Source organism: Paenibacillus sp. B1-35, from assembly GCF_050474385.1.
Classification (GTDB): Bacteria; Bacillota; Bacilli; order Paenibacillales; family Paenibacillaceae; genus Paenibacillus_B; species Paenibacillus_B alvei.
In genome coordinates, this window is the sequence record NZ_JBCHVJ010000002.1 from 57,672 (window position 1) to 115,342 (window position 57,671).

Annotated in this window: 48 protein-coding genes (2 of these 48 cut by a window edge); 40 read left to right on the forward strand and 8 right to left on the reverse strand. The window is 47.6% G+C overall.

Annotated features, from left to right (window positions below; translation table 11 throughout):
* The 10 genes from ACQ5BJ_RS07740 to ACQ5BJ_RS07785 all read left to right on the forward strand — a co-directional run.
* A protein-coding gene (locus tag ACQ5BJ_RS07740) for a SwmB domain-containing protein (protein WP_430110273.1) crosses the window boundary here: on the forward strand, positions 1-272 show its 3' end. Its footprint begins 3,067 nt before the window's first position; the window shows 272 of its 3,339 coding nt (coding positions 3,068-3,339); its start codon lies off the left edge, out of view; it ends in the stop codon at positions 270-272.
* Positions 273-715: 443 nt separating this feature from the next.
* Positions 716-3,352, forward strand: a complete 2,637-nt coding sequence (gene alaS, locus ACQ5BJ_RS07745; RefSeq protein WP_005547501.1) for an alanine--tRNA ligase — start codon at positions 716-718, stop codon at positions 3,350-3,352.
* A 156-nt stretch (positions 3,353-3,508) separates the two neighbouring features.
* Positions 3,509-3,769: an IreB family regulatory phosphoprotein gene (locus ACQ5BJ_RS07750; RefSeq protein ID WP_005547503.1), complete on the forward strand. Its 261-nt coding sequence runs from the start codon at positions 3,509-3,511 to the stop codon at positions 3,767-3,769.
* 56 nt (positions 3,770-3,825) lie between these two features.
* Positions 3,826-4,242 carry a Holliday junction resolvase RuvX gene (ruvX, locus tag ACQ5BJ_RS07755; protein ID WP_005547506.1) on the forward strand — a complete coding sequence of 139 codons (417 nt, stop codon included), beginning with the start codon at positions 3,826-3,828 and terminating at the stop codon, positions 4,240-4,242.
* A 9-nt stretch (positions 4,243-4,251) separates the two neighbouring features.
* Entirely contained in the window at positions 4,252-4,551 is a 300-nt protein-coding gene (locus tag ACQ5BJ_RS07760) for a DUF1292 domain-containing protein (RefSeq protein WP_005547509.1), read from the forward strand.
* Positions 4,548-4,847 (forward strand): DUF1292 domain-containing protein, encoded by a 300-nt coding sequence (locus tag ACQ5BJ_RS07765; protein ID WP_005547511.1) that lies wholly within the window; start codon positions 4,548-4,550, stop codon positions 4,845-4,847. The genes ACQ5BJ_RS07760 and ACQ5BJ_RS07765 overlap by 4 nt, the downstream gene beginning before the upstream one ends.
* Positions 4,848-4,943: 96 nt before the next feature.
* Positions 4,944-6,005: an endolytic transglycosylase MltG gene (gene mltG, locus ACQ5BJ_RS07770; RefSeq protein WP_005547513.1), complete on the forward strand. Its 1,062-nt coding sequence runs from the start codon at positions 4,944-4,946 to the stop codon at positions 6,003-6,005.
* A gap of 17 nt (positions 6,006-6,022) precedes the next feature.
* The gene (locus ACQ5BJ_RS07775) at positions 6,023-6,958 is read left to right on the forward strand and encodes a peptidase U32 family protein (protein ID WP_268599147.1); all 936 of its coding nucleotides are present in this window, start codon (positions 6,023-6,025) and stop codon (positions 6,956-6,958) included.
* Between the two features lie 17 nt (positions 6,959-6,975).
* The gene (locus ACQ5BJ_RS07780) at positions 6,976-8,316 is read left to right on the forward strand and encodes a peptidase U32 family protein (RefSeq protein ID WP_430110268.1); all 1,341 of its coding nucleotides are present in this window, start codon (positions 6,976-6,978) and stop codon (positions 8,314-8,316) included.
* A gap of 228 nt (positions 8,317-8,544) precedes the next feature.
* Positions 8,545-10,365 (forward strand): peptidoglycan D,D-transpeptidase FtsI family protein, encoded by a 1,821-nt coding sequence (locus ACQ5BJ_RS07785; protein WP_430110266.1) that lies wholly within the window; start codon positions 8,545-8,547, stop codon positions 10,363-10,365.
* A 42-nt stretch (positions 10,366-10,407) separates the two neighbouring features.
* Here the strand turns inward: ACQ5BJ_RS07785 and ytvI are convergent, their stop codons facing one another.
* Entirely contained in the window at positions 10,408-11,556 is a 1,149-nt protein-coding gene (gene ytvI, locus ACQ5BJ_RS07790) for a sporulation integral membrane protein YtvI (protein WP_005547519.1), read from the reverse strand.
* A gap of 189 nt (positions 11,557-11,745) precedes the next feature.
* Here ytvI and ACQ5BJ_RS07795 point away from each other — a divergent pair, with 189 nt between their 5' ends.
* From ACQ5BJ_RS07795 to hcp, 9 genes are all read left to right on the forward strand, one after another.
* The gene (locus ACQ5BJ_RS07795) at positions 11,746-13,119 is read left to right on the forward strand and encodes a polysaccharide deacetylase family protein (protein WP_412070998.1); all 1,374 of its coding nucleotides are present in this window, start codon (positions 11,746-11,748) and stop codon (positions 13,117-13,119) included.
* 520 nt (positions 13,120-13,639) lie between these two features.
* The gene (locus ACQ5BJ_RS07800) at positions 13,640-15,370 is read left to right on the forward strand and encodes an ABC transporter substrate-binding protein (RefSeq protein WP_005547523.1); all 1,731 of its coding nucleotides are present in this window, start codon (positions 13,640-13,642) and stop codon (positions 15,368-15,370) included.
* Between the two features lie 84 nt (positions 15,371-15,454).
* The gene (locus tag ACQ5BJ_RS07805; RefSeq protein ID WP_005547525.1) at positions 15,455-16,411 is read left to right on the forward strand and encodes an ABC transporter permease; all 957 of its coding nucleotides are present in this window, start codon (positions 15,455-15,457) and stop codon (positions 16,409-16,411) included.
* 16 nt (positions 16,412-16,427) lie between these two features.
* Positions 16,428-17,348, forward strand: a complete 921-nt coding sequence (gene opp4C, locus ACQ5BJ_RS07810; RefSeq protein WP_005547527.1) for an oligopeptide ABC transporter permease — start codon at positions 16,428-16,430, stop codon at positions 17,346-17,348.
* Between the two features lie 9 nt (positions 17,349-17,357).
* Positions 17,358-18,341: an ABC transporter ATP-binding protein gene (locus ACQ5BJ_RS07815; RefSeq protein ID WP_005547529.1), complete on the forward strand. Its 984-nt coding sequence runs from the start codon at positions 17,358-17,360 to the stop codon at positions 18,339-18,341.
* Complete coding sequence (locus ACQ5BJ_RS07820; protein ID WP_005547531.1) at positions 18,338-19,306, forward strand: ABC transporter ATP-binding protein; 969 nt, start codon at positions 18,338-18,340, stop codon at positions 19,304-19,306. Before ACQ5BJ_RS07815 ends, ACQ5BJ_RS07820 begins: the two co-directional genes overlap by 4 nt.
* A gap of 178 nt (positions 19,307-19,484) precedes the next feature.
* Positions 19,485-20,036 (forward strand): dihydrofolate reductase family protein, encoded by a 552-nt coding sequence (locus tag ACQ5BJ_RS07825; RefSeq protein ID WP_268620188.1) that lies wholly within the window; start codon positions 19,485-19,487, stop codon positions 20,034-20,036.
* A 340-nt stretch (positions 20,037-20,376) separates the two neighbouring features.
* Entirely contained in the window at positions 20,377-22,308 is a 1,932-nt protein-coding gene (locus ACQ5BJ_RS07830) for a fructose-1,6-bisphosphatase (protein ID WP_430110260.1), read from the forward strand.
* A gap of 165 nt (positions 22,309-22,473) precedes the next feature.
* Entirely contained in the window at positions 22,474-23,766 is a 1,293-nt protein-coding gene (hcp, locus tag ACQ5BJ_RS07835) for a hydroxylamine reductase (protein ID WP_268599142.1), read from the forward strand.
* Between the two features lie 174 nt (positions 23,767-23,940).
* Here the strand turns inward: hcp and ilvD are convergent, their stop codons facing one another.
* Both ilvD and ACQ5BJ_RS07845 read right to left on the reverse strand, forming a co-directional pair.
* Complete coding sequence (gene ilvD, locus ACQ5BJ_RS07840; protein WP_430110257.1) at positions 23,941-25,626, reverse strand: dihydroxy-acid dehydratase; 1,686 nt, start codon at positions 25,624-25,626, stop codon at positions 23,941-23,943.
* 296 nt (positions 25,627-25,922) lie between these two features.
* On the reverse strand, positions 25,923-27,014 hold the full coding sequence (locus ACQ5BJ_RS07845; protein ID WP_268599140.1) for an acyltransferase family protein: 1,092 nt from the start codon (positions 27,012-27,014) through the stop codon (positions 25,923-25,925).
* Between the two features lie 993 nt (positions 27,015-28,007).
* Here ACQ5BJ_RS07845 and ACQ5BJ_RS07850 point away from each other — a divergent pair.
* The 4 genes from ACQ5BJ_RS07850 to ACQ5BJ_RS07865 all read left to right on the forward strand — a co-directional run bounded on the left by ACQ5BJ_RS07850 (position 28,008) and on the right by ACQ5BJ_RS07865 (position 34,041).
* Positions 28,008-29,018, forward strand: coding sequence for a 2-oxoacid:acceptor oxidoreductase family protein (locus tag ACQ5BJ_RS07850; protein ID WP_005547545.1), 1,011 nt, complete (start codon positions 28,008-28,010; stop codon positions 29,016-29,018).
* Between the two features lie 24 nt (positions 29,019-29,042).
* The gene (locus ACQ5BJ_RS07855) at positions 29,043-31,349 is read left to right on the forward strand and encodes a thiamine pyrophosphate-dependent enzyme (RefSeq protein WP_005547546.1); all 2,307 of its coding nucleotides are present in this window, start codon (positions 29,043-29,045) and stop codon (positions 31,347-31,349) included.
* Positions 31,350-31,772: 423 nt separating this feature from the next.
* Positions 31,773-32,552 carry an NAD-dependent protein deacylase gene (locus ACQ5BJ_RS07860; RefSeq protein ID WP_262866980.1) on the forward strand — a complete coding sequence of 260 codons (780 nt, stop codon included), beginning with the start codon at positions 31,773-31,775 and terminating at the stop codon, positions 32,550-32,552.
* A gap of 4 nt (positions 32,553-32,556) precedes the next feature.
* A complete protein-coding gene (locus tag ACQ5BJ_RS07865; RefSeq protein ID WP_005547553.1) occupies positions 32,557-34,041 on the forward strand; it encodes an FGGY-family carbohydrate kinase in 1,485 nt (494 codons plus the stop codon).
* A gap of 93 nt (positions 34,042-34,134) precedes the next feature.
* Here the strand turns inward: ACQ5BJ_RS07865 and ACQ5BJ_RS07870 are convergent, their stop codons facing one another.
* Positions 34,135-34,350, reverse strand: a complete 216-nt coding sequence (locus tag ACQ5BJ_RS07870) for a hypothetical protein (protein ID WP_268599138.1) — start codon at positions 34,348-34,350, stop codon at positions 34,135-34,137.
* Positions 34,351-34,392: 42 nt separating this feature from the next.
* Complete coding sequence (locus ACQ5BJ_RS07875) at positions 34,393-35,346, reverse strand: AraC family transcriptional regulator (RefSeq protein WP_005547556.1); 954 nt, start codon at positions 35,344-35,346, stop codon at positions 34,393-34,395.
* A gap of 181 nt (positions 35,347-35,527) precedes the next feature.
* Between ACQ5BJ_RS07875 and ACQ5BJ_RS07880 the strand changes: the two genes are divergently transcribed.
* From ACQ5BJ_RS07880 to ACQ5BJ_RS07900, 5 genes are all read left to right on the forward strand, one after another.
* On the forward strand, positions 35,528-36,733 hold the full coding sequence (locus ACQ5BJ_RS07880; RefSeq protein WP_430110254.1) for a galactokinase: 1,206 nt from the start codon (positions 35,528-35,530) through the stop codon (positions 36,731-36,733).
* Between the two features lie 4 nt (positions 36,734-36,737).
* Positions 36,738-37,724 carry a UDP-glucose 4-epimerase GalE gene (galE, locus tag ACQ5BJ_RS07885; protein WP_268599137.1) on the forward strand — a complete coding sequence of 329 codons (987 nt, stop codon included), beginning with the start codon at positions 36,738-36,740 and terminating at the stop codon, positions 37,722-37,724.
* A gap of 13 nt (positions 37,725-37,737) precedes the next feature.
* Positions 37,738-39,360 (forward strand): UDP-glucose--hexose-1-phosphate uridylyltransferase, encoded by a 1,623-nt coding sequence (locus tag ACQ5BJ_RS07890; RefSeq protein WP_430110251.1) that lies wholly within the window; start codon positions 37,738-37,740, stop codon positions 39,358-39,360.
* A gap of 152 nt (positions 39,361-39,512) precedes the next feature.
* A complete protein-coding gene (locus ACQ5BJ_RS07895; protein WP_430110249.1) occupies positions 39,513-40,376 on the forward strand; it encodes a hypothetical protein in 864 nt (287 codons plus the stop codon).
* Between the two features lie 343 nt (positions 40,377-40,719).
* A complete protein-coding gene (locus ACQ5BJ_RS07900; protein ID WP_430110247.1) occupies positions 40,720-42,252 on the forward strand; it encodes a copper amine oxidase N-terminal domain-containing protein in 1,533 nt (510 codons plus the stop codon).
* Positions 42,253-42,389: 137 nt separating this feature from the next.
* Here ACQ5BJ_RS07900 and ACQ5BJ_RS07905 read toward each other — a convergent pair whose 3' ends face one another.
* A complete protein-coding gene (locus ACQ5BJ_RS07905; protein ID WP_005547569.1) occupies positions 42,390-43,139 on the reverse strand; it encodes an IclR family transcriptional regulator in 750 nt (249 codons plus the stop codon).
* A 234-nt stretch (positions 43,140-43,373) separates the two neighbouring features.
* Here ACQ5BJ_RS07905 and ACQ5BJ_RS07910 point away from each other — a divergent pair, with 234 nt between their 5' ends.
* The 12 genes from ACQ5BJ_RS07910 (at position 43,374) to ACQ5BJ_RS07965 (ending at position 54,242) form a co-directional block, all read left to right on the forward strand.
* The gene (locus ACQ5BJ_RS07910) at positions 43,374-44,468 is read left to right on the forward strand and encodes an extracellular solute-binding protein (protein ID WP_430110244.1); all 1,095 of its coding nucleotides are present in this window, start codon (positions 43,374-43,376) and stop codon (positions 44,466-44,468) included.
* A gap of 40 nt (positions 44,469-44,508) precedes the next feature.
* Entirely contained in the window at positions 44,509-45,618 is a 1,110-nt protein-coding gene (locus ACQ5BJ_RS07915; protein ID WP_268599135.1) for an ABC transporter ATP-binding protein, read from the forward strand.
* 3 nt (positions 45,619-45,621) lie between these two features.
* The gene (locus ACQ5BJ_RS07920) at positions 45,622-46,485 is read left to right on the forward strand and encodes an ABC transporter permease (protein ID WP_005547574.1); all 864 of its coding nucleotides are present in this window, start codon (positions 45,622-45,624) and stop codon (positions 46,483-46,485) included.
* Entirely contained in the window at positions 46,482-47,300 is an 819-nt protein-coding gene (locus ACQ5BJ_RS07925) for an ABC transporter permease (RefSeq protein WP_262866981.1), read from the forward strand. The genes ACQ5BJ_RS07920 and ACQ5BJ_RS07925 overlap by 4 nt, the downstream gene beginning before the upstream one ends.
* 13 nt (positions 47,301-47,313) lie before the next feature.
* Positions 47,314-48,450, forward strand: coding sequence for a M20 family metallopeptidase (locus ACQ5BJ_RS07930; protein ID WP_430110240.1), 1,137 nt, complete (start codon positions 47,314-47,316; stop codon positions 48,448-48,450).
* Positions 48,451-48,489: 39 nt separating this feature from the next.
* Positions 48,490-49,926, forward strand: a complete 1,437-nt coding sequence (locus ACQ5BJ_RS07935) for an NAD-dependent malic enzyme (protein ID WP_005547579.1) — start codon at positions 48,490-48,492, stop codon at positions 49,924-49,926.
* Between the two features lie 10 nt (positions 49,927-49,936).
* The gene (sda, locus tag ACQ5BJ_RS07940) at positions 49,937-50,077 is read left to right on the forward strand and encodes a sporulation histidine kinase inhibitor Sda (RefSeq protein WP_081505748.1); all 141 of its coding nucleotides are present in this window, start codon (positions 49,937-49,939) and stop codon (positions 50,075-50,077) included.
* Positions 50,078-50,494: 417 nt separating this feature from the next.
* Positions 50,495-51,550 carry an ABC transporter substrate-binding protein gene (locus ACQ5BJ_RS07945; RefSeq protein WP_430110237.1) on the forward strand — a complete coding sequence of 352 codons (1,056 nt, stop codon included), beginning with the start codon at positions 50,495-50,497 and terminating at the stop codon, positions 51,548-51,550.
* 217 nt (positions 51,551-51,767) lie between these two features.
* Entirely contained in the window at positions 51,768-52,679 is a 912-nt protein-coding gene (locus tag ACQ5BJ_RS07950) for an ABC transporter permease (protein ID WP_430110235.1), read from the forward strand.
* Between the two features lie 2 nt (positions 52,680-52,681).
* Positions 52,682-53,542, forward strand: coding sequence for an ABC transporter ATP-binding protein (locus ACQ5BJ_RS07955; RefSeq protein ID WP_430110374.1), 861 nt, complete (start codon positions 52,682-52,684; stop codon positions 53,540-53,542).
* A gap of 41 nt (positions 53,543-53,583) precedes the next feature.
* Positions 53,584-53,721: a hypothetical protein gene (locus ACQ5BJ_RS07960; protein ID WP_262866983.1), complete on the forward strand. Its 138-nt coding sequence runs from the start codon at positions 53,584-53,586 to the stop codon at positions 53,719-53,721.
* A gap of 332 nt (positions 53,722-54,053) precedes the next feature.
* Positions 54,054-54,242 carry a hypothetical protein gene (locus ACQ5BJ_RS07965; RefSeq protein WP_005547588.1) on the forward strand — a complete coding sequence of 63 codons (189 nt, stop codon included), beginning with the start codon at positions 54,054-54,056 and terminating at the stop codon, positions 54,240-54,242.
* Positions 54,243-54,319: 77 nt separating this feature from the next.
* Here ACQ5BJ_RS07965 and ACQ5BJ_RS07970 read toward each other — a convergent pair whose 3' ends face one another.
* Both ACQ5BJ_RS07970 and ACQ5BJ_RS07975 read right to left on the reverse strand, forming a co-directional pair.
* On the reverse strand, positions 54,320-56,458 hold the full coding sequence (locus ACQ5BJ_RS07970) for an ABC transporter ATP-binding protein (RefSeq protein ID WP_268620182.1): 2,139 nt from the start codon (positions 56,456-56,458) through the stop codon (positions 54,320-54,322).
* A gap of 18 nt (positions 56,459-56,476) precedes the next feature.
* A protein-coding gene (locus ACQ5BJ_RS07975) for an ABC transporter ATP-binding protein (protein ID WP_262866984.1) crosses the window boundary here: on the reverse strand, positions 56,477-57,671 show its 3' portion. 542 nt of this gene lie beyond the right edge of the window; 1,195 of the gene's 1,737 nt are visible here — the last part of the coding sequence; its start codon lies off the right edge, out of view; it ends in the stop codon at positions 56,477-56,479.

The window sequence follows — 57,671 nt, forward strand, 5'->3', positions numbered from 1 at the left end:
AGTCGATCAACCGTGAACAAATGGCTGTTATGCTCGTTCGAGCGATGGAATATACAGGACGCGATGTTGCTTCCAATCCAAGTTCGCTTAATAAGTTCAACGATCGCAATCAGGTAAGCGGCTATGCGCGCGACGGCGTAAGCAAGGCAGTCTCTACAGGCATAGTTCAAGGGATGACCGCCAATACATTCCAGCCAAAGGCTACGGCGACACGTGCGCAGGCTGCAGTTATGCTGAAACGCATGCTTGAGCAAATTGAATATCTAGGATAGAAGCTTCTTATTCATATCCGCAGTGCAGGCAGACTTGGTTCAAAGGAAAGATGTTTGACAACTGTTTGCCTGCTGCTTATACTAGATAATTGGATAGATATATGGAACAAAACGACGACGAATTCAAGTAAGCTGAAGCCCTGGGAGCAGAGAGAAGATTCCGGATCGGCGAACGCCGGCTGGCTGTAAGAATCTTCACCGAGAAGAGCAGCTGAATGCTAATTTCTGAGTGTGAATGGAACTTCACCGGGACGTGCCCGTTATCAACGTCAAGGCGATCGCAGACGCTTGTCTTACCCGTTGCTTGCATCATGGTGCAGGCTTGATTGATTGGATAAGACTGTATGCGATAACCAGGGTGGTACCGCGATATACGAATCGTCCCTGATTTTCAGGGGCGATTTTTTATTTTTATATGACAATTTAGTTGGGGGCGTTTATTCATGAAGGCTAGTGAAATTCGCGAGAAATGGTTAAAATTCTTTGAGAGCAAAGGGCATCACATTGAGCCGAGCGCATCGCTTGTGCCTCACAATGACCCATCGCTGCTTTGGATTAATGCGGGCATGGCCCCGCTGAAGCCTTATTTTGACGGACGGGTGAAGCCTGAAAACCCGCGTATTGCAAACTCGCAAAAATGTATTCGCACGAACGATATTGAAAATGTCGGCAAGACACGCCGCCACCATACGTTCTTCGAAATGCTCGGGAACTTCTCCATCGGCGATTATTTCAAAGAAGAAGCAATTACTTGGGCTTGGGAGTTCTTGACGAGCAAAGAATGGATTGGGTTTGATCCAAACCGTCTCTATGTTACCGTCCATAACGAGGATGAAGAAGCGTACAAGCTGTGGAACGAGAAAATTGGCCTCCCTGCTGACCACATCGTAAAGACAGGCGATGATAACTTCTGGGATATCGGGGAAGGACCTTGCGGCCCGTGTACTGAGATCTTCTACGATCGCGGAGAGAAGTACGGAACATTGGAAGAGGATCCAGAATGCTATCCAAGCGGTGAGAACGAGCGCTATTTGGAAGTGTGGAACAATGTATTCTCGCAATACAACCACAACAAGGACGGCAGTTACACGCCGCTGCCGAACAAAAACATTGATACAGGCGCAGGCTTGGAGCGCTTTGCATCGATCTTGCAGGATGTAGACTCCAACTTCGATACTGACCTGTTCCAGCCGATCATTCAAGCAACATGCCGCATTGCAGGCGTGAAATATAATGAACGTCCAGAGTTCGACGTTGCCTTGAAAGTTATTGCTGACCATGTTCGTACGGTAACATTCGCAGTAGGCGACGGCGTATTGCCATCGAATGAAGGTCGTGGATACGTTATCCGCCGCTTGCTGCGCCGTGCGGTTCGCTACGGGAAAATCCTCGGCATCGACCGTCCATTTATGGTAGAACTGGTACAAACGGTATGTGAAGTAATGGGTGCGCATTACAAGGAGATCGTTGAAAAACGCGAATTTATCGAAAAAGTGATTAAGAACGAGGAAGAACGTTTCCACGAAACGCTTGTCGAAGGATTGGCGATATTAGAAAGCTTGGCATCTGCTGCGAAGCAGGAGGGCCGTACGCAAATTGGTGGGCAAGAAGCGTTTAAGCTGTATGATACGTATGGCTTCCCATTCGACCTAACGGAAGATTATGCTTCCGAACATGGGTTGACGGTAGACCGTGAAGGCTTCGACCAAGCAATGCAAGAGCAGCGTGATCGTGCTCGTGCAGCTCGTCAAGATACAGGAAGCATGAAGGTTCAAGGCGGACCGCTTGCTGATTTCACGACTAAAAGCGAATTCGTTGGATATAATGAGTTGGTAACGGAATCCAGTGTGTTGGCGATAATCGTTGGCGACAACATGGCTGAGGAAGCACAAGCAGATACGACTTGCCAAGTGGTGCTTGATCGTACGCCATTCTACGCAGAAAGCGGCGGTCAGGTAAGCGACAGCGGTCTGCTTACAGCAGCCGGGTTCAAGGCAAAGGTTCAAGATGTAGTGAAGGCGCCTCATGGCCAGCATGTTGCTGTTGTTCGCGTGGAAGAAGGATCACTTCGCGTTGGCATGAAGGTACAAGCTGCAGTTGATCGTGCGATCCGCGAGGATATTATTAAGAATCACACCGCAACACACTTGCTTCACAAGGCGCTGAAGCTCGTATTGGGCGAGCATGCGAACCAAGCAGGATCTCTTGTTCAGCCTGATCGCCTTCGTTTTGACTTCACTCATTTAGGAAGCATTAGTGAAGAAGAGCTTACTGACATTGAGCATCGTGTCAACGAGCAAATCTGGAAAGGCACACAGCTCGTCATCGAATCAAAATCGATTGATGAAGCAAAAGAAATGGGCGCAATGGCATTGTTCGGCGAGAAGTACGGCGATGTTGTGCGTGTCGTACAAGTCGGCGATTACAGCATTGAGTTGTGCGGCGGCTGCCATGTTGGCAGCACTTCGGAAATTGGCCTCTTTAAAATTGTAAGCGAGAGCGGTATTGGCTCTGGCGTACGCAGAATTGAAGCCGTAACTGGACGTCATGCGTATCAATATATGGAGGCTCAATTGGAGCTGTTGAAGCAAGCTGGTTCATTGCTTAAATCAAATGTGGCCGATGTGCCGAAGCGTATTGAAGCGATGTTTACCCGCGAGAAAGAGCTTTCCCGTGAAAATGAATCGCTTAAGGGCAAGTTGAGCAGCATTGAAGCAGGACAATTGACAGATCAGGTAAAAACCGTTGCTGGCGTTCAAGTATTGGCAGCGCAAGTTGATGCTGGCGGTATGGATGCGCTTCGTACGACAGCGGACGAGCTGAAGGCGAAGCTGCCAGAAGCTATTATCGCGCTCGGTGCAGTGAACGAAGACAAGGTGAACTTTGTCGTTGCAGTTGCTCCTGGGCTTGTGAAGAAGGGGCTTCATGCCGGCAAGCTGATTAAGGAGCTTGCTTCTGTATGCGGCGGTGGAGGCGGTGGCCGACCGGATATGGCACAGGCGGGAGGCAAGGACGCTTCCAAGCTTCCAGCGGCGTTGGCTCTTGTAGAAGAGCTTGTTACGAAGCAGCTTGGCGTATAATATAAGAGAGGAGCCCTGTTGTATAGGGCTCCTTGATCCGATTCCATTAAGTGTCGCATTGTCGTCAAATTTGTGAACAATGCCAAGCTATGAAGCGGAATATTTTCTAGTTTGTTCGGGTATGTGTTATGATAAGAGTAAAGCGAGGTGTTAGCGATGAATTCCATGGATAAGACGATGAAGTTCAATGTAAAAGCGGAGGAACAGCAAGCTTCCAACGAAGATATCCTGTTGTCTGTCTATGATGCGCTTCTCGAGAAGGAATACAATCCTATTAACCAGATCGTTGGTTATCTTCTATCCGGGGATCCCGCTTATATCCCGCGGCATAACAATGCTCGAAGTATCGTGAGGAAGAAGGAGCGGGACGAACTGATAGAAGAATTGGTTCGTTTCTACTTGAATCATCACCGTTAAGTCGCGAAGATGAACGTATCACGGATGAAGAAGCACACAGCACTGGGAGAGAATGAATGAAGATTCTTGGCTTGGATTACGGAGATCGACGGATCGGTGTCGCGATTAGCGATGCTTTCGGTTGGACGGCGCAAGGGCTGGAAGTCATTGAACGCCGCAAACCAGAGGATGATCTGAAGCGACTTGGTGACATTGTAAAGGAACACGGCGTGGAAGCCATTGTTCTCGGACTGCCGAAGAATATGAATGGCACAGTCGGACCTCGGGGCGAGCTAAGCATGTCATTTGCAGAACAGTTGAAGCAGTCGTTCGGATTGCCCGTTCACCTGTGGGATGAACGCTTGAGTACGGTGTCGGCAGAACGCACATTGCTGGAAGCTGACGTCAGTCGCAAGAAGCGTCGACAAGTCATCGATAAGATGGCGGCAACCATTATATTACAAACATATCTTGACTATCAATCAAGAAGGTGAGGGGTTACTATGACACGAGATGAACATTTGCAAGAAGAACCGGAGATCATTTATATTCCGGACGACGAGGGCAACGAGGAAGAATTCGAAGTCATTATGAAGTTCGATGTAGATGGCACGAACAAAAAATATATGATGGTCGTACCTGTTGAATCCGACGATGATGATTCCGACGAAGTGTACGCGTTCCGTTATGAGGAAGACGAAGACGACTTGAAGCTGTTTACCATCACGGATGAAGAAGAATGGAACATCGTTGAGGAAACGTTCAATACTTTATTTACCGCAGACGAGGAGAATGAAGGGTGACCGAACGAGTGGAGCTTCAATTGACAGAGCAGCTGAAGAATGCTTTCGGTCAATTCGTTGAAATGACGGACGACGCTGGCAACAGCCGTGTTCTGTCGCTAATCGCTGAATTCCGACTTGACGATCAAGCCTATGCCGTATTGCTTCCAGAAGGTGCTCAGGAATCTGAGCAGGAACTGTATCGCATTATCGGAAGTGAAGAAGAAGGCTGGGAACTCGAATCGATTGAAGACGATGATGAGTGGGAAGAAGTAGCCGAACTGTATGATGAACTGACGTATCGAGACGAATTTTAATTTGTAGTTTGTTGAGTGATACGCGGCATCAGCTAACTGATACTTTACGGAAAAAGGGCGGAAATCCGCTCTTTTTCCATGTAGGAGAGTGTGTGGATGAGGAAAGGCTTGAAGATTTATCTGACGATCAGCCTTGTGATTCTGCTTGTGGCCGGGGTTGGGATTGGTTATATATGGAGCGAAATGCGTCCTTCTGCGCAAGGGGAGCGGGATATCCCGGTTGTAATCGAGCAAGGCTCTGGAACAGCAGCGATCGCATCGCAGTTGGAGGAGCAGGGAATTATTCGCAATGCACTCATATTCAAAGTGTATCTGAAATGGAACGGGGAGGGCAGCCGTTTCCAAGCGGGGAAATATTTATTCCGTTCAGGTTCTACCTATGACAACATTATTGCCAAGCTGAACAGCGGTGATGTTGTTGCGGAAGAAATGGTGCGCTTCACGATCCCTGAAGGTTATACCGTGGAACAGATTGCGGACAAACTAAGCAAGGACGGCATTGTGGACAAGGAGCGTTTCCTGAAACTGACGGATGATACGTCTTGGCTCAAGCAGTCAGCGCCGCTTGTTACGCATATTCCTGATGGTGTTAAGCTGAAGCATAAACTTGAGGGGTACTTGTTCCCTGAGACTTATGAACTGAAGAAGGGAAGCTCCGAGGAAGACATTATTACTCGAATGGTGCAGGAAACAGAGAAGCGTTTGTCACAAGCGTCACCAAGCTGGGAGGCTGACCTGAAGACACGTGGATTGTCGTTTCATGAAATGATGACGCTGGCTTCATTGGTCGAGCGAGAGGCTGTCGTTGATACAGAGCGTCCGTTGATTGCGGGCGTCATTGATAATCGAATCGCCAAGGGCATGCGGCTGCAAATCGATGCTACCGTTCAATATGCACTGGACAAGCCGAAGGAACGTTTGTATTATAAAGATTTGGAAATCGATAGTCCATACAACACGTATAAAATAGATAAATTGCCGCCGGGCCCTATTTCTAGTCCAAGTACAGCCTCCATTCAAGCAGTGTTAAAGCCGGAGGCTTCAGAGTATTTGTATTATGTGACCAAAAAAGACGGCTCCCAAACGCATCTGTTCGCCAAAACGTTTCCAGAGCATGAGCGTAATATCGAACAGAGCAAGAAAACGGCAGGTCAATAGAAAGTGGTGAAATGAATATGACTTATCAACCGGAATTGCTTGTTACCGCAGGCAGTGTTGAGGAACTGGAGCGTCTGCTTCAGGCTGGTGCGAATGCAGTCCTCGTCGGGGAAGTAAAATATAGCGTGCGCATGCCGGGTGAAATGACAATCGCGGATATTCAGGCAAGCCTGCCGATCGTCCGCAGCCATAACGCCAAGCTGTATGTTGCAGTTAATAATATTATGCATAATGAGCATTTAACGGATTTGTCTGAATATTTGAAACAACTGGAGGATCTTGGAGTCGATGCGATTGCCTATGGTGATCCGGCTGTGCTGATGGTTGCAAAAACTGCGGCACCATCTCTTCGTTTGCAATGGAATGCCGAGATGACATCCACGAACTACCGGACAGCTCAATACTGGCAGAAGCGCGGCGCAAGTCGCATTGTTGCTGCCCGTGAGCTGAACTTGGAGCAAGTCGTAGAGATGAAACATCAGCTTCCTGACATGGAAGTCCAAGTGCAAATTCATGGCATGACTAATATTTATCATTCGAAGCGTCACCTAGTTCATCATTACATGCATCATCTTGGTAAAGAGGAAGGTACGTATGAAGTGGGCATGGATCAGAAACTCTTCCTCGTTGAACGGGAACGTCAGGATGAGAAGTTCCCGATGTATGAAGATGCCAACGGAACCCACATCATGAGTTCTGACGATATTTGCTTCATTGAAGATTTTAAGTCACTGCTTGATGCTCGTATCGACAGCTTCAAAATCGAAGGAATATTGAAGTCTATTTCATACAATGAAACCGTCGTTCGCGTGTATCGTGAAGCAATCGATTCCTATATCGCCGATCCTGAAGGGTATGTCATGAAGGATGAATGGATGGATCGCATCCGTGCTGTTCAGGATCCTGAGCGAGAGCTGTCATTCGGATTTTTCTATAAAGAACAAATGTATTAAGGAGGGGGCGTACAACGATGAGCACACAAACAAAACATAAATATAACGGCAAGCGATATCGCTTGGACAAGCCGGAACTGCTCGCTCCCGCCGGCAATTTGGAGAAGTTGAAGTTCGCCATCCATTATGGTGCGGATGCCGTATACATTGGTGGTCAGAAGTACGGTTTGCGCTCTAATGCAGACAATTTCAGCTTTGAAGAAATGCGTGAAGGTGTGGAGTTTGCTAAAAAATATGGCGCAAAGGTGTTCGTTGCGACGAATATTTATGCGCATAATGAAGATGTCGAAGGGTTAGAGGAATATCTTCGCAATTTGGAGGATGCAGGCATTAGCGCGATTATTGCCGCAGATCCATTCATTATTGAAACGGCGCAGCGTGTGGCACCGAAGCTGGAGGTTCACGTAAGCACCCAGCAGTCGATCGCCAACTGGCAAACGATTCAATTTTGGAAAAATGAAGGCATGCCTCGCGTCGTCTTGGCTCGGGAAACGAGCATGGATGAAATCCAGGAGATGAAAAATCATGTCGATATCGAAATTGAGGCCTTTATTCACGGAGCGATGTGTTCTTCCTATTCCGGACGCTGCGTGTTGTCCAACCACTTTACAAACCGCGATTCCAATCGTGGCGGCTGCTGCCAATCATGCCGCTGGAAATACGATCTGTTCGAGGATGACCGTGCAGATGCAATGGATATGATCAGCGAACAGGAAGCATCGGGTTCTTCTGTTCTGGAGCAGTTCCGTCTGGGCGTGAATCAGAAGGCGTTGTTCGATGAGAATGACAATGCGTTCGCTATGAGCGCGAAGGATCTGTGCATGATCGAGCATTTGCCGGATCTTATCGATGTAGGGGTAGACAGCTTCAAAATTGAGGGACGTATGAAGTCGATTCATTATGTGGCCACGGTAGTAAACGTATATCGGAAAGCCATTGATGCTTATATGGCCGATCCAGACAACTATGAGCTGAAGCAGGAATGGTTGGATGAGATTTATAAGGCGGCTAACCGTCCTGTTAATACTGGCTTCTTCTACGAAGAGCCGGATCATGAGGATCATATTTACGAGCCGGAAGACAAGCCGGCACCTTATGATTTTGCTGGTTTGGTTATAGATTACGATGCCGATACTGGCATTGCGACGATCCAACAGCGCAATCACTTCAAGGTGGGAGCTGAGGTTGAGTTCTTTGGCCCGAACAACACGTTCTTCAAGCAAACGGTGGATAAGCTGTGGGATACAGAAGGCAATGAGCTGGATGCAGCTCGCCATCCGCTGCAGCTCGTACGCATGAAGGTTGATCAGCCGGTAACGTATTTCGATATGATGCGCAAGAAGAACGCAAAAGCGTAAAACATAGATCAGCAATTAAATAAGAGCAGTAATAATCAGCAGTCGTTTTAAGCCCTTGCCAGAAGATGGCGAGGGCTTTTTTGTTCTGCAATAACGTTGGATCACCGTTAATAAGAAGTAGACTGTTGGATAGTACCCGTAGTCGTGGTTATGAGAATGGGGAAGTGGGAAGTAATGATACTAAAAAGATGTTTCAAATCTCGATTGTTGTGAAGGTGGTGGGTGAAAGTGTTGTCACGCCAACGTTCTAAGCGGCAGCGGCTCATGAACAATCGGCTTGCTTTGTTAGCATGTGTCATTACGGTAATTATCGGTATTTATATTGTAAGGCTGGGCTGGCTTCAACTGCTGTTCGTTCACAGTAAGGTAGACGATAGCACTTATACGGTAATGCAGCGTACGGTTATTCAGCGTGCCCGTGCTGTGGTGCTGGATGATGGACGCGGAACGATTGTTGATCGGGAAGGGCGACCGTATACCGGTCAACTCGTTACGGCTCTGGTTCTCTTTCCTGTGAATAAAAATACGATAAGCACAGACGCGGTTCGCAGCTTGGCGCTATGGCTGCATTTGCCGGAACAAGAGGTCAGCAGACGATGGGAGAAGCTTGCGGAGCCTTTGATTTGGCCGAATGAGAAGGATGATAAGCTGCCCTTCGAGCTTACCGCGGATCAAGCGGCTCAGATACAATCGTCCGACTGGGAGGGAGTTAGCGCGCTTCCGTATACGATTCGGTATCCGCTGCGTCAGCATACCCCGCAATGGGTAGGAGCAATCGCAGATTTGGCGGGCTCTGCTAACACAATCACTTCTAAAAGGAATAGAAAAAATGCGGTTTCCAGCGTTGTTGGCATATCGGGATTGGAGCGATCCTTTGGGCCGCTGCTGAAGGGCTTGGGAGCAACGACGGCTGTGCATTATACAGATGCTGGGCGACATCCGCTAAATGGCCTTCATGTTCGCATAAGACGGCCTGATAATCCGTATTATCCTTTGCGGCTAACTACAACAACCGATCAGATGATCGAAGCTGCCATTGAACAAGTGCTTGATCGGTTCAAGGTTGCAAAAGGCTCCGTCGTCGTACTTGATGCTGCAACAAGAGATGTAATAGCGATGGTATCCCGCCCATCCGCAGATCCCTATCATATTGAACCTGAACAGGGATCATGGAACAACCGAGCGACTAAGGCTCTTCCTCCAGGCTCTGTATATAAGCTATTCATTGCAGCTGCTGCTATGGAAGCGGGATTGACGGAACTGAATGAACGCTTCCAGTGCGACGGCCACTACGGAAAGTATGGGTTGGCATGTTGGCTGCCGGAAGGACATGGCATGCTTACGCTGAGGGAAGCGTTGGCAGAATCGTGCAATGAAGTATTTGCTGAACTGGGAGAGCGTTTGTCTGGAGAGCAATTAGCTAGCTATGCGCAGAGGATGGGAGTGAGCGGGCTTGTTGGCATGATATCTGATGATGGCATGGGGCATCGCAATTTGCATCACTTCGAGGGTGAAGAAGAAAGTCGTGTTTTTCCAGACGGTGTGCAGCCACTGGATGTGTCGGGAGGGGTACGGGCACAATCAGGAATTGGTCAGCGGGATGTTCGAATAACACCGCTGGCAGCAGCCAATTTTGTTGTGACACTGCTGCAGGATGGAAATTACGGCTCCCCGCGATTGATTCAGGAGGTGCAGTATGCAACGGGAATGCCGCTCGCTCGATTCGCTGTACAAGCGAAGAAGGAGCGGATTATGAAGTTAGAGACAGCCCGCAGTGTCCAAAAAATGATGGTAGATGTGGTGCAGTACGGCACAGGACAGTCGCTCAGGCAGGTTTCATGGAATGTTGCAGGGAAAAGCGGAACGGCTCAGGCTGAAGCATATGGAACGGCTAATGTACATACCTGGTTTGTCGGATATGGGCCGGTAGAGAAGCCGCAATATGCGGTAAGTGTAGTAAGTGAAAATGATCCAGCAAGTGCTTCTCATAAAGCTACAGAGGTATTTGGTGCAGTTATGGAGGTACTGGCACAGCACGCACAGAAATAGCCGTTCCATCTTTACGGATGTGAGGACGGAACGGCTAGTAAGTCAAGAAGGGGTATTATCCTTATTGTCCCCGCTATCTTCTCTGGTGCTGTCAAACGGATGTCCAGAATCAAATTCTTCTTTAGGCATACGAATCCAACGTTTTAAATAACCTTGATCATAGAGGGCTTTAATTAAAATTAACAGGACGGTGGACATAACGATACCGATTACCCCAAACAATGACATCGATACGATCATGAAGGATAGCATGGTAAATGCGGACACTCCAAGTGATGTTCCTGTAATTTTAGGGTCGAGAATTTGCCGAACAAGAAGTGTGACGCCCATGACAACAGCAAGTCCAATTGCAAGTGACGTATTGCCGATGATAAGTAGGTAGGCAATCCAAGGGATGAAGATAAATGGAATTCCAAGCAAGGGAAGCAAATCAAAGAGAGCCGATAACAAGGCGACAAGGAAGGAATTGCTCACACCAAGCAAAAGAAGACCGATAAAAACAATGATAAAGGTTACGGAAATCAACTTCAGCTGGGCCTTCAAATAGGCAGATAATCCCTTTAAAACATTTTCTTTTAAAAATAGGTACGCTTTGAGAAAAGTACGCGGTGTTTTGTTGCGGGCAACTCTGCGCCACGTATCAATTTCAATGCTGAGGAAATAGCCAAGGATAATAGCAATGGCAAAGTTCAGCGTAAATGTTGAAAAGGATGTAATTTGCTTAATAAGCAGGCCGAGCAGTCCAGCGATAAATTCAGAAATATGCTTCGCAGCATTGCCCGCATAATCATTGATGCGGTTAGATACATCAGGCGGCAATGACTCATAGCGATTTTGCAAGTAGTTGGCGATGTTAACCAGTTCATTCTGAACAGCCTTAATGTAGGAGGGCAGTTGACCTTGCAATTCAATGGCTTGATGGACGACAATAAATCCAAGACCGAACATAGCTCCTAATATGACCAGCACGAACAATAATACAGAGATGGCCGAGGCGATTGCTTTCTTCATGCCTCGTCGGTTGAGAAAAGCGGCCAACGGCTCGATGAACATGAATACCACAAAAGCCAAGAAGATAGGGGCGGCGATTGAATACAAATAGCTGAACGTATACATGATTAAATAAGCGGTTACGATCAGCAATGCGATATCAAATGCCGTACGCCAATACTTACGGTAAAATGCAATCATAGAACAGACTCCTTTTCACCAAATACAGTATGCTTTCCATTGTACACGAAACGATTTCCCGTGCCTATTCTTTGTTCATTATGTTACAATAATAACAGTTCATACGTAGAGTAATACATACGTACATGCAATTCGTAAAGTATAAGAATGTCGCATTTATTTTGTAAAAAGAAACGGGGAACTAGGATGGTGGAATTCATTTTATTATGGGGGTTTTACATCCTGACGTTTTATGCGTTTCTCCCTGGCTTAATCAGCCGCCTGTTTGGATTTCGTGTCTTTCAGAAGGGACGTGCAGAACGGGAGCTGGCGTTGACGTTTGACGATGGCCCAGATCCAATCTATACGCCGCAACTGTTAGACCTGTTGAAGAAATATAATGCCAAGGCAACATTTTTTGTTGTTGGCATACATGCAGAGCAGCATCCGGAATTGCTGAAGCGAATGCACGATGAGGGGCATCTTATCGGCATTCACAACTATGTTCATAAGTCCAACTGGCTGATGCGTCCAAAAACGGTGAAACGACAAATTCGCAAAACGTCAGACATTATTCAATCAGTAACGGGCAAGCGTACGAATTATTATCGGCCCCCATGGGGAATCGTTAATTTGTTCGACTATGGCAACCTCGGTTACCTGCAAATTATTTTATGGTCTGTATTGTTCGGGGATTGGCGGAAGAAGCTTGGCGCCGAACGCTTATATCAACGCATGATGAAACGATGTCGGGGTGGAGAAGTGCTGCTGCTGCATGATTGCGGCTTGACGCTGGGAGCGGATCGTGAAGCACCAGCAAATATGCTTGTGGCGTTGGAACGGTTCATGGAGGAAGCAGAGAAGCGAGAACTGCGCTGTGTCCGTATCGATGAGCTTATCCGCTTGACTGATCAAGCCCGAATCGAGAACCCAAGCTGGCTTAGACGAACGGTTGTGCGTCTTTGGTTTCTCTACGAGAAAGGGTTTCACTCCGTTTTTGCTCTCAAGACAACGAACAGTGAACAACCGGTGTTCCACTTCCGTGTCCGCCCGTACCATGGCAAAGCCGTCATGTTGGATGACGGGGTAGAACTGAAGCACAATGACCTTGTGTTGGAACTGCATTTTGACAATAAGTTATTGTATGATATCGGTCATCGGTCGCGGACTTCAATGCAAATTGCAATCCAGATGATACGCTCAGTCGAGCGCACATTACCTGAGCTTGCAGATTATTTGTTAAGCGATGATAATTTGCGGGCGAATGTGAAGGCGTTGTACGGAGTAAGTATGATGCATCGCGGCCCTGAGCAATTTGGGTTTACGGTGCGGGATTTACCAAGAGGCTTGTTCTCTTGGGTGACCCGAAGATATTTACGGCTCCTTATGAGCATTATTCATCCTCAAGGACAGAATCGCTTGAAGCAGCAAGCGGAGCAGATGATTCCGAAGTTGATTATTATGTCTACAGAAACATTGCTGTCGCGATATGGGAAAAACAGAAATTATGCATTTGATGCGAATGCTTCTGAGCGAATCGTACTCGTTGATCAGAAAGTAGAAAACGCGGCACATCCACTATAATCAACCGATAATACCATATAATTACATTTGTTTAATAGCTTTAGAAAATGGTACTGACCATTTTTTAAAGCTATTTTTTTTGTGTAAAGTCGTTTTGAGTATTTATGCAACTTTTATGCAAAAGAATAAAAACAGAGGAATGAACTTTCTGAGAGGACTATGTGAACAGTTATCCACTGAGAGGAAACAAAATAGTGAATTAGGAACAGATTTCCGTTTTTAGATATGAAAAAAATGATTTTTTAAGCCGAATTGCCTATCATTGATAAAAAAAAGTTATCGAACGAAAATTAAAATCTTTTAAGGTAAAGCTGACATAAGCATTTACAAATACGAAGTTATCAAGTAGTATTATGAAAAAATATTCGTTTCCTACGGAGGAATTGGTCATTCTTTCATATTTTATTGACCAATGTTCTATAAAAGAGGATATAGCCGAACATTCTATTAAATCTAGGTAATATGTATACAACTTTTATACTATTTATAAATGCCATCTGAGAAATAAGGGGAGAATGTTGTGAAGAAAAGTCTTAGCACTATGATTTGCTTATTGTTGTCATTGACACTTATCCTGTCTGCTTGCGGAGGCGGAAGTTCCTCTGAGGGTGCGGACAAGTCTACTGGGCAAAATACAGAACAACCGGCTGAAGAATTGGTAACCGATGGCTTGATTAAAGCTTCGGATACATCCATGTCTCCAGAGCTTGCGAAGAACCGTAAGGACACCATGATTATCGGCATCTCAGCGCCAAGCGGAATTTTCAATCCGCTGTATGGTGAAACATCATATGATAACTTTATTAATACTTCCATATTCACCAGTATGATCGAAGTGAACAAAGACGGTACTTATAAGGAAGGCATAGCAGAGAAATGGGAAATTTCCCCGGACAATCTTGTATACACGTTCACATTGCGTGACGGCCTGAAGTTCAGTGATAATACTCCGTTGACTGCGGATGACGTAGCATTCAGCTTGACTGTATTGCACGACAAGTCTTATGACGGTCCTACCGACATTATCAAGGACGCTCATATTAAGGGCGGCAAAGAGTATAAAGAAGGAAAAGCGACATCCATCGAAGGCATTAAAGTGTTGGATCCGCGCACGATTCAAGTGACGACGACCGAAGTTAACGCTTTGGCATTTTCCGCTATCGGTTCCGTAGGCGTGCTTCCTAAAGCAATCTATGGCAAGGATTACAAACAAGGTAACCTTGGTTATATGAGAGATCTGTTCACACATCCAGTCGGCAATGGGCCGTACAAGCTTGAAAAGTTTACTCCAGGTCAAGAAGCGGTATTGGTAGCGAACGAGCTTTTCTACCAAGGCAAGCCGAAAATCAATAAATTGATTTATAAGTTCACGACATCGGAAACGAATGTCCAATTGCTGCAAGCTGGCGAAACAGATATGGATTTCATCGATGTTAACAAAGATACAATCGAGCAATTGAAAGAATTCGGGTTTGTTGATATTAACTTGTTCCCTACTAACGGATACGGTTTTATCGCATTCAACCATAAGCATGATCAATTTAAAGACAAGCGCGTTCGCCAAGCATTGACATACGGTTTGAACCGTAAGGAAATCGTCGATGCGGTATATCAAGGCTATGCAGACGTACTGAACGTTCCGCAATCCAAAGTATCTTGGGCGTACACGGATGATGTGAATAAGTACGATTTCGATTTGGAAAAAGCAAAACAACTGCTGGATGAAGCAGGCTGGAAAGTCGGCGCAGACGGCATCCGTGAAAAAGACGGTAAGAAATTCAAGATTACGTTTACAGCTACAACGCCTAACCCTGTAAACGATGCAATCATTCCGCTTGCTCAAGCGAGCTACAAAGAGCTTGGCATCGAATTCGTTGCAGAGCAAATGGACTTCAATGCAGCTATAGACAAGCGTAAAAAAGGCGATTTCGACATGATGTTCTTGGCTTGGTCCTTAACTCCAGACCCACAATCCGGGGAAAATGTGTTCAAGACTGGCGGTTCCCAGAACGATGTTGGATACTCCAATCCGAAGGTTGATGAGCTGTTCACAAAAGCTGGAGCAATGGTAGACACAGAAAAGCGTAAAGAAGTCTTTAAAGAGTTGTATAAAGAGTTGAACGAAGATCTTCCATATATCTTCTTGTATCAACGTCGTGACATGTGGGCTAACAATGCTCGTTTGCAAGGCTTCGATATGTCGCCTTACCGTAACTTCACGTACAGCTTGCCACAATTGCAAATTCAATAGCCGCAAGGCATATGAATAGTGCCTGCAAAATGCTCAGCCTTCGGGCTGGGCATTTAGGCTTATATAAAGCTAGGAGGAATAATTATGAAGCAATACGCCATCCGGCGGCTGTTACAATTGGTTCCTACGATAATAGGGGTATCCGTTATCCTGTTCGCCGTATTTGCATTGGCACCGGGTAACTTTATCGATTCGAACCCGACGATTTCCAAAGAACGCGCTGCTGAACTTAAAGCGATTCACGGTTTGGACAAGCCGCTAACAGAACGTTACTTCACTTGGGCTAGCAATACACTCAAGGGAGACCTGGGGATGTCGATACAGCATAAGCAACCGGTTACAACTGTACTCAATCGCTATATGTGGAATTCCTTTATGATTGCTGCAATCGTATTAGTTCTATCATGGGCAATTGCAATTTTAGTCGGTGTATTTTCTGCTATCAGGCAATATTCCTTTTTTGATGGAGTAGTTACGTTTCTCGTTTTTGCTTTAATGTCATTGCCATCATTCTTTGTTGGCTTATATGCAATAAAAGCGTTAGCTGTCGACTTCAAAATATTCCCTGTAGGCGGAATGTACACCTCCGGAAGCAATGCAACCGGATTGGCGCAATTCTGGGATTTGATTCATCACTTAATGCTGCCAGTCATCGTATTGACTGCACTGAGTGTAGGCTCACTTACTCGTTATTTCCGTACGAGCATGCTGGAAGTTATTCGTCAGGATTACATCCGAACTGCACGTGCGAAAGGCTTGAAAGAAAGAACGGTTATTTTCAAACACGCGCTTCGCAACGCAATGCTGCCTGCAATTACGTTGTTGGGTATCGAGCTTCCGGGATTGTTCGGTGGCGCAATGATTACAGAGAAAATCTTCAACTGGCCGGGTATCGGCCGTATTAACTTGGAAGCAATCACGTCGCGTGACTACTTCCTGTTGATGGGCTTCACAATGTTCTTGGCATTGCTCACTGTGCTCGGTAACTTCTTAGCTGACGTGCTGTACCGCGTGGCCGATCCACGTGTACGCATGAAATAGAAAGGGGAAAAAGCTCGTGTCTCAAACTGCTACTAACTCTGCAGCTGCAACAGCTGCTTCGAAGACGAAGCCTGCTTCCCCGTGGAGGTTGGCATTTAAGCAACTTAGCAAAAACAAATTCGCAATGGGCGGACTTGTCGTTGTACTATTGATGTTCGTCATTTGCTTTATTGGTCCGCTGTTCTCGCCATATACATTGGATACGATGGGCCCGATGAAAAATAAAGGCCCTTCCGCTACACACTGGCTTGGTACGGACAACCTGGGTCGCGACATCCTGCTGCGGGTAATGCTCGCAGGACGCGTATCCTTGATCGTCGGTCTCGTTGCTATGATTATCTCTGTCACAATCGGTAGTACGCTTGGCGCACTTGCAGGTTACTATCGCGGATGGGTTGATTCCATCATCATGCGTCTAGCGGATATTATGATGTCGATTCCTAGCTTGCCGCTTCTCATTATTCTTGGCGCGGTACTTTCGGATATGAAGGTTCCACCGGACAAGCGGATTTTTGTCGTTATGTTCTTGCTCGGATTCATGAGCTGGCCGAGCTTGTCCCGTCTCGTGCGCGGACAGATCTTGATGCTTCGTGAGCAAGAGTTCATGCAAGCGGCAGAAGTGCTCGGTCTGCGTGACCGCCGCAAAATCTTCCGCCACTTGCTGCCGAACACAATTCCGATCATTATTGTCGTAGCTACATTGACAGTTGCGGGTGCTATTTTGCAAGAGTCGGTATTGAGTTACTTGGGTCTAGGGGTAGTACCGCCGACACCATCATGGGGGAACATGATTACAGCGGCGAACAACTTGATTGATTTCCAGAAGCGTCCATGGTTGTGGATTCCGCCGGGCGTATGTATTTTCTTGACAGTAATTTCGATTAACATCATTGGTGACGGCTTGCGAGACGTCCTCGATCCGAAAATGAAGAGGTAGGGATACGTTATGTCAAATAACTTGATCGAATTTCGCAATTTGCGGACGAATTTCTATACTAGCAGTGGCGTCGTAAGAGCGGTCAATGATGTCAGCTTCTCGATTAAAGAAGGAGAAACGCTGTGTGTTGTTGGTGAATCCGGATGCGGAAAAAGCGTAACAGCGATGTCTCTTATGCGTCTTGTCTCTCCTCCAGGTAAAGTGGAGGGCGGTCAGATCTTATATAATGGCAAAGACTTGCTTGGCTTGAAGGAACGTGAAATGCGTCAGATCCGCGGTAATGAAATCGCGATGATCTTCCAGGAGCCGATGACGTCCCTGAACCCGGTATTTACGATCGGGGAACAGCTGACAGAACCTATCCTGTTGCATAAAGGCGTTACGAAGAAGGAAGCTAAAAAGCGCGCGATCGAGCTGATCGAACTGGTCGGCATTCCACGCGCGGCACAAATCTTCGATGCATATCCGCATGAGCTTAGCGGTGGTATGCGTCAACGGATCATGATCGCGATTGCGCTTAGCTGTGATCCGAAGCTTCTCATTGCGGATGAGCCGACAACCGCGCTCGACGTAACGATTCAAGCACAGATCTTGGACTTGATGCGCAACATTAAGAAGGAATTCAACACTGCGATCATGATGATTACGCATGACCTTGGTGTCGTAGCGGAAATGGCAGACCATGTTGTCGTTATGTATGCAGGTAAAGTGATTGAAGAAGCTCCTGTGCTTGAGCTCTTCAAAAATCCAAAGCACCCGTATACGCAAGGTCTCTTGAAGGCTAAGCCAGTCATCAATGAGCGTATGGAGCGTTTATATACGATTCCAGGACAGGTTCCGAACCCTGTAGAGCTTGGAGAGAATTGTTACTTCAATGATCGTTGCGAGCATTGTATGTCCATTTGTACGGATAAGCAGCCTCAGCTTAAAGTATATGACAACAAACATAAGGCAGCATGCTGGCTGTATGAAAAGGGAGGGGACGTACAATGAGTCAACAACCGTTGTTGCAAGTAGACAATTTGAAAAAATACTTCCCCATCCAAGGCGGCATTTTTTCAAAAACGGTAGGCCATGTTCGTGCGGTTGACGGCGTGTCCTTTAACTTGAATAAAGGAGAAGCGCTTGGTCTTGTAGGAGAATCCGGTTGCGGGAAATCAACTACGGGACGTACCATCCTTCGTTTGCTCGATAAGACCGAAGGACAAGTATTGTTCAACGGTGTAGAAATTCATGATCTGTCAAAAAAGGATCTGCGCAATATGCGTCCTAAGATGCAGCTTGTGTTCCAAGATCCATACAGCTCTTTGAACCCGCGTATTAAGATTGGCGATGCAATCGGCGAAGCCTTGATTGACCACGGCATTTCTTCGAAGAGTGAAGTGCGTGATCGGGTTAAAGAGATTTTGACGATTTGCGGTTTGGCTCCGTATCATATCGATCGCTATCCGCACGAATTCTCTGGTGGACAACGCCAGCGTATCGGGATTGCGCGCGCTTTGGTGCTGAACCCTGAATTTATTGTAGCTGACGAGCCGGTATCGGCGCTCGACGTATCGATTCAAGCACAGATTATCAACTTGCTGAGTGATTTGCAGGAGCAGAAGAACCTGACGTACTTGTTCATCTCTCACGACTTGTCAGTCGTAGAGCACTTGTGCAACCGGATCGGGGTTATGTACTTGGGGTCGCTCGTTGAGATGGCTCCTCGTGATGAGCTGTTCCGCAATCCGCTTCATCCATATACGAAGGCGCTGTTGTCTGCAGTTCCTGTACCGGATCCAACACGCAAGCCTGAGCGGATCGTGTTGCAAGGGGATATTCCAAGCCCGGCAAACCCTCCATCTGGCTGTAAGTTCCATACACGCTGTCCGTTCGCGACAGATATTTGCAAGCAGGCGGTGCCGGAGTACCGTGATATGGGCGGCGGACATCACGTTGCCTGCCACTTGGTCTAATTTGAATCTTATGCGTAATTTACAGGCTGTCTCATTAAGATGAGGCAGCCTGTTTTGCGTGCGCTGATTAAGAAGGACTGAATGGTTTAGAAGAAGCTCCTTCTATTATCAATATGACATAGGATGACATAATTAGGGTCTATAATGAGGGAAAGCTTAATGAAAGGAGTGGCCGTTTATGGAACGAAGAATTATTTTAGATTTAGCAGTTACGGCAGATGGTTATATTGAAGGGAAAAATGGGGAAGTTGATTGGTGCATTATGGACTCTGAGATGGGTTTTTCTCATTTCCTAAATCAAATTGATACAATTTTGTATGGAAGAAAAAGCTATGATTTATGGGGAGAATTCACCCCAGGAAGTGAAAATACGGAAACAGAAAAAGAAATGTGGAAATTAGTCCATAGTAAAAAAAAATATGTGTTTTCACAAACTCAGCAAGGAGCTGATAATAAAGTAATATTCATAAATGATAATATTCATGAAGAAGTAAATAAATTAAAGAATAAACCTGGTAAGGACATCTGGCTGTATGGTGGAGCAAGTCTTATTACAACTTTTATCAATTTAGGGCTTGTGGATGAATTTAGATTATCTGTCCACCCTGTTATTTTAGGAGAAGGAAAACCGTTGTTTATTGATATAAAACAGAGGTTAAATTTGAATATGGTTCATACAAGAACATTTACCTCCGGCGTTGTGCAGTTAATCTACAGGATGCAGCGATAGTCTAAGATTCTATTTTTCAAGTTATGGTCTTACGCTGGTTGGTTTTTGTTATTTTCACTAAAGCAAGGAGCCCACTCCATTCAGTAGCAGATGAACTGTAGAAACTGTTACGGTTACATAAGGATGGAGTGCTATCGAAAGAGGAATTAATGCACCAAAAGCGAAGTTGTTAGTATAACACCAAAGGGAACCTCGGAAACCTAATGTTTTTTCCCTTTACTGTTTAGACTAAGTTTGAAGGTACGCGGCTAGCCCCAATTAAAAAACCTCTTAAAAGGCCATAGGGCTTCTAAGTACACCCGTCAAGATATCACTGTTTCCTTGAAGGAGGACTACTGTTTTGGATGCGCAATTTCTAGATTTATTGGCCCAGAAATATGATACGGAAGAAAAAGTCGTAACAGAAATCATCAATCTTAAAGCGATCTCCAATCTCCCCAAGGGAACTGAGCATTTTGTCAGTGATTTGCATGGGGAGTTCCAGGCTTTTCAGCATGTACTGAGAAACGGTTCTGGTACTGTAAAAGAGAAAATAAAAGATTTGTTCCGTGAGGTTTGGACGGATAAAGAAATTAATGATTTTGCGGCCTTAGTGTATTATCCGGAAGAAAAAATACAGCTGGTTAAAGGAGACCTGTGCAATGAACAAGCCTTGAACAGGTGGTATAGACAAACAATTGAACAAATGCTTAAGCTCATTTCTTATGCCTCTTCTAAATATACGCGCTCGAAATTGCGCAAAGCTCTGCCGGAGCAGTTTGTATATATTGTAGAAGAGCTTCTATACAAGACGGATTTGACCAACAATAAGGATCCTTATTATGAGGAAATATACCGCCAAATTATCTCCTTGGGCCAGGCGGACAAGCTCATTATCGGCCTTGCTTATACAACCCAGCGCCTGGTGGTTGACCATCTTCATGTAGTCGGAGATATCTATGACCGCGGGCCGGACCCCGATAAAATTATGGACACGCTGATTAACCACCATTCTGTAGACATCCAGTGGGGGAACCATGATGTCCTGTGGATAGGCGCCTATGCGGGTTCCTTGGTCTGCCTTGCAAATATTATCCGGATCTGCGCCAGATACGACAATCTGGACATCATTGAAGACGTATACGGAATCAATCTTCGCCCACTGCTGAACTTGGCAGAGAAATACTATGATGACAATCCGGCCTTCAGACCTAAGCTGCAGGCCGACCATAACGTATCGGAGCAGGAAATCTTGCAGATTACCAAAATTCATCAAGCCATTGCCATGATCCAGTTTAAGCTTGAAGTCCCGATTATTAAGAGACGTTCTTACTTTAATATGTCTGAAAGGCTTTTGCTTGAGCAGATTGATTACGACAAAAATGAAATCAAGATCGGCGGAAAAACTTACCCGCTGGAAAACACCTGTTTCGCAACTGTAAATCCACAGCAGCCTGAACAATTGCTGGAGGAAGAACAGCAGGTGATGGAAAAGCTGCTGTTCTCCGTTCAGCATTCCGAAAAGCTAGCCAGACATATGAATTTTCTCATGAAAAAGGGCAGCCTTTATTTAAAATACAACGGGAATTTGTTAATCCACGGCTGTATTCCTTTGGATGAAGAAGGAAATATGGAAGAAATGCAGATTGAAGACAAGACGTATTCGGGCCGCCAGCTACTCGATGTTTTTGAATATTATTTACGTTATGCCTTTGCGCATCCGGAAGAAACGGATGATCTGGCTACGGATATGGTATGGTACATCTGGACAGGGGTATGTTCCTCGCTCTTTGGAAAGAGAGAAATGACCACATTTGAACGGTACTTTATCCAAGATAAAGAAACCCATAAGGAGAGAAAGAACCCTTACTACCATTTGCGTGAAAATGAGGAAATTTGCCGGAAAATCCTGCAAGAGTTTGATTTGAATCCGGATCATGGACATATCATTAACGGGCACACTCCGGTTAAAGAAATTCGTGGAGAGAACCCCGTTAAAGCAAATGGGAAAATGGTCGTCATTGACGGCGGTTTTTCCAAAGCCTATCAATCCACAACGGGTATCGCCGGATATACCTTGTTGTATAATTCCTTTGGCATGCAGCTCGTCGCCCATAAGAAATTTAATTCAAAAGAAGATGTGTTATGTAATGGAACGGACGTATTATCTGTAAAAAGACTGGTGGACAAAGAACTGGAGCGGAAGCTGGTGAGGGAAACCAATGTCGGGGAGAAGTTGCTGCAGAAAATCTCCAATTTGAAGAATCTCCTGGAGTATCGCTACATGAAATGAATCAACTGCTAAAAGAAATAAGTTTTTTTGTGACATGAGGCGAAATTGTGAAGCTGACGCGATATTCAAGATTTTGAAATATTTGTTGTGATCGTACGCACTCGAAGGTGCTTCTCCATTTAGTATGTTGGAAATAGAAAATCATTTTGACAGGGGGAAGCGCAAATGTTCTGTCATCAATGCGAGCAGACGCCGACGGGCGGCTGCAAGGTTGTAGGAGTGTGCGGCAAGGACGAGACGATTGCCAGTCTGCAAGATACGATCGTGTTTGCGTTGAAAGGCATCGCGGCGTATGCGACGCATGCGCGGCAGTTGGGCTATGTCGATGAAGAGGTTGACGCGATTACGCATGAAGCGCTTTATATGACGTTGACTAACTCCAATTTCAACTTACAGGAACATCTGGACATGGCGATGAAGGTAGGGGGCGCGGCGATCCGCATTATGGATGTGTTGGATCGGGCCCATACGGAGCATTTCGGCGTTCCGGTGCCGGTTACCGTCCCGCAGAACAAGATAGAGGGCAAGTCTATCATCGTGACAGGGCATAACTTGTATGCGCTGGAGGAATTGCTGAAGCAGACGGAGGGTAAGGGCATTAACATTTATACTCATTCCGAGATGCTTCCGGCGCACGGCTACCCGGCATTGAAGAAATATCCGCATTTGAAAGGCAATATCGGCAAAGCCTGGTATGACCAGCGCCGTCTGTTTGAGCAATATCCTGGCGCCATTCTTGCAACGACGAACTGTGTCATGCCGATTAAGGGAACCTATGCCGATCGGTTCTTCTCCTATGACGTGGCCGGGCTCGAGGGCGTGACCAAGATCGTGAACGACGATTTCTCTCCGCTGATTGAGCGTGCGCTGGCGCTGCCTGCGGCGGATGTGGAGAGCGAGCAGACATTAACAACGGGATATCATCACGAGACGGTGCTAGGGCTGGCGCCGGAAATTATTCAGGCCGTTAAGGATGGCAAAATCAAGCGGTTCTTCGTCATCGCGGGCTGCGATGCGCCAGGCAAGGGCGGCGAGTATTACCGGGAGCTCGCGACATCACTGCCGAACGATACTGTTATATTGACGACCTCGTGCGGGAAGTTCCGGTTCAATGATGTCGATTACGGTACGGTGGCGGATACGGGCATTCCGCGTTATATCGATCTGGGGCAGTGCAATAATTCCGGCTCCACGGTCAAGATCGCGGCTGCGCTTGCGGACGCCTTTGGCTGTAGTGTCAACGAACTGCCAGTGTCAATCGTACTCTCATGGTTCGAGCAGAAGGCGGTTGCGATTTTGCTTGGCCTGTTCAGTCTGGGCATCCGTGATATTCGCATCGGGCCGAAGCCACCGGAATTCATCTCGGAAGGCGTGATGAATGTGCTGACCGATCTGTTCGGCCTGAAGCTTATCGGAAATGCGCAGGAAGATATGAAGGCAATGCTCCGTCTCGTCTAGATGGTGAATGGGGTAAAGTATGTATGGAGTTTCACTAATAATAGCTAATACTTTTTACGAACTCATGATGTCATTGTAAATAAACAAAAAAATGGATAGAGATTCAGATGTATTCTGAACGTTCTATCCATTTCTATTTTCACTAATAAAATGTCTAATATTATATCTAATCGCTTAGATCTTCAAAATTCCGCCTTGGCTTGCATTCGTAACGAGCTTGGAGTAGCGAGCGAGATAGCCGGACTTCACCTTTGGCTCAAATCCTTTCCAGCCTGCACGACGGCGTTCAAGCTCCTCATCGGATACTTTAAGCTCGATCTTGCGGTTGTTAAGGTCAAGTTCGATAATATCACCGTCTTCAACAAAGGCGATAGGACCGCCTTCCGCCGCTTCAGGAGAGATATGACCGATGCTGATGCCGCGGGAAGCGCCTGAGAAGCGTCCATCTGTAATCAGACCTACCTTGGCACCTAAGCCCATACCTACGATTTGCGAGGTAGGAGCGAGCATTTCGGGCATGCCTGGACCGCCCTTAGGGCCTTCATAGCGGATAACCACAACATGGCCTTCCTTTACCTTGCCGTTCGTAATGCCGGCCAATGCTTCATCCTGGGAGTCGAAGCAGATTGCTGGGCCCATGTGATGTCCACCAACAGATGGATCAACCGCGCCGACCTTGACGATAGCGCCTTCCGGAGCCAGGTTGCCGAACAGTACGGCCAGGCCGCCGCGTTCGCTGTGCGGGTTATCCAGGGGATGAATAACATCGCTATTGAGAATTGGACTGTCCGCCACATTCTCATACAATGTCTTGCCGGTTACCGTCAGGCATTCGCCGTGGAGAGCGCCTTCCTTCTTGAATAGCTCGTTCAGCACGGCACTCACGCCGCCGGCATTGTGCACGTCTTCAATATGATAATCGGAAGCAGGAGCAATCTTGGCCAAGTGAGGCACACGTGCTGCTACTTCGTTAATACGTTCAATTGGGTATTCAAAGCCGGCTTCTCTTGCAATAGCAAGCGTATGAAGCACCGTATTTGTAGAACCGCCCATCGCCATATCTACGGCAAAGGCATTATCGATGGCTTCCATTGTGACGATATCACGCGGCTTAATGTCCTGCTCAATCAGACTCATCAGCTGCTTCGCAGAGCGCTTGACGAATTCGCGCCGCTCAGGAGCAACAGCAAGGATGGTTCCGTTGCCCGGAAGCGCGATGCCAAGTGCTTCCGCCAAGCAATTCATGGAGTTGGCTGTGAACATGCCGGAACATGATCCGCAAGTTGGACAACCGTACTGTTCCAATTCCTGTAGACCTTTTTCGTCAATCTTGCCGGCTTGGTATGCGCCAACACCTTCGAACACGCTGGAAAGCGAGATCGAGCGGCCGTTAGAGTCCTTACCTGCTTTCATTGGCCCGCCGCTGACGAATACAGTCGGGATGTTGACGCGCAGGGCGCCCATAATCATGCCCGGTGTAATCTTGTCGCAGTTTGGTATGCACACCATACCGTCGAACCAGTGTGCGGATACGACCGTTTCCAGGGAATCCGCGATAATCTCACGGCTTGGCAGCGAGTAGCGCATGCCGATATGACCCATGGCAATCCCATCATCAACGCCGATTGTATTAAATTCAAATGGGACACCGCCGGCTTCCCGAATGGCTTCCTTCACAATTTTGCCGAATTCCTGCAAGTGTACATGACCGGGAACGATATCGATATACGAGTTGCATACTGCAATAAACGGCTTGTCGAAATCTTCTTCTTTAACACCTGCGGCACGCAGCAAGCTGCGGTGAGGCGCACGATCAAAGCCCTTTTTAATCATGTCTGAGCGCATCTTTTTGGCTGTCATATGGTGAACCTCCATCTCATGTCCTTCCCGTCGCACGGGACGAGTCCTATTTTTCTACATCATGCATAAAATCGAACTTCTGAATGGCTTTTTCTTATGCTTGCCAATAGGTTTCTTAGTAGTCTATCACAACTGTTCGGGTTTTTCTACCAATCCATTCTAGGCGAACACGCTGTTGCATGGACAAAAACACCGCACAAAATGATAAGCGATAACGCCATTTTGTGCGGTGTTTTTGTAATAATCGAATCGGAATGTATATCGTATTTTCGTAATATGACAGCATACACAATCTATCAGCTATGCTCTATTTTCGTTCGGAATAGCTTGTGGCGTATCCATGCCGATATGGTGTCCCACTTGGGCTCAATAATCGGATGGAACCAAGCACTGACCTGCGGCTGTGCCAGTATAACCGCACCGGCAATCGAGGCTGCGATGAGCAGGGCTGCGCTCCACCCTGATGAGATGTAAGCGTACACGCCAGACAAAACCACACATCGTATAATCAGCCCATGAAGCAAAAATACGTACAAGGTTCTTTTACCTAGGTTCGTAATGCGTGTATTGCGCATAGGCACCCATGTCAAAAAGGCCAGTGAAGCAACGATCTCGGTCAAGTAGATGACCGTTCGATTCAATAGAGCAAACCATCCCGACTGTGTCCATCCAAGCTCATGGAAGGTCATATGGTTCATGAACCAGATTGGATTGATTGGCTCAGACATGAAATAAAGCACTACAAGAAGTCCCATGGATATAGCGGCTCCTGCATAGCGTACGGTTGGTGTCAGCCGCTCTCGAAAGCGATCATAGGAGAACGTGTGCCCAATGACGAAGAATGGCAAATAGACGACTGAGCGAGAAATGCCGAGCCAAGCACCCTGCAGCGGCAGAAAGCCTACTAAAAATCCTAGAACAATTGATATCAGCAGTGGGTGGCGAATAGAGAATCGTGTGAACATCAGCATCATCAGTCTCCAAAATAGATGGCCGACCAGGAACCACAGCAGTAAATACGGAATAAAAAATGAATGAGTAATGCCAGGCACGCGGAATACGAAATAATCCAACAGGGAATAGATCGATTGAAAGATCACATATTGAAGCGCAATCTGCTTCAATATACGAAGGCCCGCTGCTCCATTTAAATTGCTGCGCGCAAAATAGCCTGTAACAAATACGAATAAAGGCATATGAAATGTAAAAATCCATAGAAAAATGGCTTTCATCTCAGGCATGCGCATAATAAGCGGCTCAATAGCATTGCCGACAAATACGCATACAATTAAGAGGAAGCGTAAATTCAAGCCGAACGTCTCTCCACTCCTGGTTGACGTCGACAGTTGGCATCCGGGGGCAGTGGGGCTGCTTGCTTGCTCCCGCATGATATTCCCTCCTTACCTAAGCGATAGCCGGCTTCTTTATTTATCTAGAATAAGCCGATTCGCTCGTTAGCTGTCTGTTATAGCTTCAACGTAACATAGAATGTTTGCATATATTGTGATTTTAATCACGAATAACGCTTTCAATTGTGCCTATTGTTTGCATGCTGTTCTGATAAGGCTTTTCGGACGGCTATTCCTTGTTGACGAGTTGGTAAATGTAGGGTTATGATTAGCCGTAATAGAGTATATTGTGGCAAGAAAGAAGGGGGATGAGGATTGCAAACGCTGTCAATGAAAGGAATAGAGCATTCAATATAGCTGCATGTTATGACCGTAACAAGGATTCGAAATCAAGGCAAACGTTGCCTAGCAGATTTGTATAGAATAGTAGTAATATTACGTTATCTCCCCAATATCGATAGACGCTGTCTCCTCTTTCAGCGAATATAGGGCTACTCGTGCAATCTGGCATGAATGAGCCTCGGTTGTCATACACATAGTAGACCTCTAGCATATTCGTGTATAAGCGAATGTCAGGGGCCTGTAAGCAGGACACACTCTGCAACTCTCTTTTGGAGCGTTGTCTTTTTCTACCTATTAAAATGGAACGGATCAACTTCTTATGGCATTACATCGCCGTTCAAACCTTGTTCTTCATGGATGATCTATCAGATTTTACAATGCACAGCTCCATTCTCACCTAGACTGTCTCTTCATTCTATTAGATTGCATTCATTCAAATTTCACCTACTAGTCAATTTACCCTTTCCGAATAGTGACATAAATCATACTACGCACCGTCTATCAGACTTACCATTTTATTATGCTGTTACGGATGCGAATTCCGTATGTTTACTTCCCCATTGAGATGTTGTAAGCAATATTGCAATTCGGTTCGATCTGTCTGCAAGACAGCTGCACATAATGACAATTGATCTACTCACGGCGCCTTGTGTGCCAGAAGACAGGGTCAGTTAGGAAAGGAGTGCCGAAATGGTTACACTGCCTAAAGTAAATGAACTAGGTTTCTTTGAAATCCGGTTGGAATCAATCGGGGGGCTTGGAGCAAATTTGGCTGGGAAAATGCTGGCAGAAGCCGGTGTTACTGGCAGCGAGTTGAATGGTGTCAGCTTTTCATCGTATGGATCTGAGAAGAAAGGGTCTCCTGTTAAAGCACATATCCGGTTCTGCTTGCCGGGAACGCTTATCCGGGATACAACTCCGGTGGAACGGCCGCACATCGTCGGGATTTTCCATGAATCCTTATATAAATCTGTACATGTAACGAGCGGCATATATGAAGACAGCCTCGTTCTCGTTAATTCGGCCAAGACTCCGGAGGAGTTAAAGGAGAAGCTGAAGCTGCCTGGCGGAACGATTGCGGTGGTCGATGCGATTGGAATTGCGCTTGAAGAGAAGAACCGCGTAAATATGGCGATGCTTGGCGCACTGTTCCGCTTATGCGACTTCCTGGATGCGGAGCATATGAAGGGCGTCATACGCAAGTCTTTGGAGAAAAAATATCCAGGTGCTGTTCAGCCAGCGCTGAATACGTTCCAAAGAGGATATGACGAAGTGAAGTTTCAGTCGTTCTCCCTCCCTGAGGACATTCAGATGCCGAAGCCAATTCGCTGGGATACAACGGCTTTAGGCTATGAGACGCAGCCCATTGGCGGTATGGTCGTAAATCCAGGCAACTCCATCTTGAAGGATCTGAGTATCTCCCGTGCCGGCATGATGCCGCATTTTGCTTCCGATAAGTGCATTCATTGCGCGGCATGTGATAACGTGTGTCCTGATTTTTGCTTTGTGTGGGAAGAGCAGCCGGACAAGAAGGGGCGGCCGCAAATGTTCCTGCAAGGCATTGACTATCAATATTGCAAAGGCTGCTTGAAATGTGTGTATGCATGTCCAACTGAGGCATTAACGGATGAACGGGAAGAAGACGGATATGCGGAAGAGCACCGTGTTCCGCATCGGTTCGAGCTGACTGCACACCATTGATGGAAGGTAAGGAGGATGAGGGCTATGGCAATTGAGTATGAGAAAGAAATAACTCACGGCACGGTTGAGCAGCGAATGGTGTATGAATCAGGCAACGAGATGGCAGCTTATGCTGCACATCAAATTAATTATCATATTATGGGCTATTATCCGATTTCACCATCGACGGAAGTTGCGCAATTCCTCGATTTAATGAAGGCGAACGGGCAGCACGATATTAAGCTTATCCCGGCGGACGGCGAGCATGGTTCGGCAGGAATCTGCTATGGGGCTTCAACTGCAGGCGGACGTGTGTTCAATGCGACAAGTGCGAATGGCTATATGTATATGCTTGAACAAATGCCTGTTCAATCAGGAACACGATTCCCGATGGTATTGAATCTAGTGTGCCGTTCTGTATCTGGTCCGTTGAATATTCATGGTGATCATTCGGATTTATATTTTGCGCTTAATACCGGCTGGCCGATATTGCTCTGTCGTGATCCACAAGCTGTATACGATATGAATATTATGGCATTGAAGCTTGCGGAGGATCCAGAGGTTCGGCTTCCGGTGATGGTCGCATTCGATGGCTATTTCACGTCGCACCAGAAGCGTCGAGTCCAGACCTTTGCCCATCGTGAGGATGTGCATCGCTTCATTGGAGAGCAGCCTGTACGCGGATTCGCGGATACCTTGGATCGCAATAATCCCATAACAGTCGGGCCGTATATGAATGAGCCGGATTATATTAACAACTGCTATCAGCAGTCGATGGCCATGTACAAGGCAGAAGAGGTATTCGACCGCATCCGTACGGAATATGCCAAGCTGACCGGAAGAGATTATCCGATTTTGGATTTGTACCGGATGGAGGATGCAGAGGTAGCTGTATTCCTGCTTAATTCCGCAGCGGAAATCATTAAGGATGTCGTCGATCAGCTTCGCGCGCAAGGGATTAAAGCGGGCTCCATTTCTCCGAACATCATTCGTCCATTCCCGGCGAAGGAGATCGCAGACGCGCTTGCTCATATCAAGGTCGTTACGGTTGGAGATCGCGCCGATTCGTACGGCGGTCATGGCGGCAATATGGTCAACGAGGTGAAGGCGGCGCTGTTCACGCACGGCAACCGCGATACGATGATCATTAGCCGCATATATGGTCTTGGCGGCAAGGACTTCTATTCTGAGGATGGCCATGCGCTGTTCGAGTGCGCCATTGAGGCGGCCCAGAAGGGCTATGTCGAGAAGCCGTTCGATTATCACGGTCATACGCCTGGTGATCCATCCAAGGCTCCGCAGCGCGTCATCGAGCCGATGAAGCATGAGGATTTGAAGACAGGGCTTATTACGGTGAAGCAGGATGAGGAGTCCGGAAAGCTAAGTGTTCGTGTTCCGCCGCTGCGCCAATTGACAAAGAAGCCGAAGCGAATTGCTCCAGGCCACGGCGCATGTCCGGGCTGCGGCATATTCTCCGGTCTCGAGCTGTTCTTCAAGGGCATTGAGGGGGATATCGTAGCGTTGTTCCATACGGGCTGCGCGATGGTCGTGACAACAGGCTATCCATATTCAGCTCATAAGGCGACATACATTCACAACTTGTTCCAGAACGGTGCGGCAACACTATCCGGTGTCGTGGAAATGTTCTGGGAACGTAAACGCCGCGGAGAGCTGGATGAATTGAACCTGCCGGATGATTTTACGTTCGTGATGATTACGGGCGATGGCGGCATGGATATCGGCATGGGGCCGGCAATAGGTGCGGCACTGCGCAATCATAAGATGATTATTTTGGAATACGATAATGAAGGCTATATGAATACGGGAGCGCAATTGTCGTACTCTACCCCACTAGGTCACCGCACTTCAACATCTAATGTTGGCAAGGTGCAAGCAGGCAAGATGTTCCATCATAAGGATACAGCGCAAATTATGGCGGCAACGAACATTCCGTATGTATTCACGGGCAGCGAAGCATTTCCGCAGGATTTGCTTAAAAAGGCGGCCAAAGCGCAATGGTATGCGCAGAATGAAGGGCTTGTTTACGGCAAAATTTTAATTACTTGTCCGCTCAACTGGTTGTCTGAAGATAAGATGGGCACACAAATTGTTAATGCGGCCGTAGATTCTTGTTTCTTCCCGCTGTATGAAGTGGAGCATGGGATTACGTCTATTACGTATAATCCGGAAGAGAAGAATAAGAAAGTTCCGCTTCTCGACTGGTTAAATATGATGGGCAAGACGAAGCATTTGAGCAAGGCGGAGAATGCGGAAGCGCTGCAGACGTTCGAACGGGAAGTGGAGCGCCGCTGGAATGCACTTAAAGCGAAGAGTGAACATCCGCATTTATAATCTTATCGTTATTTAACGATTCACAATTCTTGGAGTCATTATTTATTCAAGCCTGAGAACGATCCGTTGGGATAGGTTCTCAGGCTTTTTGTGTTCATAGCAATGAAGTTCGATTATTCTAGGAGTCTGGGCTAAGGCTGAGTCTCCGTCAAAATGCGCTAAATGCTAATTCACAGTTCTAAATCACTGCTAAATTTATCGCTGAATCACTGCTGAATCACTGCTGAATTACCGCTGAATTACAGCTAAGTCTCCATGAACTGCTAGTGATGCAGTACCATTTGGCCACTCAAGGCAACGCTGTAGGCAGAACGCTAAGCGCTTGTACTTGCTTGCTATCCTCTGAATTCTTTCCCTGTTGGTGCAGCTAAGGTATACTAAAGGATAGGCTCATATTTGTGGAAAAGGGAGGAAGCGACGACGATGACAGAACAAAAGAACCGTAACCATCATGCTCATGCAGAGGAGCTGGCAGATCTTTTGCGCAGCAGCAAGCATGTTGTTTTTTTTGGCGGGGCAGGAACATCGACGGAGAGTGGGATTCCTGATTTCCGCTCGGACAATGGTGTATTTGCGGATGATGAAGCATTCCGTTATCCCCCGGAGGTGATGCTCAGCCGCTCCTTTTATGATCGTGATCCGGCAACCTTCTATCGCTTCTATCGGGCGAAGATGCTGCATCCTGCTGCGAAACCGAATGCTGCACATCGGGCGTTGGCGCGGCTTGAAGAGGATGGCATTGTGTCCGCGGTTGTGACTCAAAATATTGATGGTCTACATCAGTCAGCAGGTAGCAGGGAAGTGTGGGAGCTGCATGGTTCGGTACACCGGAACCGCTGTACGAGATGCGGAGCTATACATGGACTGGATGCAGTGCTGGAGAGTGAGGAGATCATTCCATCCTGCAAGCAATGCAGCGGAACACTAAAGCCGGATGTTGTTCTCTATGAAGAATCACTGGACGATAAAGTGATTTCAGGGGCAATCGGACGCATTCAAGAGGCGGATCTGCTCATTGTAGGAGGAACCTCGCTTACTGTGCACCCGGCAGCAAGCTTTGTTCAACTGGCGAAAAAGGCGAAGCTGGTATTGATGAATCGGACGGCAACGACCATGGATGGCCGTGCAGATGCGGTATATCGTGAGCCGATGGGTGAATTGTTCGCCGCTGCTTATTACAAGTTAACAGGGAAAGAGGTATAGCTATATGCGCATGATCGGAATCGATCTCGGGACAACGAACCGCAAGGTTGGCCTATTCGATGAGTCGGGCAAGTTGCTCGGCCAAGCGAGCCGTCCGACGGTAACCGTTGATTCGAACACAAGGTATGTCGTCTATGATCCAGACGCGATGTGGGATGATGTATCGACGATGATCCGTGAGCTTATGAATACCCATAACGATGTTCCCGTCGATTACATTGGAATTACGAGCATGGCGGAAAGCGGACTGCTCGTAAATCGGCATACAGGCAAGGTGCAATCACCGCTCCTGCCGTGGTTTGAGACCTGCTCCTCTGAGCAAGCGGAACGGATCCGCCAGGAAGGGACGCCGCTGGAGCTGTTCCAGCGTACAGGCCTGCATCTCTCGTTTAAGCACGGTTTACCGAAGCTGCTCTGGCTAAAGGATCAGAATGCTGGGATGTTCGAGGATGCAGTGTGGCTGTCCGTATCCGGATATATTGCTTACCGCTTGACTGGAGTTATGGCATTTGATCCTTCGCTTGCGACTCGAACATTTGCATACAGCATGTATAGTGATAGTTGGGATGTACCATGGATTCGACACTTTGGACTAGATGAACACATTTTCCCGGAAGTTCTGCCAAGCGGGACGCCGCTTGGGACAGTGACGAAGGATGCAGCGGGAGCGCTCGGTCTGTCCAGCTATACACGTGTTGCCATTGGCGGGCATGATCATGTCTGTGCAGCGCTTGCGGTTGGGGCTGTTCATCCGGGAGATGTCTATGTATCCATGGGAACAGCGGAGACGCTTGTGGGAACCATCTCGAAGCGACCGCTCGGGCAAGCAGAGTTCGATACCGGGCTATCCTACGGGTACCACGTTGTGCCTGGATACCATTTCTGGATGGGCGGTAATGCCTCTTCAGGAGGATCAGTCGAATGGATTCGCAGACAACTGGCGGACGAAGCCTTATCTTATGATGACATTAAGCAGTTGATGAACAATGTGAACGATGGGCCAGGAGAAGCGATGTTTTTCCCGTACTTGTCGGGATGCGGGGCGCCATATCCGAATTCAAAGACGCGCGGCGCGTTTATCGGATTATCTAAGGAACACGGGAAGAAGGAAATGTTGCGGGCGGTGTTTGAAGGTACGGCCTATCAGTTGGAAATGATTCGTCAAAGTGCAGAACGCAATTCGGAGCATGCCATTCGCAACATGTGTGCGGTTGGCGGCGGGACGAGATTGCCGGCTTGGCTGCAGATGAAGTCGGATATCTCCAACGCAACACTCATTGTACCGCCTATTGAGGAAGCGACGATGCTCGGCGCTGCCTGCGCCGCTGCGCTAGGTGGCGGATATTTTGCCGATGCAGATGAAGTGCGCCAAGCAATGCAAAGCCGTGGTGTTGAGACTTACCAGCCTAATGCGGAACGTCATTTGCAGTATAGGCAGGTGTACGACACACGCTATATCCCTGTAGCAAAAGTGCTTCGTGAGTTGTAATCCCAATCGGGGATGAAGGTTATCGACGTATGTGATATAGAAAGGAGCGGCGCATATTTCTGTGAAGTGCCCGCTCCTTTTTGCTATGTAAAGTTATTTAGACTTGTTGATTGCTGCCACCTTATCGACTGCGCGCCGGAACAGCTCTGCAACTGCGCTTGTCTGCTTGTGGCATTGCATATACACCCCACCTGCAGTCGCAACATCCTGGATAAGTTCGGCGTTGGATTTTGAAGCTGCTTCCTTACGGCTTTGTTCAACAATGCGTGCCTGCTGCTGCCATTCTTCCTTGATGTTCAGACGTTTCATGCGGAATGCCCTCCTAATTTTGATTGTCAGCGTAAGCCTATACTAAGAATTACGTTGGAATGTATGATCGGGTTGCATGACTTGATTGCGATATGCAGTAGGGGGATGTCCATAAAAGCGTCGAAATTGTCTGGAAAAATACAATGCGTCAGGAATTCCGACTGAAGCTGCAATTTGCTCGACAGTCAAATCCGGTCGTTCTCGAAGCAACTGCCGTCCCTTATCAATGCGGAGCTTCAGCAAGAAGGTGACAGGCGTCATGTCCGTAATGCGCTTAAATATGCGGGAGAAATACGCCCTGCTGTAGCCTAAGCTCTCCGCAATTTGCTCCATGGACATCGGATGCGCATACTGCGTAGACATCATCTGGATGGCCTGACGTACAGTCTGCTGCATTTCTGATTCGGGCCGCAACCTATTCGCCTCTTCCATGTGCTGCTGCATGCCGGCATACTTCGCCAAAATAAGATGGAGGCAGCCGTGCGCGATCAAATCTGCTGCCACGCTTCTTTCTTGAAATGCCGCTGTAATTTGCTTTATCTGATAGGGAACCTCGATTTGATCACCTGCATGTAGAATCGGATTGGCGGCTGAGAATCCGGCACGGCATATAAGGTCATTCGCGTGAATGCCTTGAAAAGCGATCCAGCAGTACCTCCACGGCTGGACAGCATCAGATTCATAGCTTACGAGTCGGCCTGGTTCAATGAGGAACGCATCTCCTGTTTTCAGATGATAGGTATGGGTCTCTGTTGAGAAGGCCCCCTGACCGTCTATGATATGATGAAGCAAATAGTAGTCGTACAGCTTGGGGCCGAGCTTGTGAGAGGGAACGGTCTGGCTTTCTCCTGCGAATAAGACTCGTATCCCTTCTTGTTCAGCGTAAGTTGGGTTCGAAGCAACCGTGTACGTTTCTAGTATTTTGACTAAATCATTCTCGGTTGTTATCTGTTCGGATTGTGCTTGTGCATTCTGAAAATCGGGGGAGTCCGTCATTTTGTACCTCCTTGCGCGTCCAATCTTGCATGTCCAATAGTTATATTGTAGCATGAAAATGATGGTAGAGTCACATTAGTCCATATGTAGCGCACATCGATATATTACGGGGGCAAGAGGAAATCCGTATGATTGATGTAACGGTATCATATTCACGTTGAAACAATGGGAGGTCATTGTAATGGAAGCAAGCAAGCTGCTGTCACGATTCGAGCAACAATATGGAGCGAGCCCAGCGCCGGTTCGTTTTTTCCATGCTCCAGGCAGAGTGAATTTGATCGGTGAACATATTGACTATAATGGAGGATATGTGCTCCCTGCGGCATTGGAATTTGGGACTACGCTGCTCATCCGTGAGCGTGAGGATCATTGTGTGCGATTGGCGACGACGAATTTTGAATATCAGCTTGAAATAGATGTGAGCGCACTTGCAGATGCGAAGCAGGATCAATGGACCGATTATCCAATTGGGGTTATGAATCAGTTGCAGCAGTCGGATCGAGGGCTGACAAAAGGATATGAGCTACTGTTCCATGGGGATATTCCGAATGGCGCAGGGCTGTCTTCATCTGCCTCATTAGAAGTGGTGACCGCTTATGCGCTGCTTACACTGGAGGGGCATCACATTGATCGAACGGACATCGCTTTGTTGTCTCAGCGTGCGGAGAATCGATTTGTCGGTGTGAACTGCGGCATTATGGATCAATTCGCAGTAGCACAGGGCAAGCTTGACCATGCCATTCTGTTGTTGTGCGATACGTTGGAATATACGCATGTGCCGTTTCAGACGGATGGATATTGTCTGATCATCGGCAATACGAATAAGCGCCGTGGATTAGTGGATTCGAAATATAATGAGCGCAGGGCACAGTGTGAAGAAGCAGTGCGTGCGCTGCAGGCTGCATATCCGCATATGACCCTGCTTGCGCATCTTACGGCGGAGCAATTTGAGGCGGAGGCTTACAAGATTGCAGATGACACGGTTCGTGCGCGAGCTGCACATGTGATTGCAGAGAATGATCGTGTTAAGCAGTCGGTTGATGCATTGAAGAACAATGATCTGATTCGGTTTGGCGAATTGATGAATGCTTCCCATGATTCTTTGCGCGATTTATATGAAGTCAGCTGCGAGGAGCTGGACATTATGGTAAAGGAAGCTCGATGCATAGAGGGAACGCTCGGTTCTCGAATGACAGGAGCCGGGTTCGGCGGCTGTACGGTATCACTCGTTCGTGAGGATGCGGCTGAACAATTCGTAGTTCGGGTAGGCGCTGCGTACGAGGAGCAAACCGGGTTGCACCCGGAATTTTATATTTGTCGAGTAGGAGATGGTGTGCGGGAGCTTGCACCATTGGCGAAGACAGCGAAAATTGATAAGGAGGGGTAACAGCATGGCAGTATTGGTTACAGGTGGAGCAGGCTATATCGGTTCGCATACCGTTGCGGAATTGCTGGCGCGCGGAGAAGAGGTTGTTATTGTAGATTCACTCGAAACGGGACATCAAGAGGCGGTGCTTGGGGGGACGCTTCATATTGGCGATATTCGAGACAGCGCATTTCTCGATTCTGTATTTGCGCAGCATTCTATTGATGCGGTTATTCATTTTGCTGCCTATTCACTCGTAGGCGAGAGCATGAGCAATCCAGCGAAATATTACGATAACAATGTGCATGGCACGCTTGTGCTGCTCGAAGCAATGCGCAAGCATCATGTATCCCGCATCGTATTTTCATCAACGGCTGCTACGTATGGGGAGCCGGAGCGTACTCCGATTCAAGAGACAGAAGCGACGAACCCAACGAATGTATATGGGGAAACGAAGCTGACGATGGAGCGAATGATGCGGTGGTTCGATCAATCGCATGAGATTCGCTATGTTTCGCTGCGTTATTTCAATGCGGCGGGCGCTCATGAGAACGGCAAGATCGGGGAAGACCACCGTCCGGAAACCCATCTGATTCCGTTAGTGCTGCAAACCGCACTTGGACAGCGGAAGGAAATGAAGGTATTCGGCAGCGACTATCCTACGCCTGACGGTACATGCATCCGGGATTATATTCATGTCAGCGACTTGGCTGATGCTCATGTGCTGGCAGTCGAGTACTTGCGCGGCGGCGGCCGGAGCGATGTGTTCAACTTGGGCAGCGGCAATGGATTTTCGGTGCTGGAAGTGATTCAGACAGCAGAACGGGTAACAGGGCGTAGCATTCCGACAGTAACGGAAGAGCGTAGAGCAGGTGATCCTGCGGTGTTAATTGCCTCGGCAGACAAGGCGAAGTCTGTTCTAGGCTGGAGTCCGAAGCGGGACGACCTGAATGTGCTGATCCAAAGCGCTTGGAACTGGCATCAGGCGCGTCCGACCGGATACGATAGCTGAGGAGGAGTGCGAGATGGCACAAGGTGTAGAAGGATTAGCGCTGTCACAAATATCTGTCGAGCGGGCAAGCTTCGCAATTGAAGCCTTGATTCGATATGCCGTGCATCATGAGATGATGGCCCCGCTTGATATGCCTTATGTTCGCAATCAATTGTTAGAATTGTTCCACATCTCTGAACCGTGTTCAGCATATCGGGAAGAGCAGTGGGAAGCCATTCCTGAGGAGCCGCATCATATACTCGAAGAACTGCTTGATTGTGCCTATGAGAGCGGGCTGATTCCGGATCGAACAGTGACGCAGCGAGATCTTCTTGATGCACGAATAATGGGTATGCTGATGCCGCGTCCTTCTGAGCTGCAGAATCGATTCCAGCGTGTTCAGGAGGCAGAAGGAATCGAGCGCGCGACAGCTGATTTTTATCGCATCAATCAAAAGTGCAATTACATTCGTACCGATCGTGTCCGCAATAATGAATATTGGCTTCATAGGAGCGAGTTCGGTGAAATGGAAATGACGATCAATTTGTCGAAGCCGGAGAAGAGCCCGCAGGAAATTGCGCTCGCAGCACAGTTGACAGCGTCCCACTATCCCGAATGTCTGCTGTGCGCAGATAATGTAGGGTATGCCGGCAGACTTGATCATCCTGCACGTCAAAATTTACGCATTCTTCCGATAAAGCTGAACGGGGAAGACTGGTATTTTCAATATTCACCGTATGTGTACTATAACGAGCACAGCATCATTTTCCACAAAGAGCATTTTCCAATGAAGCTGACACGGAACACATTTGCTCGCTTGCTGGACTTTACAGAGCAGTTTCCGCACTATTTCATCGGGTCGAATGCAGATTTGCCGATTGTCGGCGGCTCCATTCTCAGTCATGATCATTTTCAAGCGGGAAAACATACGTTTCCGATTGAGCGGGCACCCATTGATGTCCAGTTTGTGCATCCTGCATACCCTGGCATAACGGCGGGAATTGTTCGTTGGCCGATGTCGGTGCTGCGCTTGCAGAGTGAACAGCCGGATGTCCTGCTGCAATGCGCGGACGAATTGTATGAACAATGGAAAGGGTACAGCGATGAAAGTGTTGGGGTTGCGGCTATCACAAATCACGGAGACAAATCGATTCGGCACAATACGATCACGCCAATTGTAAGGCGACGCGGCTCGTTATTTGAGATGGATTTGGTACTGCGGAACAATCGCACGGATGAGGCTCATCCAGAAGGCATTTTCCATCCTCACCGTGAGCATCACCATATTAAGCGGGAAAATATCGGATTGATCGAAGTAATGGGGCTTGCGATTCTACCGGGACGCCTGAAGCAAGATATTGAGCGAATTACGATGCTGCTATCCGACGATGGACAATGGGAGGAAGCGCGGAGTCAACTGCAAGAAACGGACAGCCTGTATCCGCACCGTGCGTGGGTGGATCAGTTGCTGAATCAGTATGGAATTATGGCAGCTGACAAGGCGAAGCAGGTCATTCTGCACGAGATTGGCAACAAGTTCGTGTCCATACTTTGGCAGGCGGGAGTGTTCAAAAATAACGCTCAAGGTCGGGACGCCTTCTGCCGTTTCGCGGCTGCATGCGGCTATCAGCGTGTAGAAATACCTTCAGCCATGTAAGACGATCCAAAGTGCTGCGTAGCGGGCAGTCAATGCGGTATGCGGCAGTACAAGCAGCGGTACAACAGCTCGGCGTGCGATCAGCAGTCCAGATAGAGATAAATAGAAATAGGGAGTAAACGGAAGGGGAAACGATGGTGGCTGCTTTGCAAATGAATACAATACAACATGAACGTTGGGGAGAAAGCCTGCATCTGGACAATAGAATCTATGAGGTAATCGTGCCGCTCACATTTGGCATCCGGATTATGCATTTTAGCTTATGCGGCCATGAAAACATTCTGTTCGAGGATCGCGAAGGGTCGATACGGCAGGAAGGTGAGGCCTTCCAAGCCTTTGGCAGCGAAGGCTGGCAGCTTCGCGGAGGCCATCGGTTATGGGCTAGTCCAGAATCCTATCCACGGACCTATACGCCAGATGATAAACCGATTGAATATGTGCGCACAGCGTCTGGTGTCAAGCTTATCGCTCCCGTAGAGCAATGGACCCAATGTGCCAAAGAGATTGAGCTCATTTTCCGAGGAGCAGATGTCGTCGTAGTGCACCGGATTGCGAATAAGGGAGCGTGGCCGATCCAACTGGCTCCGTGGGCCATTACGGTTATGGCGTCGGGAGGAACGGCGATTGTCCCTCAAATTACGAGAGATACCGGCTTGCTGCCGAACCGTTCGATATCGCTGTGGCCGTATGCTGCGATGAATGACGAGCGAGTGTCGTGGGGAGAGAGCCATATCGAGGTGAAGCAGTTAGCTCATCTTCCACAAGCCTTCAAGTTCGGTATGCTTCAAGAAGAGGGCAAGGCGTCCTATATCCGCAACGGAATCGTATTTGAGAAACGTTATGAGCCTGTACATGGAGCAACGTATCCAGATGGAGGCTGTTCCTTGGAATTGTACACGAACGAGCATATTCTGGAGCTAGAGTCGCTTGGGCCGCTTGTTACGCTGGAACCGAATGCAGTGGCAACTCATCAAGAGGTATGGAGCTTAGCTCTGCAATCGGATGTGAAGGTCTGAGCAACCACAGGGGGTATTCATTTTACTGCCATGAGTCATGACTCATTGATGAGCTTGATCTTCGAACTTATCGTTGAATAATAATCGTATAAACTTATATTCATGAGCGCCATCTGCTGTATTTGTATATAGCGGGGCGCTTTTGTAGTTTGTGCATTGCAATGAATTGATTGGAGATGAGACAGTAAGGAATTGCCATCATTTTGTTGCAATTATTTTTCTTTACACCGTATTCCGAAGTCATTCATAATGATCATGAACAAACTAGCGACTTACATAATGTAATGGGAGTAAAGTGGGTTCAGGTAAGAACTTATCCAAATGGGAAGAGGGGATAGAGGACATGAGAACATACAAATGGTTAGCCCTATGTATGGCAATTGTGCTAGTGATGTTGACAGGCTGCCAATCCATCGGCGGTATTGATGTGACGAAGGTGCTGAAGAAGCAGCTCGACATTCATGCTTACGAAGCGCAGCAGACAATGAGCATTCATTTTGAACCCGCCTCAGGCAAGCTGAAGGATGAGGACGCTGCAATGATGAAGGCGTTCAATGATGCGCTGCTGACTGTCCAAGTGAAGGCACAGGATCCAGAGCATTTCTCGATGACTGGCAAGCTGAAGGTTGCGAGCGATGAAGTTCCGTTCACAATTGGCTTGAAGGACAATCGGACGGTGATTAAGGTGGAAGGCGCTCAATCTCCGATCGTAATTGGCGAAGAAATGAAAACAATGCTGTCTATCGTACAGCCTTCCACGAAGCAGATGAAGGCCTTTGTCGAATCGACATTCGCCCTGCTCGGCAAACATGCGCCGAATCCTGCAAATGCATCTGTGAAGCAGGTGACAGAGCAGGTCATGGGACAGTCGCTCCCACTTTCGCAGGTTCATATTGAATTCGGCGGCAATGAGTTGATTCCTTGGTTGAAACAATTGCTTCAATCCGCTCTGAAGGATGAAGAAGGATTGAAGGCCTGGTTCATGGAAATGGGCAAATGGTATGCGCCTATGATTACGGCTGCGATTGCGCAAGCTGGACATGAGATGGAGGGAGAAATTCCCGCATTGCTAAAAGATGGCGAGCTGCTCGGCTTAACGGCTTACAAGATGTTCAAGGAACAGGCGCCTGCAATCATTTCGGAGCTGGAGCGCAGCAATGACACATGGTTGAAGGACAATTCGGGTTTGACGGCACTGCTTAGCGGAGAGACCAAGCTTGTCTTGGATTTGTACGTGGATCAGAACATGAATGTTCGGAAATCAAAAGCTTCGCTAGCGATTGCCGTTCCTACTTCTGCTGAAGCTCCGTTCACTAAGGTTACGATCAACCAATCCACGGAATACAGCAATGTGAATGGAACTGTGAAGGCAGATGAATGGGAAGCAACTTCTTCCTATGTATCTCTCACAGATCCCGAGATGACCCCAGGGAAATGGCTGAGACACTTCGATTCTTCATCTGTCGCGCACAAATGGCTGAAGCAGGCGGGGATCACGAAGAAGTGGACAACAATACCTGTCTCAGTATCGAACTATGATGAGTGGTTCTATGAGGGAATGGCAATGACGTATACGAAAAATGGAACTATGATGGTGCCGCTGCGCGTCGTCACGGATGAATTCGATGCAAAGTTGAAGTGGGAAGGCAAGTCAAAGCTGACCATTATCGATGATATTACGGGGGGCGTAACCGAGCTGACGATGAATAGCAAGCAGGCTAAGGTTGGCGGACAGACGATTGACATGCCGTTAGCACCAGAGGAGAAGGATGGGCAATTATATGTTCCACTTCGTTCGCTGGCGCAAATGCTGGGCTTCACGTTTACGATCAATAAATCTGACGGGACTCAGTGGCTCGAAATGAACCGCGAATAAGACGTATATTGTGCATATTATAATTATCTGATCGCTAGATCAACAATAAGGGAAGCGGGTTGAAGGGGTGATTCCTCTTCAATCTGGCTTCCCTTATGTTATGTCAGGCGATGCATTCCGTATAAGATATACGGTGCCTAATTAAAGCCATGCAGGCGCGACATCTCCTGTGTGACCTGCAGCAGTATGCTAATCCAGCGTTCGAGGTGGGGCTCCATTCGATCACTAGGCCCGATTAAGCTAATTGCGGAAACATTCCCGTCCCCATAGAATATCGGGGCCGCAATGCCAGTCACCCCAATATTACGCATGTTCGAGCTCATCTCATAGCCGCGCTGCCGGATGCTCGCAAGACGCTGGCTCATTTGCTCCCGATCTGTAATGGAGTAGTTCGTGAAAGCAGCCATTGGTTCAGCAAGCACTGCTTCCTGCAGCGTCTCCGGACTATAAGCCAGAATGACGCGCGAGGCACTTGTCGCATAAAGCGGGAATCGTCGATAGGCATCAATGATAAAGCGAATCGGCAGCGGAGAATCCAGTTTGTCTACATAGATTGCATCCTGCTGATCGCGAATGCATAAACATACCGATTCCTTTGTCAAGTCTGCAAGCTGCTGCAAATAAGGTCTAGCAAAGCTGACCATATCATCGTCATTCTTCACCTTATTGCCTAATTCTAATAGAGTATAGCCCAATGAATACAGCTTCGTTCGGGGATGCTGCTTAATCAGCCCTTCACTTTCCAAGGTAGTCAGCATCTTATGAACAGCCCCCTTGGACCATTGCAATTCACGGCTTAAGTCCGTTACGCCCCATTCCTTGGCCCCGTGTAGGAACAGCTTCAGCAGTGTACAGCATTTCTGGACGGATGACAGATAGTGCTCCATATTCTCTCTCCTAAGTTCGGTGTATCCGATATTTTCATCAATGAAAAAAATGAAGCTGATAGGTTGGCATTGTTCAAGCAATTGTACGTCTACAATACAAATGATGTGTTAAAATGTGACAAAAATCATGGTTCTATATTGAACATACCATGACCCTATGCTAAAATCAAACCAAGATTCACCAATTATAAACAATGTTCACAAATAGTGAACATAATAATGGGGAGGAATACAATGAAAGCATGTCGCTGGGCATCATTGATATTAACTTTAGCCTTGATTGGATCTTTGGTGGCAGCTTGTGGATCGTCTAGTTCCAGCATCAAAGATGGAAGCGGTTCCAATTCAGGGCTGGAAGGTGAATTGGTTATCGCAGGGAATGGCGCAACCGTAGAGACTTTGATGAAGGATGAGATTTTCAAGAAATTCAATGAAAAATATCCAGATGTGAAGCTGTCCTATGTATCGGGCGTATCAACGGATATTGTGGCCAAGGTCACAGCTCAACAGGGATCTCCGCAAATCGATGTAACCGTAATTGAAGGCGGCGAGCAGGAGGCTGGCAGTGTCAAGGGGCTGTGGGAGGCGCTTGTTCCTGCTCAGATTCCGAACATGTCCAAAGTTGACGAACAACTTAAAATCAATGATAACAGCGGCGTAACAGTCAACTACACCCCAATGGGCATCTCATACAATGCCAAGCTGGTGAAGGAGAAGGGATTGCCTGTACCGGAGTCGTGGAATGATCTGGCTCGTTCAGAAATGAAGGGCAATCTGATATTAACTGAAATGTCGAGCAACTTCGGACGTTCAGCAGCAATTATGCTCGCATATGCGAATGGCGGCTCTGAAAAAGATATGGCTGCAGGCTTCGATAAGCTGAAGACGATAGCGGGCTATATGCCGACATTTGCGAAGACGGCAGCTCAATTGCAGCAGAATTTGCAAAATAATACGGCAGCCTATACAGCATGGACAATGGCACGCAGCATCGTGCAGAAGGATCAAGGTGTGGAGCTGGAATTCGTTATACCGAAGGAAGGGGCCAACATTGTGCCAAACGTTGCTTCCTTAGTCAAAGGCGCCAAGCACCCGAACGCAGCGAAAACATTCATCGATTTCCTGCTGACCGATGACGTACAGACGTTGTATGCAACGAAGCTCTTTTACAATACGGCGGTCAATGTGAAGCTGCCAGAAGATACGGCGAAGCTGCTTGATTTTGATAAAAGTAAGATCGTGAAATTCGACTATGGTGTCATTAGCGACAATACGAAGAAATGGCTGGATCAATTCAATAAGGAAGTCGCGCCGCTTGTTGGCCAATAACTTAAATAACTTACAGATAAATAGGATGGAGGATAGGCTCATGACGATCACGTACGACGTAGAATTGCAGAGCGTTCACAAGTGCTTCGGTGGAACGGTCGTCGTTGACAATTTCAGCTTGGGAGTGGAGCGGGGGGAGTGTGTTACTTTCCTCGGTCCCTCGGGTTGTGGGAAGACGACGACATTGAATATGATCGCCGGCTTCTTAGAACCGGATGGAGGAGAACTGCGAATTAAAGGCAAATCCATGCGCGGCGTCCCGGCAAATAAACGGGACTTGGGTATGGTATTTCAGACATACTCGCTATTTCCGCATATGACGGTCGGGGAAAATGTTGCATACGGCTTGAAGCTGAGAAAGACGCCGAAGTCAGAAATGACGGATCGCGTGAAGAAGGTACTTGATCTTGTTAAGCTTCCACATGTGGGCGACCGGTATCCGAAGCAGTTGTCTGGAGGACAACGCCAGCGAATCGCGATTGCTCGTGCACTTGTTACGGAGCCATCACTGCTGCTGCTTGATGAGCCCTTAAGCAATCTCGATGCGAAGCTGAGAGAGGAATTGAGGGAGGAAATGAAGCGTCTGCAGCAGGAAATTGGCGTTACGACGATATTTGTCACGCATGATCAGGAGGAAGCGATGTATCTCTCTGATCGAATTGTCGTGCTTGATCACGGCGCTGTAGAGCAGATCGGGACACCTGAGCAGATCTATCATGAGCCAGCCTCGGCATTTGTACATGAATTTGTCGGGAAATCCAATCGCTTTGAGGCTACTGTCGTTGCTGTACATGAGCAATGGGGCGAGCTGCGTACAGCCGGGGGGATGAAGCTGAAGGCTCAACGTAAGAAATATCCGTTCAAGGAAGGAGAGCAGGTGCTAGCCTATGTGCGTCCTGAGCATATACGTATGGAGGCTGCAATGTCGGCCGGTGGAGATTCTGCGGATGAAGACAATAACATGTCCGGGATCGTTTCACTAGTATCCTTCCTTGGCTCGTATGGAGAAATGGTTGTGCTCACAGCAGATGGCTCGATCAGTGTACGAACACATTCTCAGCGGCGCCATCATCATGTCTCAGACGGAGAGCATGTAAAGCTGGCATGGGCTGAGCAAGACGTCGTCGTATTCCCGCGGAAGGAGGGGTAGCAGATGGCGAAGCCCGCACGAAGCAAGGCTTGGGCGGCTATGCTGCTGCTCGTTCCCAGTCTTATCGTTATTTTGGGTGTATTTGTGTTGCCAATGCTGTACATGTTCGTGATCAGTATTCGTGAAGATGGAGGTGCGGGGGCGTATACGCTGGCACAATACCGGCTCTTCATTCAGGATTCGTATTACTTGGAAGTGCTGTGGCGGACAATCAAGCTAAGTCTGTACACGGTAATCGTATGTTTGCTGCTCGGTTATCCGGTTGCCATGTATATGGCGCAGGCAACGCCGAAAATGCGGGGCTTCATCACGTTCTTAATTATATCTCCACACTTAATTAGTGTCGTCATCCGAAACTTTGGCTGGGTCGTCATCTTAGGAGACGATGGCTTTATTAACAACAGCCTTATCTCGCTGGGAGTAATCGAGAAGCCTCTGCGCCTGCTGTACAACGAGCTCGGTGTCGTTATCGGTCTCGCAGATTCATTAATTGTCTATATGGTGCTTGCGGTCGCAACGAGTCTGTATGCAGTGGATGCTTCGCTTTATAAGGCGGCAGGAATATTAGGCGCATCACGTTCGCGGATGTTCTTCAGTGTGACACTGCCGTTAAGCATGCCTGGCATATTCGCTGGCACGACGCTTGTGTTCAGTTTGGCCATGAGCGCGTTTGTTACGCCTGCACTGATGGGGGGCACATCTGTGAAGGTGATGCCGGTTATTGCCTATGAGAAGATGATGGCAGCATATGATTGGTCGTTAGGTGCAGCGCTTGCCTTTTTGCTGCTCGGATCCACGCTTGGGCTCGTAGCTCTGTTTACCCGAATGGTTGAAACGAATCGATACAAGGAGGTGTTCTCGTCATGATAAACGAATCGAGACGATTTCGAATTACGCCGCTCGGCATAATTACTTTTTTCGTTGTTCTCATGGTTATTTCACCGCTCCTTATTATCGTGCCTACCTCGTTCACCTCGACAGGGGTGCTTCGCTTTCCGCCTGAGGGCTTTTCTTTGCAATGGTATGTAAAAATCTTCGATCGGCCTGAATTTATCGAATCGTTCTGGGTTAGTGTGAAGCTGGCGTCCATTAGCGCAGTCATTGCGACAATTATCGGCACATTGGCCGCATTCGCTCTTCACAAATACAAGCCACCGGGATGCGGGACGATCAATGCGCTGCTCTTGTCGCCGCTGACAGTGCCGTCTCTCATTATCGGGATATCTGCACTGCTGTTTTTTACAAGAATTGGATTGGCGGGGACGTTTACTGGTCTGCTGCTCTCTCATATTTTAATATCAGTTCCGTATGTTGTGCGGCTTGTGCTGACCGGCTTAAGCTCCTTCGATTATACGTTGGAGCGGGCTGCAGCGATTCTTGGGGCAAATCCGGTACGAACATTCTGGGATATTACGCTTCCTGTCATCCGACCTGCTATTTTTTCAGGAATGGTATTTGCGTTCTTAACATCGTTCGATAATGTAACTGTATCCTTATTTTTAATCTCTCCATCTACGACTACACTTCCAATGGCAATCTTCAATTATATGCAGGAGTCTTTAACTCCGCTTGTCGCATCGATTTCTTCCATCATGATTTTGCTTAGTCTCGTATTTATTTTTATCCTAGAACGGGTCTATGGATTGGATCGGCTGTTCGGTTCCAATTCGCAATCCCATTAAGGAAGGTAGAATAATGAAATACCTGGAGCAGTTAGAGCGGTGGATGCCTGAAATGCTTGCCCTGATGGAGCAGAGTGTGAACATGGATTCTCCGTCTGCCAACAAAGGTTTGACCGATCGAATGATCGACTGGTATGAGGAGCGCTTCAAGGAAGAACTCGGGGCTGAAGTTGAACGTGTGCCAAATGTTCAGTATGGAGATAGACTCGTTGTTCGCGTTGGGAGTGGGCCGAGGAAGGTATTGCTCGTCGGCCACGCGGATACGGTATGGCCTGCGGGAGAAACGAAGAGAAGACCGTTTCAAATAGACAGCAAACGGGCTTACGGGCCTGGCGTATATGATATGAAGGCGAGCTTGATTCAAGCTTTATTTGCGATAAAAATTCTACAATTTACAAACAGGCTTCCCGAAAAGCTATCAATTATGTTATTAATTAATAGTGATGAAGAAATTGGAAGTCCTACTTCACGGAAATGGATTGAATCCTTTGCGAGAGACAGCGAGGCGGCCTTCGTACTCGAACCGCCAATGGAGCCTTCTGGAGCATTGAAGACAGCTCGCAAGGGAAGTGGTCGTTTTCATCTGTCAGTAATTGGACGAGCCGCTCATGCTGGTGTCAATCCCGAGTCTGGCGTCTCTGCTGTTGAAGAGTTGGCTCAACAAATTATTCGTCTTCACCGGTTGTCGGATGCAGAACGCGGCATACATGTGAATGTCGGAAAAATTAGTGGTGGAATTGGAGCAAATGTAGTAGCCGATTATGCCGAGGCAGAGATTGATGTGCGCGTCCGAACGATGGAGGATTTCGATCGTTTTGTGGAGTTGATTCACGGACTTGCTTCGATTCATCCTGATGTACGTCTTCAGTTGACTGGAGACATGAATCGTCCGCCTATGGAGCGAACCGATTCGATTGCCAAGCTGTATCAGATAGCTAGAGAAGCAGCGATGGAACAATTGAGCTTGGAGTTGGAGGAAACGAGCACGGGCGGTGTAAGCGACGGGAACTTCATAGCAGCGTGTGGAACACCCACTCTCGATGGGTTAGGTGTGCGCGGAGACGGCGCGCATTCGCCATCAGAATTTATTTGGCTGCATGAACTGCCGCGTCGAACTGCATTGTTGGCTAGTATACTGGAACGTCTGTAACGTTGAAGGAAGCAGTTGATTCAGGGGAGAGTGCAATCCATGGCCAAGTCACTAGGTTCTAGCACGAATATTATTATCCGGATGGAAATTGACAAGCATGTATGTACATTTGCTCAGATTGCAGCAGCAATCGGTGAGAGCGGCGGGGATATTGTTGCGATAGACGTTATTCGCGGCACTCCGGCATTTACCGTACGGGACGTTACAGTCAATGTGTATGATGGCAGTGTTGGTGACCGCATCGTACAGCGGCTGAAGCAGCTCAAGGGTGTTACGATTGTAAACGTATCGGATCAGACGTTCTTGATGCATCTCGGCGGCAAAATTGAAATGACCCCGAAGGTGCCGATTCGTAACCGTGACGATTTGTCGCGCGTATATACGCCAGGTGTAGCACGCGTATGTATGGCCATTCACGAGGATCCAAGCCGTGCTTATACGCTTACGATCAAGCGTGACACGGTTGCTGTTATCTCGGATGGAACGGCGGTGCTCGGGCTTGGCAACATCGGTGCGCTGGCAGCTATGCCGGTTATGGAAGGAAAGGCGATGCTGTTTAAGCAATTTGCCAATGTAGATGCATTTCCAATTTGTCTGGATACGCAGGATACGGATGAGATTATTCGTACCATTGAAGCAATTGCTCCGGCATTTGGCGGCATTAACCTGGAAGACATATCCGCGCCGCGCTGCTTTGAAATTGAGCAGAGACTGAGTGAAAAATTAGACATTCCAATCTTTCACGATGACCAGCATGGCACATCTGTCGTTATGCTTGCAGGGCTGCTCAATGCCCTTCGTATTGTTGGAAAATCAATTGAGAACTGCAAGATTGTACTGTGCGGTGTCGGTGCGGCCGGCATGGCATGTACAGAAATGCTGTTGACGGCTGGCGTTGTAAATATAATTGGCGTGGATCGTCAAGGAGCACTTGTTCGAGATACGGTATATGAAAATGACGCATGGAATCGATATGCGGCAAAGACGAACCCGAACTTAGAACGAGGCTCGCTGAGTGATGTGATCCGAGGTGCCGATGTATTTATTGGAGTATCTGGACCAGGCGTATTGAAGAGAGAGGATGTCATGACGATGGCTTCCGATCCGATTGTATTTGCTATGGCTAACCCGACTCCGGAGATTGATCCAGATGAAATCGAAGATATCGCCCGCATTATCGCAACAGGCCGATCCGATTATCCGAACCAAATTAATAATGTTCTCTGCTTCCCAGGTCTGTTCCGCGGCGTGCTCGACTGCCGTGCGTCAAAGGTGACGGAGAGAATGAAGCTGGCAGCGGCTAACGCGATTGCTGAAGTTGTACCCGCAGAAGAATTGAACGAACTATATATTATTCCAAGCGTCTTTAATGCACAAGTTGTGCCGAAGGTTCGTGATGCGGTCGTGGATGCGGCCTATGCGGATGGTGTGGCACGGAGACGTGACTACAGAGACGCGATGAACAAAGGGGTATAATCTACGTGTCATGTATATGTTATTGACTGACGAATCACTTCAGGAGGCTTATCAGGAAGCCGTTCGCATGCAATTAGAGACATTATTTGTTGATATGCTTCATGCTGAAATTGAATTTCGCAAGAAGCAGGCAGGTATGGATGCGACTTGATGGTGATGGTAAGCGATACAATTGCGCAGTACGTATAGGAATCCCAACATAGATTTTGTGACAGCCACTCTTTCAACAGCAATGTCTGAAAGGGTGGCTGTTCTGCTTGAAAGTGGATGGGAAGCGATTTCAACTGAAAAAAGACAAAAAAATGAAATAAAGTGCTAATTTATAACATATTTATCAAACGTTATTATTGACGATATGGAATATGCAGGTACAATATGCCTATAATACGTTACTCAGATCATGCTTTTAAGCTTTTATGGATCTACGCTTTTATGTAGTAAAATATTAGGCGGTAATTGACCACTGATGATGTAACGTCCAATCAGCTTGGTTCTGTAACGAGGTGGTAATTAGACAGTTTAGTAGGCAGTTAATGAGATCAATCGAAAAAGAAAGGGTGTGTTAGTCATGAAGAAATCACGTCGCCATCTGGTTATGACTTCGATGATGTCGCTGCTTATACTGTTCGCAGCCGCATGCGGCAATGGAGGGGCTTCCAATAGCTCCGGCAGCGAAGGAAGCGGAGAATCGACCGGCTCCAAGTCTGCAGAAGGGAAAAAAGTAAAGATTGGCATTACGCAGGTTGTCAACCATGCATCCCTCGATGAAGCGTACAAAGGATTCGTTCAGGCCTTGAAGGATAGTGGCTATGTTGAAGGGGAAAATCTGGTGCTGGATTATCAAAATGCACAAGGGGATCAGACAAATGCAGCTACGATTGCTCAGAAGTTCGCAACTGGCGGAGTTGACCTTATTTTAGGCATTGGAACCTCTGTCTCACAAGCGGCGGCGAAGGAAACGAAGGATATCCCTGTCCTGTTCACGGCTGTAACGGATCCGGCAGGGGCAGGTCTTGTCCAGAGTATGGAGAGCCCAGGCGGTAATGTTACCGGAACGACAGACCTTCATCCGGAGGCAATATCGAAGCTGATGGAATTCATTAAGAATAGTATTAAAAATATGACTACAGTAGGCATTATTGCGAATGAAGGAGAACAGAATACAGTAGTCAATGTTCAGAAGGCAGAAGAATCCTTGACGAAGCTTGGATTATCTGTTGTGAAGGCACCTGTTACAAATAGCTCTGAAGTGAAGCAGGCAGCGGAATCGCTTATTGGGAAGGTTCAGGCTATTTATGTGCCTTCTGACAATACCGTAGTAAGTGCATTGAACTCGGTCATCGGTGTAGGCAATGACAATAAGATTCCGGTATTTGTCGCTGAGAAAGATTCCGTGAAAAACGGTGGTGTTGCTTCCTTCGGTTTTGAATATTTCGACCTGGGCTATACGACAGGAAAGATGGCTGTTGAAATCTTAAAGGATGGCAAAAAACCTTCGGAGGTTCCTGCCCGCATTCCTGAATCCCTTGACTTGGCGCTGAACTTGAAGGCAGCAGAAGCACAAGGATTTGAAGTTACCGATGCGATGAAGCAGCAGGTGAAGCCGGAAAATTTGTTCCAATAACATGCTGAGTGCGAGGTACAGCTAGCTGTACGAGCGTTGAACAAGCATAATGTACTTCTATGCAGCCTCTACCTAACCATAATTTATCCGTTAAGCTGCAGACGGCGGAATACATACGGCCTGTACGATGACGGTTCGTAGTTCACTGTAACGGTGGTGCGTACTGCTTTCGATGCGGGCCGTTCATTTATTTTGAAGATGAGAGGAGCGATCGCTTGTGGATGGAGTTGGATTAGCAATGCTGAAATCAGCCGAGTTGGGTGTACTATATGCCATTATGGCGCTAGGGGTATATTTGACCTTTCGCATACTCGATTTTCCTGATCTTACGGTAGACGGGAGCTTTACAACAGGAGCTGCGATCGTTGCATTATCTATCACATCAGGCATGTCACCATGGCTAGGAACCTTGCTCGCTTTCGTTGGGGGCGGAATCGCTGGCATGATTACAGGTATTATTCATACGAAAGGGAAAATCAACGCCCTCTTATCTGGAATTTTGATGATGATTGCGCTGCACTCTATTAACTTGCGAATTATGGGCAAAGCCAATATCGGCCTCATGCAAAAAGAAACGCTGCTTACCCCTATATCGCATGGATTTACATTGTTGATTGTAATGGGCGCATTTGCGATGCTAATTAAATTCGGTCTGGACTGGTTTTTGCGCACCGAGATCGGCTTATCACTGCGTGCGACAGGGAACAATTCACGCATGATTCGCAGCTTTGGTGTGCATACCGACAATACGATTATTCTCGGTGTCAGCCTTTCTAATGCACTGGTTGCCTTATCAGGAGCGCTGGTGGCGCAATCACAAGGATTTGCGGATATCCAGTCAGGCGTCGGCATGATTGTCGTCGGGCTGGCATCCGTAATTATCGGGGAAGCGATATTCGGTCACCGTACGATCTTGCGCGCTACGTTTGCTGTCGTATTAGGTGCAGTTCTGTATCGGATCATTATTGCAGTAGCCATGCGATTGCAAATGAATGCAACCGACTTAAAGCTGTTGACTTCCATTATCGTTATTGTTGCCTTAACGATACCAATGATACGCAAAACGTTACATCAACGGCGTGCAAGCAGGTTGCGTGCGTTCCAGACGATTGAAAAGGGCGGTGAATGAAGATGCTGCATGTCAATCAGGTAAGCAAGTTTTTCAATGCGAACTCAGCGGATGAGAAAATGGCGCTGTCACACATCCAGCTTCATCTGCAGTCTGGTGATTTTGTGACAGTCATCGGCAGCAACGGTGCAGGGAAGTCGACCTTAATGAATATCATTTCCGGTATGATTACATCTGATGTAGGAAGTGTATCTATAAATGGCCATGATGTGACGTATATGCCAGAGCATCGCCGCAGCCGCTGGATTGGACGCGTGTTCCAGAATCCAATGGCCGGAACTGCTCCGGATATGACGATTGAAGAAAATATGGCTATTGCACTGAAACGAGCCGCCAAACGAAGGCTTGGCATAGGTGTTACGCGGAGTCGCCGGGCTTTGTTTAAGGAGGAGCTGTCAAGGCTTAAGCTCGGTCTGGAGAACCGATTGAATGCCAAGGTTGGTCTGCTGTCTGGCGGAGAGCGCCAAGCATTGAGCCTGCTTATGGCCACATTTACACAGCCTAGCATATTACTGCTTGATGAACATACTGCAGCGCTTGATCCAGGCCGTGCAGAGCTGATTACCCGATTGACGGATGAAATTGTACATGCTTCTTCTTTAACCACTCTGATGGTAACGCACAATATGGAGCAGGCAATTCGGCTTGGCAACCGTCTTATAATGATGGATAAAGGGAAGATTGTGCTCGATATTCCTGCTAAGGTGAAGCAGACACTCACAATAGATTCACTGCTCCGTGAATTCGAGCGAGTTCGTGGAGAGAAGTTTGTTGATGATCGGGTAGTGCTTGGGGGGGATAGCAATTTTTGCCACCCAGCACGAAACATCCTACAGGAATTAGATCGATTCGAGTCGTTATAATTCAGGTGGAAGCGGGAAGTCTAAAGGTGGAGGTGATTGATATGCCGCATAACAAACCGCAGCGAATTCATCATCAACGTAATCAAGCCAGCATTATGGAGGAACAAGTAACTCCGAAAACCGGCAAGATTGCCCACCGTGCAGCAAGCTTGAACCAAATTCCAAAGCAGCAAGGCTAGAGGGATAATCCATTAATGACAGATTGCCTGATGCCTCGTACTTAGGAGTTGGGGACAGCTTTTGCTGCTTTGGTAAGCCTCATGAATAAGAGATGACAAAGGAGATGTAGACAATGGCACACAAACAGCAAGGGCATTCCCGTCAAAATACGACGACTCGTACATCAGATGCCAATAACGCAAAAGGTAAGAATAAGTAAAACGAAGGCCATTATATTTGGCTTCAACCGGTAATAATCCTAGTTTATAACGTATTAAGCTCTTACATGGAGGAATAAGTATTTCTTCCATGTCTTCTATGTCAAACGCCTTTCAAGGAGGATGCCAATTCAATGGATCATCTGAATCTGGAGAGCGATTATTCTTGTTCTCAGGCAAGTTCTGATCTCCCCCAGCTTAAGGCAGAGCTCGAATCGCTTCGCACGAAGGCGATTGGAGGAATGTCTTATGATCTGGAGCAGGAAATCAATCGAGTGGAAAATCAAATTCACTTTATTAAAAATAAGTGCTCCCTGCGTTAATCAATAATGCCTAAAAGAAGAAGCGTCCACTAAGCCTGCACATGCAGACGAGGTGAACGCTTTTTTCTTGTGGCCAATTAGGTTGCAGAAACGGCCGTTGATGTATCTGCTTTAAGCTTCGGATTGGTTGTATCCAAAGCATTCACTGTATGTGCAGGAGGCTGCTCAAGAGGTGAAGCCACTGAACCCTGCTGAAGCTGGTACATTTTATAATATCGTCCTTGCAGCTGCATGAGTTCGTCATGTGAACCCTGCTCTACAATCTCTCCACGATGCAGTACAAGAATCAGATCTGCATTGCGAATCGTCGACAAGCGGTGGGCGATGATGAATGTAGTACGCCCACGCTTCAATACATCGAGCGCTTCCTGGATCAATGCCTCTGTCTCGGTATCAATGTTCGCTGTCGCCTCATCCAAGATTAAAATAGAAGGCTGGAACGCAAGTGCACGGGCAAAGGAAATCAACTGCCGCTGTCCGGCAGAAAGTGTGCTTCCTTTCTCAATCACAGGCTCATCAATCCCATTCGGAAGCTGCTTCAATATTCGGTCTGCACCAACGGCCTTCAAGGCGTCCTCCACCTGCTGGCGGGAAATGCGCGGATCACCAAGGCTTACATTGCTTGCAATTGTTCCTGTAAAGAGGAACGGGTCTTGCAGTACGATTCCCATATGCTCCCGAATCCACTGCTTCGGTACACTTGTAATAGGCGTGCCATCAATGCGAATTTCCCCTTTTTGCGGGTCGTAGAAGCGGAAGAGCAGGTTCATGATCGAGCTCTTGCCGGATCCGGTATGGCCGACGAGAGCAACTGTTTGTCCTGGCTTTGCTTCGAAATTGAGGTTCTTCAGGACGTAATCTTCCTTGTATGCGAAAGATACGCGGTCGAACTCAACATGACCCTTGTAGCGCGGCATGGAACCTTCGTCGAGCTCCTCTCCATACTCATCCATCAGCTCAAATACGCGGCCAGCCGATACCAGGGATGAATCCAGATTAGCTAGTTGGTTCACCATTCCGATAATCGGATGGAACAAGCGGTTCAACAGGTCGGTGAATGCATACAGCACACCGAGCGTGATGATCCCGGAGCCGTTTAAGGAAGCACCTGCGAAATACCAGAGTACAGCCGCAAATGCAATGTTACGCAATACGTTCACCAAGTTGTGCGAGGTGAATGCATTCAAATTCAACATCTTATTTTGATACGTAAAATATTCGTCGTTCATGGCGTTGAACTCATCCATCGTTTGCCGTTGACGGCCGAATGCACGAATAACAGGCATTCCTTGAATAGATTCGTTGATCATTGCGTTGATGGAGCTAAGCCGTGAACGAATGATCTTGTTATAGCGGGTTGCAAACTTACGGTAAAGGATGACCCATAATACGATTAGCGGCAGCACGAACATACAGACGAATGCCAATTTCACATCCAGTATGAAGAGCGCTACATAAATCCCGGATATCGTAATAATTCCTGACGTAAAGTTAGCAAGAACGGAGACGAACAAGTCTTTCACTGCTTCTGTATCATTGGTAACGCGCGAGACTACTTTACCTGCAGGCAAATTATCAAAGTACGGAATAGGCAGTCGCTGCACATGTGCATATACGTCGCCGCGAAGTGTGCGGATAACGCGGTTCGCCGCTGTCTGCAAGCCAAGCGTCTTGCCGAAGCTCATGAAGATGCTGACGACAAGCAATCCGAAATAGAGAGCCATCAGCTTCACAATGCTTGCAATCTCCGGCTCATAGAATCGAAGTATGTCCTGCAAGGACATAACGGCAGCAGGGGAAGACCAAGCCTGATCGCCAGTACGAATCGTCAGGGTTCCATCCTTGTATGATCGTTCTCCCGTCGCTTGCTCAGGAATGTGACCATTCACGAATAGGAACTGGGATCCGACTTGCAGAATGCGCGCTTCTGGGCCTTTCTCCTCGCCAGGCTCAAAGCGATCCTCACGCTTTAAGGTACGCCCTTCATATGTGATGGTTCCCTCTGCTGAAGAATTAGCTTCATAATAGGGCTTTTCTATCCCTAAAATATGTTTGTCGATAATCGTCTTGGCGATAAATGGTCCGGACAGCTCGGCTGCCACGGCTAACGCTAACATCAGTAAGGCAAGTATGAACGTGCCTTTATATTTCAACGCATAGCGCCACAATCGTCTGCCTACATGACGGGGCGCTGCTTTTGGTTGTTCGATTTCCACGTAGTATTTCCTCCCTTCTTACAATCCCGACTCCAATTGCTGGCGGTCATACTGTTCTTTATACCAGCCGCCCTGCTGAAGCAGTTGCTCATGCGTACCTTGCTCGACGATGCGGCCATCATCCATGACGATAATCATATCCGCATGTTCGATGGCGGAGAGACGGTGCGTCGTAATGAGTGTCGTCTTACCGGCACGCTGCTCGCGAATGTTCTTAATAATATTCGCTTCTGTCCGTGCATCTACTGCAGATAGAGCGTCGTCCAAAATAAGCACTTCTGGGTCTTTTATGAAGGCGCGTGCCAGAGACACACGCTGCTTCTGCCCGCCAGACAGTGCAACCCCCTTCTCCCCAACGATGGTGTCGATACCGTTGACCAAGGTAGGAAGGTCATGTGTGAAGGAGGCTGTATCAATCGCATTCATCACATCTTGTTCCGTACCGTGTTCGGAACCGTATAGAATATTTTCCTTCACGGTCTTGGAGAACAGAATTTGCTCCTGTGGCACATAACCAATCCAGCTTTGGAGCTGATCCATTGGAATTTGATCAAGCGGCACGTCATTAATTAAGAACTGACCATTCCCGATTGGATACTCCCGCAGCAATTGTTTAATGAATGTTGACTTGCCGCTGCCGGTACGTCCGACAATGCCCAGCGTTTGGCCTTTGCGCAGCGTCAGTGAAATGTCCTCCAGATTAGGCACCGTAGACGATGGATACTGGAACTTATAATTTTTCCAAGTGAAGGTTGCAGGAACTTCGACTTCCTTCGGCTGTACTGCATCCTGTACATCTGGTGTATAATGGAGAACTTCGTTTACCCGATCCATTGCGGCATTTCCGCGCTGCATAACATTAATGAGCTCGCCGATAGCGAACATTGGCCAGATCATGAACCCAAGGTACATATTGAAAGTCAACAGTTCTCCCAGTGTCATCTCATTATGAATAATCAGATAAGCTCCGAATCCAAGCCCGATCATATAGCTAAGCCCGATAAATAAGCGAATAACTGGGTCGAACAACGCGTCGACTTTGGCAACCGCGACATTCTTCTCATATACGTCCTGGACGATATTGCGGAAGTGCTGTTCGTCTGATTTCTCTTGTACGTAAGCGCGAAGGACGCGCACACCGCCAACCGATTCAAGCACCTGGTCATTCATCTTGCCGAATGCGTCCTGCGCAATGGTATAGCGCTCATGAATC

Excerpts from the sequence above, each read along its gene's own strand:
- ACQ5BJ_RS07930 (WP_430110240.1), top strand. The coding sequence starts at position 47,314 with ATGAAATACCTGGAGCAGTTAGAGCGGTGGATGCCTGAAATGCTTGCC.
- ACQ5BJ_RS07905 (WP_005547569.1), bottom strand. The coding sequence starts at position 43,139 with ATGGAGCACTATCTGTCATCCGTCCAGAAATGCTGTACACTGCTGAAG.
- ACQ5BJ_RS07965 (WP_005547588.1), top strand. The coding sequence starts at position 54,054 with ATGGATCATCTGAATCTGGAGAGCGATTATTCTTGTTCTCAGGCAAGT.
- galE (WP_268599137.1), top strand. The coding sequence starts at position 36,738 with ATGGCAGTATTGGTTACAGGTGGAGCAGGCTATATCGGTTCGCATACC.
- mltG (WP_005547513.1), top strand. The coding sequence starts at position 4,944 with ATGAGGAAAGGCTTGAAGATTTATCTGACGATCAGCCTTGTGATTCTG.
- ACQ5BJ_RS07895 (WP_430110249.1), top strand. The coding sequence starts at position 39,513 with ATGAATACAATACAACATGAACGTTGGGGAGAAAGCCTGCATCTGGAC.
- ACQ5BJ_RS07915 (WP_268599135.1), top strand. The coding sequence starts at position 44,509 with ATGACGATCACGTACGACGTAGAATTGCAGAGCGTTCACAAGTGCTTC.
- ACQ5BJ_RS07820 (WP_005547531.1), top strand. The coding sequence starts at position 18,338 with ATGAGTCAACAACCGTTGTTGCAAGTAGACAATTTGAAAAAATACTTC.
- sda (WP_081505748.1), top strand. The coding sequence starts at position 49,937 with ATGTATATGTTATTGACTGACGAATCACTTCAGGAGGCTTATCAGGAA.
- ACQ5BJ_RS07880 (WP_430110254.1), top strand. The coding sequence starts at position 35,528 with ATGGAAGCAAGCAAGCTGCTGTCACGATTCGAGCAACAATATGGAGCG.
- ACQ5BJ_RS07805 (WP_005547525.1), top strand. The coding sequence starts at position 15,455 with ATGAAGCAATACGCCATCCGGCGGCTGTTACAATTGGTTCCTACGATA.
- ACQ5BJ_RS07780 (WP_430110268.1), top strand. The coding sequence starts at position 6,976 with ATGAGCACACAAACAAAACATAAATATAACGGCAAGCGATATCGCTTG.
- ytvI (WP_005547519.1), bottom strand. The coding sequence starts at position 11,556 with ATGATTGCATTTTACCGTAAGTATTGGCGTACGGCATTTGATATCGCA.
- ACQ5BJ_RS07900 (WP_430110247.1), top strand. The coding sequence starts at position 40,720 with ATGAGAACATACAAATGGTTAGCCCTATGTATGGCAATTGTGCTAGTG.
- ruvX (WP_005547506.1), top strand. The coding sequence starts at position 3,826 with ATGAAGATTCTTGGCTTGGATTACGGAGATCGACGGATCGGTGTCGCG.
- ACQ5BJ_RS07920 (WP_005547574.1), top strand. The coding sequence starts at position 45,622 with ATGGCGAAGCCCGCACGAAGCAAGGCTTGGGCGGCTATGCTGCTGCTC.
- ACQ5BJ_RS07860 (WP_262866980.1), top strand. The coding sequence starts at position 31,773 with ATGACAGAACAAAAGAACCGTAACCATCATGCTCATGCAGAGGAGCTG.
- ACQ5BJ_RS07935 (WP_005547579.1), top strand. The coding sequence starts at position 48,490 with ATGGCCAAGTCACTAGGTTCTAGCACGAATATTATTATCCGGATGGAA.
- ACQ5BJ_RS07890 (WP_430110251.1), top strand. The coding sequence starts at position 37,738 with ATGGCACAAGGTGTAGAAGGATTAGCGCTGTCACAAATATCTGTCGAG.
- ACQ5BJ_RS07825 (WP_268620188.1), top strand. The coding sequence starts at position 19,485 with ATGGAACGAAGAATTATTTTAGATTTAGCAGTTACGGCAGATGGTTAT.
- ACQ5BJ_RS07855 (WP_005547546.1), top strand. The coding sequence starts at position 29,043 with ATGGCAATTGAGTATGAGAAAGAAATAACTCACGGCACGGTTGAGCAG.
- ACQ5BJ_RS07955 (WP_430110374.1), top strand. The coding sequence starts at position 52,682 with ATGCTGCATGTCAATCAGGTAAGCAAGTTTTTCAATGCGAACTCAGCG.
- ACQ5BJ_RS07815 (WP_005547529.1), top strand. The coding sequence starts at position 17,358 with ATGTCAAATAACTTGATCGAATTTCGCAATTTGCGGACGAATTTCTAT.
- ACQ5BJ_RS07845 (WP_268599140.1), bottom strand. The coding sequence starts at position 27,014 with ATGCGGGAGCAAGCAAGCAGCCCCACTGCCCCCGGATGCCAACTGTCG.
- ACQ5BJ_RS07760 (WP_005547509.1), top strand. The coding sequence starts at position 4,252 with ATGACACGAGATGAACATTTGCAAGAAGAACCGGAGATCATTTATATT.
- ACQ5BJ_RS07925 (WP_262866981.1), top strand. The coding sequence starts at position 46,482 with ATGATAAACGAATCGAGACGATTTCGAATTACGCCGCTCGGCATAATT.
- ACQ5BJ_RS07775 (WP_268599147.1), top strand. The coding sequence starts at position 6,023 with ATGACTTATCAACCGGAATTGCTTGTTACCGCAGGCAGTGTTGAGGAA.
- alaS (WP_005547501.1), top strand. The coding sequence starts at position 716 with ATGAAGGCTAGTGAAATTCGCGAGAAATGGTTAAAATTCTTTGAGAGC.
- ACQ5BJ_RS07875 (WP_005547556.1), bottom strand. The coding sequence starts at position 35,346 with ATGACGGACTCCCCCGATTTTCAGAATGCACAAGCACAATCCGAACAG.
- ACQ5BJ_RS07960 (WP_262866983.1), top strand. The coding sequence starts at position 53,584 with ATGCCGCATAACAAACCGCAGCGAATTCATCATCAACGTAATCAAGCC.
- ACQ5BJ_RS07865 (WP_005547553.1), top strand. The coding sequence starts at position 32,557 with ATGCGCATGATCGGAATCGATCTCGGGACAACGAACCGCAAGGTTGGC.
- ACQ5BJ_RS07910 (WP_430110244.1), top strand. The coding sequence starts at position 43,374 with ATGAAAGCATGTCGCTGGGCATCATTGATATTAACTTTAGCCTTGATT.
- ACQ5BJ_RS07750 (WP_005547503.1), top strand. The coding sequence starts at position 3,509 with ATGAATTCCATGGATAAGACGATGAAGTTCAATGTAAAAGCGGAGGAA.
- ilvD (WP_430110257.1), bottom strand. The coding sequence starts at position 25,626 with ATGACAGCCAAAAAGATGCGCTCAGACATGATTAAAAAGGGCTTTGAT.
- ACQ5BJ_RS07870 (WP_268599138.1), bottom strand. The coding sequence starts at position 34,350 with ATGAAACGTCTGAACATCAAGGAAGAATGGCAGCAGCAGGCACGCATT.
- ACQ5BJ_RS07945 (WP_430110237.1), top strand. The coding sequence starts at position 50,495 with ATGAAGAAATCACGTCGCCATCTGGTTATGACTTCGATGATGTCGCTG.
- ACQ5BJ_RS07850 (WP_005547545.1), top strand. The coding sequence starts at position 28,008 with ATGGTTACACTGCCTAAAGTAAATGAACTAGGTTTCTTTGAAATCCGG.
- hcp (WP_268599142.1), top strand. The coding sequence starts at position 22,474 with ATGTTCTGTCATCAATGCGAGCAGACGCCGACGGGCGGCTGCAAGGTT.